Source organism: Methanosarcina sp. UBA5 (genome assembly GCF_002505485.1).
GTDB lineage: Archaea > Halobacteriota > Methanosarcinia > Methanosarcinales > Methanosarcinaceae > Methanosarcina.
In genome coordinates this window covers 1-43,206 of sequence record NZ_DAVG01000054.1, presented here as the reverse complement: position 1 = coordinate 43,206, position 43,206 = coordinate 1, and the positions used below count along the sequence as shown (strand labels likewise).

Sequence of the window (43,206 nt, the reverse complement as noted above, 5' to 3'; positions counted from 1 at the left end):
GTCTTGTAAATGGATACTTAATTATTCCCTAGAAACCGGGCGGGCGGCCCGAAGCATACCCCATCCTTTAGGGTGGGGTGGCCGCACGCAATTTGATTTTAAAGTTTTTTAACCATTAATTCTAAGAAGCTTTAGTTTGACCCCAAACCAAAAGCGCAAAAAGCAAAACTTTATATTAAACTTGAAACTGTTTAGTTATGTTTAAAAACAATTTTTCTAAATTTTTAAAAATTTTCCATAGAAGGTAGATAAAAGTGGTCTGGGGGATAGATTCTTCCCCAAAAGGAACAGAAGCTCTTTACAGAGAGCGGGATGGAAAACTTCTAATTGAACTTGAGCTGCACAACATAATGCAAATTTTCAATTCTTTTGATCCTGCCCCTTTTCGCGAAAAAGAGCTTGACCCGGAAGCGGAAGAATATATTTATAATACCGTTGGAGAGTTCCCTCTAAAAAAGCCCCTTGGAATTGTAATATACGCTCCCTCTTCCGAGTTTGATGGAGAGACCGAGCGCACCCTTAAAGAAGCAATAAAGAACCATTTTTCTTACAAAAAAGTTCTCACGGACATAGAGTTGAGGAGACTTCTTCAGCGAGGAAGAAGAAACATGGCAATTGCGATTTTCTTCCTTTTTCTCTGCTTGCTCATAATACGGCTTATTTCAACGCTTGAACAGGGATTGATAAATACCATGTTCTCCGAAGGCCTGACAATTATAGGTTGGGTTGCCTTGTGGGAGCCTGCGTATGTTTTTCTCTACGGGTGGTGGCCTATTGTGCAAAAAAGAAATATTTACAGGAAAATTCTCAGCATGGATATAAACGTCACACCTGACTCCCAGTGCAGGATAAAATTGACAGATTCCAGTTTTTCACCAAATAGAAGCGAATTGCACTTTGAAGGTCCGAAATTTACCGAATAGAAGATAAATGCGGGCTGGTAGCCGGAAGGGACTGAAACCTAAACTTTTTTAGTGCCATTTTATTTTTTAGTGCTTTTTATTCATTTAATCTCTTTTACTCCTTTTATCCGTCAAAGAAGACATTCCTGAATTAAAAGTGAAATTTCAAATTTTTACTCGTATATCCGTGCGTCGACAACCACATGAAAAACCCCAGGAGAGTACTTTTTTACCCTGTGGGTTTCCAGAATCTCCACTTTCTTTCCCAATTTGCAGGCAGCTTTTTCTATCCTTTCCTGAGGTCTGGTTCTGGCAAGACCCTCAGGGACTGTTTCATGATAGTGCAGAATTCCCCCGCTTTTTTTGAGGGCTTTTATAGCCGGCCCAAGATAGTGATGTGTTGTTCCTACATACCCCATAAGCACGCGGTCGGCTGTTCCTTCAGGGGCAACTTTTGAGCAGTCCCCGCAGATTGGGACAAAAATATCCTCTACCTTATTTAGCCTGATGTTTTCCTTCAGATAGGCAAAAGACTCAGGATTAATTTCTATCCCGATAATTTTTTTCGGCCTGGAATGCACAGCCATGGGAATTGAAAAATACCCTATTCCTGCAAACATATCGACTATAATTTCCCCTTCTCCGAGCCTGCTCATTCGCTTTCGTTCTTGAAGGTTGCCTTTGGAATACATTACCTTTGTTACATCCTGCTTAAAAAAGCAGCCATGTTCCTTGTTGACGGTTTCGGTTCCGCTGCCTAAGAGAAGTTCTCTTTTTGGCTGGCGGAACTGCCCTTCGATTCCAAAATCCCTTACAACGGTCCTGCACTTAGGATACATCAGGAGCAAAGCTTCAGCTATCCTTGTTTTTTTATTTTCTAGGATTTCAGGGATGCCAACTATTATTATATCTCCCAAGATCTGCCAGCCTGCAGGGACGGATGCAAGCTCAGCTTCGGAAAGAAGACTTTTAAGGGACTCTTTGAGGGAGCCTGGCTTTTCAAGAAATTCTGGATTTTCCTGTTCAAAAACCCGAAAACCTTCCACCCTTTCACCTGCAGCTTCTGTGACTGGGATCTCCAGAAAGTTACCTTCTTCAGTCCTGACTTTTCGGATCTTTCTTGAAGTATCCAGAAATTTCCCTTGAATTGCTTTTTTCCTTAGGTCTTCTCCTTTTTCCGTGGCAATCCTGATTACTCTATACATTGGAATTGAAGGATAGCATACATAGGATTAATGTTTTTTTGTCTAAACTTCATGTAGATGAGTTGCCTAATCAATAACAAGTGACTTTAAGTGTATACTACATATAGAAAAATTACATAAATAAAAAAGTATAAATAGTCCAAAGATATATCTAGCTTAACCTGTAAAGTATCCGTTTAGAGGACATTATCCTTTTTGGCCTTCTGGAGCGAGCGATTGGGCGATGAAAACTCCTATGACCAGTTTATACTGTAAGTGTTGAGACAAATTTTTATTTTTTAATAAATTTTGTAATAGAAAACACTATATCAGTAGCGTAAAACGGTCATAATTACAATTTTTTGTCAGTCCTAACCAGAATTTAATTATTTAGGGAATTACAAGTTATTTTTTAATATAGTGTTGGGAGAGAGGTGACTCCATGTTTGTATGCGAATGTGGAAAATTAGTAAGAGGAGATCTGCGGGAATACACATTCAAAGATTATATCAAAACATCCTTAAATCCATCTACTAGAACGATAGGGCATAGGAACTGCGGGCTTGTTTTTAATTTTGTAGATGGAAACTGGCCTAAAAAATATTCTTCAAAAAAAGAATTGAAAATATTAGCGGCAGCCTTTGCAAAAGATAATAATTTAAATTCAGAAAAATTTTTATTAGAAGTAGATCGGCTCAAGTCTCATGGTAAGTTTTCGGATGATCAAATTTTACTCTATGCGTACCAGAATGTTTTGACTTGTAAAGTATCAGAAAAACATCTCAGTGAGCCTTAAGTATTATTCTCTAAAAATATATGGATTCTTAATGCCACAAACATGAAGCCATACGATAACAATCTTGAACATCTTTTGGATGAACTTTCCAGAATGGACTTACTGCTAAGAACTTATCTGGAAAAGTGGCTAGAAGATTCACCTGAAGTCGGAGGTGAATTTAGAGGCCTATATGTATCAGAAACTGAAATAGGAAGGATTCGAAGGAGTTCGGGTTTTGGAAACACTCAAGGAATATTACAAGAATCTCAAATTGAAAGACTTAGGGAAGTTAATGCACTAAGAAGGAAAATCGATGCCAGGATCGAAGAGAGTCTGAAAAGAGGAAGGGAATTAAGGCTTCAGAAAATTTCAGAACTTTTCGGCCTTGATCCTTTTGAAATAGATATACTTTTAATTGGGCTTGCTCCGGAACTGGACCTTAAGTATGAGAAGCTATATTCATACCTTCAAAATGACGTAATGAAAAAAAAGCCAACTGTAGACCTGGCTTTGACTCTGCTTTTCCCAACAACCGAGGAAAAAATCAAAGCGAGAATATACTTTTCTTCGTTTTCCTCCCTTCGGAAAAACAATCTAGTTTATCTATTGGAGAGAGAAGAAAATGCAGATTCGTCCCTCATCTCCAGCTTTATAAAGATAGATGAAAGGATAATTAATTTTTTACTTGAATTTGATGAGCCTGATCTGAGAATTCGGGATTTCTCTTATGTAATAAAACCCGCAAATTCTTTTGAGAACCTGATTCTACCTCCAGATTTTAAAAATAAGTTAGTGAATATAGCAAGCTGGTACAACAGAAACAAACTTCCACCGAAGCTTCTGTTTTGCGGCCCTCATGGAAGCGGGAAAAAGAGTGTTGCGGAAGCTATCTGCAGGGAGGCAGGAGTAAACCTTCTTATAGTGGATTCAAAAGTACTGCTTGAAGGCAGGTCAATTGATACCGCACATTTCATAATGCGGGAAGCTCTCCTACAAAATTCTGCGATTTATTTTCAAGCTTTTGACGTACTTTTTGAAGACAAAGAGTCAAAAAGTTATCCTGAATCTCTTATCCAGGCGTTAAATATGTTTTCAGGGCCAATATTCTTGGCAGGAAAAGAATCCCTGGAATTCGATAAAAGTTTGATGAATAATGGCTTTATCTCCTGTTTTTTTTCTCTACCTTCATATATGGTTCGAAAACAGCTATGGGAAACTTGTCTAAAAGGTGGCAGCCTGGCCAAAGAAATGAATCTGGATGCACTTGCGAGCAAGTTCAGGTTTAGCGGCGGTCAAATAAAGGATGCTGTCCGCATAGCATTCAGTTTTGCAGGAGAAAATAATCCTTCCTGTATGGCCCTATCTATGGAAGATCTCTATAAAAGCTGCAAGATCCAGTCCAATCAGAATCTTAGTTCTCTTGCTTTGAAAACCAATTCGCACTATACATGGGAGGACATTGTTCTTCCAAAAGATACTTTAAATCATTTAAAAGAAGTTTCTGGATTTATTAAGTACAAAGGAAAAGTGCACTCGGATTGGGGTTTTGAAAAGAAATTGTCTCTTGGAAAAGGTCTAAATGTCCTTTTTTCAGGCCCTCCTGGTACTGGAAAAACAATGGCTGCTGAGATTCTTGCAAATGAAGTAAAACTAGATCTTTATAAAATCGATTTATCAAGTTTGGTAAGCAAGTACATAGGAGAAACTGAGAAAAACTTAAAAAAGATCTTTGATGAAGCTGAAACAAGCAATTCGATTCTCTTCTTTGATGAGGCTGATGCCCTTTTTGGTAAGAGATCAGAAGTAAAGGATTCACACGACCGGTATGCAAATATCGAGACAGCTTATCTGCTCCAGAAAATGGAGGGGCATGAGGGAATAGTAATTCTGGCCAGCAATTTTCGGAAAAATATGGATGATGCATTCCTTCGTAGGCTTCATTTTATAATAGAATTTCCTCTTCCTGATGAAAAGTTAAGAGAAAATATCTGGCAAAAAACGTTTCCTAAAGAAACTCCAACTGCAAATGATGTAGATTTTGCTTTTCTTTCAAAGTTTAAGCTATCTGGAGGAAATATCAAAAACGTAGTCCTTGCTGCTTCCTTTTTGGCAGCAGAACATTCTAAGGCTGTTGAGATGGAACATTTAATTAAAGCCTTAAGGAGAGAATATGAAAAAATTGGAAAACTTTTCACTGAGGCTGACTTTGGAGAGTACTACAAACTTTGTAAATAATTTATATATTATATTCATTGCATACTTTTTACAGTTGGTTAGATTCCTATATTTAAAATAAAACCCGGAAAAAAAACATGTCGGATTATAGAGCTATAGCAGACATTGGAGAGACTCTTATCGAACTGTTAAGAGATAATATGCAGGACCTTATTCCTAGAAGGCAATCGATAGTGATGGCCTCTCCAGGAGAGATTGAAACCAATGATGATGTGAGGCTGTCGCTTTTCCTTTACCAGGTTCTCGAAAATGTTCATTTGAAAAACCAAGAGATGCAGATAAAAGATCCCACAACACTGGTATTTCCTCCTATAGCTTTGGATTTATATTACATGTTAACTTCTTACCCTTCCGGAGTACAGGACATAACCGAGAGGACAAAAGAAGAACATAGTATACTGGGCAGAGTCATACAGATAATAAACGACAATGCTATTCTGACAGGCTCGGTTTTAAAAGGAGGCTTAGCTAGGAATGGCTATGAACTGCATATTACGTTATCTCCTTTAAGCCTTGATGACATGACAAAGATGTGGACAACCTTCCCGGGAAAAACCTTCAGGTCTTCTATCTGTTGTCTTGTTACTCCGGTAATAATTGATACCAAACGCGAGATTACTGTACAGAGAGTGGTGTCTAAAGAAACTGGCTATAATCGAATTGTACCAGAGTGAGCTGAAAAGTAATGACTTTGATTAAACCTTTCATATCAGGCACTCATAATGGAGAAACCATAACCACTAATCTGTCTTTAGCAATATCGTTGATAGATGATTTTACAAAAAGAGAGGCTATAGGTCATTTGAAGGTGATGATAAAGGAAGGAAATATAAATCCAATTAAGAACCTGAGTGGATATTATATTTTTACTGATCTTGCAGACGGCATTTATACCGTAAAGATTGTATCAGAATTTTACTTTCCTGAAGAAAGAGTGATTGACGTCTCGAAGATAAAAACCTCAAATTTAATGTTAAAATTCTATAGTAAAGGACCGGCATCCAGGGCTACCAGCACCAGGCTTAAAGACGTTTCAAAATTACAGAAGGGTGACATAGTCGAGTTCAATAGTCCCGCTGGCAGTGTAGAACAGAAGAAAATTATAGATATTGACGTAAGAACTAAAAAGATCTCATGGGCAGAAGGGCTTAAATATAGTTTTAATGCTGCAGATAACGCTGTTTTTGCCTATGGAAATCCTGTTGTTACAATTTCCCTTAAACCCCTGCCTTCCTACCCTTTTTGCTATAATTCAACCTTTGTAAGAGGGTTACTCATAGATTCAGGCAAAAATCCAGTTGCAGATGCGATAATAAAAGTTACAGACTTGAATCTGGACACTAAATCCGATAAAATGGGAGAGTTTGTACTTTACTTTAACAATTTAATAAGTGAAAATATCTCATTTGAGATTGAGAAAAACGGAAAGAATAAGCCTGTTAACACAACTTTGAAGGAGGGGAGAATGAAGTCCCTGGGTAAAATAATGTTTCCATAAAATAATATTTTCATAATTATTTATTCTATTATCTACAAAGCAAAAGATTACAGTGCATAAATCACTTTTATGCTTCTGTTTTCTGTGTATGATTTAAAATAATATCTTTTTTCTTTATTCTCAGGTTTTTAATTTTTGTGAATTCATAATGCCGGCATGGCATATTTTTACATAAAATACTGCCCTGATCGGCAGGATTTTTCAGAATAAAAAGATGAGTGAAGTTTAACGGTAATTCTAATTAGTCGTTTTACATGCAAAACGGGGTCTTGAAATAAGACATTTAATAAGACATTTAAATTTTATTCAGTGATTACTGACATAATAACATAAATCCAAAAAAATAAAAGAAATACAGCTAAAGAGGAACTGATATGCCAGAATACTTAACGCCAGGCGTGTATATGGAAGAGTTCGAAATCGGTGCCAGGCCGATTGAAGGAGTAAGCACGAGTACTGCGGGATTTTTAGGAGAAACTGAACGGGGACCTACAATTCCTCCTAAGTTAGTAACAAGTTTAACCCAATTTATGCGTGTCTATGGAGGATATATTGAAAATTCACATTTAGCTTATTCCGTGGATGGTTTTTTTGCAAATGGTGGTCAGCGTTGCTATATCGGAAGAATAGTTCATAAAAATGCTCTTACTTCCAGTTTAGACTTAGGCGACTTTGCAGTTGAAGCAGTAGGTGAAGGAATTTGGGGAAATAGAATAGGAATCCGAATAGAAAATGCTTCAAGTGATCCCAAAAATGATCTAAATCCGGAAGGCAAGAAAGTCTTTAAGTTGACTGTTGCCTACTGGAAATCAGAAAATCTGCCCAGTAACTTTTCGAAACCAGAAGACCAGAATGAAAAAGAAAAGAAATTCAAACAAATTATTGAAAAAGCAGATGCCATTGAAGTTTTTGATGATCTCTCTGAAGATAAGAACTCGCCAGACCATTACATACGAAAATTAAGCGATCCACTAAAAAATATTTCAAACCTTATCCTGATAAGTAACGACAGCATCGGAAGACCGGCTAATACTGAAGATTTTTTTATCCTTTTACCGGGTGGAAATGATGGAGATGCAGATTTGACTCGTGATGATGTAAGGGGTGACCCTGCAGCAAAACCAGGTGAAAGGCATGGTCTGACAGCCATAGCTGAGATTGATGATATTTCGATAGTGTATGTCCCTGATATTCATTTTGTTAAATCCGGGCAGGATACGCTCCTTGACGATATCCTTATACATTGCGAGACCTTGAAGGATCGATTTGCTATCCTTGATATCAAGGAGAATGAAACAAACGTTGGTGGCTTGATGATATCAAGACCCTCTAAATATGGGGCTTTATATTATCCTTGGATCAAAATCTATGACCCTCTGACAAAAAGGCAAATAAGCAAACCCCCAGGAGGATATCTGGCTGGGATATATGCACGAAGCGATACAGAGAGAGGAGTGCATAAGGCTCCAGCTAATGAGCTAGTAAGGGGTGCTGTTGGCCTCGAATTCCAGATTACCAAACAAGAGCAAGGAGTTCTCAATCCAAGAGGGATAAATGTAATCCGTAGCTTCCCTGGAAGGGGTATTTTAGTTTGGGGGGCAAGGACTTGCATTGTTGACCCTCTCTGGAAATACATAAATGTTCGCCGCCTTTTCATCTATATTGAAAAATCAATAGAAAGAGGTACCCAGTGGGTTGTTTTTGAACCAAATAATGAAAGGCTCTGGGCAAGGGTAAGGGCAACAATTACACAATTCCTTACTGGGATTTGGAGAGATGGGGCTTTAATGGGAACAAAGCCTGAAGAAGCTTTTTTCGTTAAATGTGACAGAACCACCATGACCCAGGATGATATTGATAATGGGAGGTTGATCTGTATTATCGGTATTGCCCCAGTAAAACCTGCAGAGTTCGTAATATTCCGTATAGCGCAGTGGACAGGCGGAAGTGCAGCTACCGAATAAGACTATACATATCGAAATTGAGAAGAGGAGATAAAATATGCCAAGACAGGATCCATACAGACAATTCAGGTTCAGGGTTGAAATTGGAAGTATAAAACTAGGTTTCAGTGAATGTACCTTTGCTGATACCACTACTGACCCTGTAGAGTATAGAGAAGGAGACGAGCTCCCGATATTTCGTAAACTTTCAGGCTTGACCAAGTACGGAAATATCACTCTCAAATGGGGTATTACGGATAATATGGAACTTTTTAACTGGAGACAGCAGATTATAGACAAAGGGGCTGAGAATAATAGAAAGGATATGTCTATAATCCTGATTAATGAAGCTGGGGAAGATAAAGCACGCTGGGAAATTACAAGGGCTTGGCCAAGTAAATATGACCCTGTTGATTTCAATGCCAAAGGTAATGAAGTTGCAATCGAAACTCTTGAGATAGTGCATGAGGGTTTTAAAAGGGTTTCTTGAGTAACTATTTTTAAATTTATTCGTTTAGTTGTTTTAGGAATTTTTCTAAATTTTAAAAACAAATTTTTTATTTGGAGATAGATTCATGACTTTTCAAACTGAGTTTGAGTTTACCCTTCCCAAAGGTTATGTGGACAATGAAGGGAACCTTCAAAAAAAAGGAATTATGCGGCTTGCAACGGCTGCTGACGAGATCTTGCCTCTCAAAGACCCGAGAGTGCAGTCAAACCCTGCATATCTGACTATAATCCTGCTTTCTAGAGTAATAACAAAGCTTGGAAATTTACATGTAATCGATACGAAAGTGATCGAAAATCTTTTTGCCACAGACCTTGCCTACCTGCAGGATTTTTACGGCAGAATTAACGAAAACGGGACTTCCAAAATAAAAGTTAGATGTCCACATTGCGAACAGATATTCGAATATGAGGTAGAAAATCAGGGGGAATAACTCGCTACCCCCTCGCCACTCTTTACGAGGAGGTAGCTTTTATTGCATATCATTTTCACTGGTCACATGAGGATATAATGAATTTGGAACACAGGGACAGGCAGCGCTGGTGTGAAGAAATCTCAAAAATAAACCGGCGTCTATCAGGAGAAAAACAGAGAAGTATTCTGGAAGTTGAATAATGGAGGTACTAGATGCCTGATGGTAACTCTAATTCTACCCACACAGAACGAAAAATAGACCCTCTAATGTCTTTTCGATTTAAGGTGGAAATTGATGGAATAATGACAACTCATGCTTCCGAAGTAACCGGACTTCAGATTGAGACCGAGACAGAGCCTTATGAAGAGGGTGGTGTCAATCACTTTGTACACCAACTACCTAAAAGGACAAAATATCAGCATATTGTCCTCAAAAGGGGAATTACAGACCAGGATGAAATCTGGAAATGGTATCAGGATGTAATCAGTGGACAATTCACACGTAAAAACGTGACAATCATATTGATGGATATCACTGGCGAAAAAGAAAAGTGGCGCTGGACCTTAGAAAATGCATATCCTGTAAAATGGACTGGACCGGACTTTAAAGCTGATAGTAATACTGTAGCTTTTGAGACCGTCGAACTGGCACATAATGGAATCATGAAGGATACAAAATGAGCTTGTCTGTTATAAAAACTATAACTACAATATCAGGTTCCACCAGTTTTTGCCGCAAAATTATGCAAAAACATCATACTGGCAGAAAGAATACTTCCAAGTTTCCCACAATGATTTTTTTCAAAAAAAGAGGATATTTTTTTCCTGAAAAAATTAGTATGATTCTGAATTTCAGGTTTTGTCTGAATCAGCAAAATATTGCACCTGTTTTGATTATAAGAAATATTTCTGTTACGGGACGAAGAATTTCAGGGTTAAATTCTGAAAAAAAACACCTTCAATCAATATTCAAGCTAAAAAATGTTCAGAGTACTGAAGATGTTCCTAAGATATTTCTAACTTCATTCAAGATCCCACATGAGTATCATATAAGGTCAGGGCATTTTCTAACTGAAAATATCTCTGCAAATAAAACTCCGGTTTTTTCGTTATTAAAATCTTTAATTTTTAGAGCTGGAAATGCAGCAAATAACTCAAATAAAATACTAAATTCATTATTTTCATCTGCAAGCACTGTTTTTTCTCAACAAAAAACTCTTACGATTTCTCCGGATGTTTTTATCCGGAATTCAAAAATATTAAGTTATATATTAAGTTATGAAAATAATATTAAAATTTTGAACTCACAAATATCTGGGAGGAAAATCTGGTACAGGTTGTTAAATACTGCAAGTAGTTTCATCTTAATTAATAACGAAAAAACTCTCAAGTTTTTGTATATGTTTGAGAATGGTTCCTCTTCTAATGATTTCGGAAAGCAAAATACCATATCCTCTTTCATACCCTCTTTAGCTGTGAAAAATATTCCTGTTGCAGGAGGAGAAATCTCAGGGTTAAATGCTGAAAAAAAAGTATTTCAATCGACATTTCAGATAAAAAATGTTCAGCGTACTGATTACGTACCGAAGATATTTCTAACATCACTCAAGATTCCACAGGAGCATCATGTACCGTCAGAGCATTTTCTAACTCGAAATATCTCTGCAAATAAAATTCCGTTTTTTCTGTTTTTAAAATCTTTAACATTTAAGGCTGAAAATGTAACAAATGACTCAAATAAAACAACAAAATCAATTTTTTCACCTTCAAGCAGTGCTTTTTATCAACAAAAAGCTCTTACGATTTCTCCGAATATTTTTACCCGGAATTCAAAAATATTGAGTTTTGACAACAATATGGAAATTTTCAACTTGCAAATATCTGGAACGAAAATTTGCTATAGATTGTTAAATATTGCAGGGAATTCTACTTTAAATGGTAACGAAAATACGCTCAAGTCCTGGTCTTTGTCTGAGGATAAATCACCTTCGAATCAGTCAGGGAATAAAAATATCATACCCTCTTTCATACATTCTTTAGTTGTCAAAAATATTCCTGTTATTAAAGAAATTTTCTCACGGTTAAACACTGAAAAAAACTGCCTTAAATCGATAACCAGGCAAAAAGATGCCATGAATGTGAATTATACATCTAACGTGTATGTGTCTCAGGCAGTATTCAAGATTCCACAAGGATTTTATGAAGGGTCAGAGTTTTTTTTAACTGGAAATACTTTCACAAACAAATTTCTAACTGAAAATATCGCTACAAAGAAAAACTCAGTTTTTTCGCTTTTTAAACCTTTTATTTTTAGGGCGGAAAATATTACAAATAACTCAAACAAAATACTAAAGTCACCATTTTTACCTGTAAACCATGATTTTTATTCTCAAAAAACTCGTACAATTTTTCCAGACATTTTATCACTTAATCGAAAAACAGGTCGTGTACGTGAGTTATTGATCAATTCCGAAAAGGTGAGTGTGCTCACTGTAATTGACAGGTATTTTGATAGATTCCGTCCTTTTCGATTCTCAACTACTCATACCCACCACGACCCATTTCTAAAATATTTAGTCTTTAAGGCTGGAAATAAAATAACTAACTCAAATAGAATACTAAAGCCACAACTTCGGTCTGAAAATCCTGTCTATTATCAACAGGTAGCTAACTCAACTTATTCCGGAGCCGCAAAAGTTAGTTCTCAGGTATTAAACTCTAAAATCAATGAGAAAATTTTAAATTCACAAGTGTTTAGAGCGAATAAAAACTATGAGTCATTAAATATTACCAGACACTCTCCTTTTTTCAACAAAAAAAGTGTACTTAAAAATCAGCCTTTCTTTAAAGGCAAATTACCTGCAGTTTTTTTGCAGGACAATTTTTTGTCTAATAAGAAACCCGGTATGAATAGACGTTTTTTTAAAGAATCAAGTTGGGTAGCTTTTAATGGACCTTTAATAAAAAATAATTATGGCAGCTCTGGGCACGGAACACCCGGTTATGTTCAGAGCAATCATAACTATAAAATGAGACCTGAAAGTCTGGTGTTTCAGGATCAGGGGCATATAGAACAGGAGATAGAACAGATTAAAAGAATCATTATAGAAACAAAAAAGTCAGTGTCAGAGAAAACAGTACATGTTTTTGGAGAGGCGGATATAAAAAAGTATCTCGATATAAATCGAATTTCGTCTCAGGTCTATCAAAATCTTGAAAGGACAATAAGAATGGAAAGAGAGAGAAGAGGAATATAAATGGGTAAATTAGAAAAAGCCTATTTTGCAACAAAAGATAATCCTTCTGTGAAATTTCTTGAGTGCCTGTTCAACCCCAAAGAATTGAATATTGAAAAGAGTAATCATTTTGCTGAGGTAAATATACCTGGTCTTGAGTCACCAATATTCCAATTTGTGAGAGGAAATGCAAGATTAGTTACTGTTGACCTATTTTTTGATACATACGAAAAAAGAGAAGATGTACGTACATACACAGATATAATTACAGGATGGGAAGCCGGAAATACATTAAACAACCAGTCTCCTAAAAAGGGTTTGATGGATATTGACTCTGATTTGCATGCTCCTCCAATCTGCCTATTTGTCTGGGGAGCTTTTATTTTTCAGTGTATCATTGAAAAAGTTAGCAAGAAATTTACTATGTTCCTTTCGAACGGAACTCCTGTAAGAGCAACACTAAACGTTACCATGAAGGAATACAGAGAAGTAGAGGCACAAGTTAAAGAGATTAACCCGCAATCTTCTGACCTGACAAAAAGCTGGGTAGTCACTCAGGGAGACAGCCTCTGGGCAATAGCGGCTAAAGAATACGGAAGTCCGGAAGACTGGAGGCTGATTGCCAAAAAGAACAATATTGAGAATCCCAGAATTTTGAACCCTGGTCAGAGGCTAATAATTCCTGTAAAGGAGTGAGTTTACTGTGACGCTGGAAAACCTGGCAAAAGAAAATCTTAACTTTTATGCTCCAAGATTTGATGTTGAGATTGAGGGTAAAAAATTGGGTGTGAACATTTCTAAAGAAATTATCAATATAAAAGTAAATGAAAAACTCGATGAAGGAGCGAATTTCGAGTTAACGCTTCACGACGAGTTCGACATGAATACCCAGACATTTAGATGGATTGATGATACCCGCTTTTATGTTGGAAATAAGATAACTATAAAAATTGGATATGGAAGTACCCTGCATACTATGGTAAATGGGAAAATAACAAGTCTTCAGCCAAGTTTTTTTGCGAGCGAAACACCCACACTTACAATAGGAGGTCAGGACCCTTCATACGATTTTATGAAACGGGCTACACCTGAAAAAACTTTTGTTGATAAAACATATAGCGACATAGCTAGAATGATTGCTCAGGAAGCAGGATTAGAGTGTGAGGTAGATGATACTAGGGAATTCGAAAAATTTATTCGTAAGGACAATAAAGAAACATACTACGCTTTTCTAAACAATATAAAAGATAGAATTGGGTTTAATTTTGATATTAAGGAACAGAAAATGTATTTTGTTAAGCCAAAAGACAAAAATAAGGAAATCTTTACACTGGAACTTGGGAAAGATATTATCAGTTTTAATCCAATTATGAAAACTACTGGATTACTCGCTGAGGTAGAGGTAAGAGGACATAATCTGCAAGACCCAAATGCATCTTTTATAGGAAAAGCGAAGGCAGAGGGAGAGTTACTGGCTTTACTTACTAAAGTATTTTCTAATTCTATACAAAAGAAAGTAATAACAGACATCGTTGTAAACTCAAAAGAACATGCTGATGAAATCGCTAAGGCAGAATTGAACAAAGCAAGTTATACCTTTATCGAGGGTACTGTGGTGTGTATTGGACTACCACAGATAAGAACAGGTGTTAATGTTATTCTTAATAAAATGGGAGCGCGATTCAATGGTAAGTACTACGTGAAAGAAACTACTCACACCATAGACGATAGCGGCTATAGAACTCAGTTTTCAGTGATAAGTAAAACGGTTAAGAGGCTATAATATGAGTATTCTGGATGCACTGGGAGATGGAAATAAAGCTGTTGGAAGAACTTATGGTGTTGTGGCTGGTATTGTTACGAACAATAAGGACCCCGACGAACTTGGAAGACTGAAAGTAAAATTTCCATGGTTCTCAGATAATAATGAAACCGACTGGATACGTATGACCACATTCATGGCGGGGGGAGTGCGTGGGAGTTTTTTCCTTCCAGAGGTAGGGGATGAAGTGCTGGTTGCTTTTGAACATGGAAACATTAATCGCCCATATGTAATCGGAGCTCTCTGGAATGGGGTCGATAAACCTCCTGAGACTAACTCCGACGGCAAGAATAACATAAGAAAGATAAAATCACGAAGTGGGCATGAGCTTATTTTTAATGACGAAGATAATAAAGAAAACATCGAAATTCATACAAAAGCAGGTCATAAGATATTTCTTGACGACACAAGTGACGAAGAAAAGATTGAGATATTGGATAAAAGCGGGAATAACTCGATTTTGATAGATTCTCCCGAAAACTCGATAACTATCTCTGCCCAGAGAAAAATCGATGCAAACAGCGGAAATAACTCTATTGTAATAGATTCTGACGCGAACTCGATAACTATGTCCGGCCAGAAAAAAATCGATATCAAAAGCGGAAATAACTCGATTATAATAGATTCTGACAATAACTCTATAGCTATGTCCGGCCAGATGAAAATCGAGATTAAAAGTGGAAGTAACTCGATTACTATAGATTCTGTTGCTAATTCGATAGCTATATCCAGCCAGTTAAAACTCAGCCTGAAAGCCCCGAATATTGAGATCGAAGCTGGAGGGATGATGACTATTAAATCCTCAGGTATTTTAACTCTCCAGGGAAGCCTGGTAAAAATTAATTAAAGGAGATGTCAGAATGCCACCAGCAGCCAGAGTAGGAGATTTAACAAGCCACGGGACTCCTCTTGGTCCGGGGCCTGGAAGTGTCAACGTATTAATCGGAGGAATGCCCGCCTGGAGAGCAGCAGTAGATACTCATGCATGTCCTCTTGTTACTGGAGTTGTGCCGCATGTAGGAGGGGTCGTTGCCGTAGGAAGCTTCACAGTTCTAATTAACAACCTACCTGCTGCACGCATGGGTGATACCATCGTTGAGAGCGGGCCACCCAATATTATTGCAATAGGCCTTCCAACAGTACTTATTGGTTAGAAATAGTTAAGAATAACTTCAAGTTTTCATTTTGGAAGAGTATATATAATTCTATTGTTTTATTTAGTCAATGACTAACGTCAATATTATAACTTAAACAAATATTTAATTATATTTTTTATTTCTAAGCACAAACTCTTTTTTAACTTTGAATGGAGGAATTCTAATTAGTAAGGATTTTCTCGGAAAAGGATGGAAATTTCCTTTCAATCTGGATCCAAGAGGGAAGGTGGGAGTTTCCAGTTATGAAGAGGACATAAAAGAGGCTATACTCATAATCCTCGGTACTGCCAAAGGAGAACGCCTGATGAGACCTGATTTTGGGTGCGGAATCCATGAATATGTGTTTTGTTCCATGGATGTTGTTAATCTTCACCTTATTGAAAACGCAGTGCGTGAGGCTTTAATTATGTGGGAGCCGCGAATAAAGGTAATTAGCGTGAAAGCAGAACCTGATTCTGAGGAGGGGAAATTATTGATGGAGATTGATTACCAGATCCGCACTACAAACAATCGATTTAACCTTGTATATCCGTTTTATTTAAAAGAAGGAACGTGAACAGATGCAAGTCCCTGAAATTTGCAAACTCGATGCAGATGCAACCATGCAGGACATCCGGAAAAAAGCACCTTTTTATGTACCTGAATGGAATACAGAGGATGAGAAAGACTTTGGTATTGTTCTTTCAAGTATTTTTTCCGGTATGGTAGATTCGATCTCAAGCAGATTGAATGAAGCTCCGAAAAAGCATTTTCTTTCTTTTCTCGAGATGGTTAATGCCTCGCTAATTCCAGCAAGTCCAGCAAGAGCTCCGCTTACATTTATACTCAGTGGAGGGACTTCTGAAGCTGTACTTCTTGAGGCCTGTACGCAGGCTTCTGCCGACGGTCCTGATGGAAAAGCAGTTATTTTTGAAACCGAAAAAAATATCCTTGCAACCCCCTCAAAGTTAGTATCTGTATATAGTGTAATTGGTGTGATAAAAGAAGATGAAAAAAAAGGGAAAGATAAAATATTTAATCACACCGCTGCAGTAAACGGCGCAGAAACAATAGAACTCTTTGCAGGAGATTCCCTTCAGAAGCATATTCTTTATATTGGCGACGAAAGCCTGTTCAATGTACAAAAGGGGCAGATAAGCGTTGAGTTTGGACTGGATGAGGCAGAACTCAAAAACCTTGATCCAGAACAGGGGCTTGTTGAATGGAAGTACAGTGTAGAATCCATAGTCAAAGAAAATGGTAAAGAGGTCAAGAAAATAGAGTGGCAGCTCCTAACAGCCAGATTGGAAGAAAAGAGATTGATATTAGACACTGATAATAAATCAATTGATAAGGTGAAGTTAAATGGGATTGAAAGCAGGTGGTTAAAGTGCCAGTTGAAAGATTCCAATATTGAAGGTCTTAAGGATCTGAGAATAAACAGCATAGGAGCTTTAACTTCACCTCAAAAAAATTCAGCCGATCTTCAAAACTCACAAAGTACTTCTCATAGTGTAATTGCTGATTGCTTATTCAGTAACGATATTCCAATAGATCCGAATCCAGGTAATTTATTTTATCCTTTTGGTAAAAAACCCTATCTCTATGATACTTTTTACATAGGTTTCAGGGACGCGTTTTCAAAAAAAGAGAGTGAGATCACTCTGGTACTTGGCTTGAAACCTGGAAGACCAAGTTCAACAAACAAGCCAGATAGTTCAATCAGTGGGGTAGATAGTTCAATAAGCGGGATAGATAGTTCAATAAATGAAGTAGATAAGCCTCAACTTTCATGGGAATTCTGGGATGGAGAGAGCTGGAGCCTTCTTCCTGTTAAAGGCGATGAATGGGAGAAAAACTTATGCGAAAAGATTGAATCCAACGAGTCAAACGAACCTAAACCTACAACTTATGAGTTGACAATTTCCAGGATGCCTGAATTCAAACTTACGAGGATTAATGGAAAAGAAAACTACTGGATACGCGTTCGAATGGTTGGCGGAAACTATGGAAAGGAGTATGAAATCATAAGTTCAGAAGAGATTGTAAATGCTCAAGGTAATAAAGTTTCATGTGCTAAAGTTGTTCCTGGTCATTTCTTCCCGCCTCAAATAACTAATTTAAAAATTAATTATAAAGTTAACAATAATGATACCGATGGCGATAACGATAGCGATACTGTCCAGATGGAGCAGCCAGAATACATTTTTACCGAAAACAATCTTATCTTTAAAAGTTGCCTGGAAGAATTAGTAAAAAATAAGGGTTTTAAGCCATTCGACCCTCTTCCTGATATCTCTCCTGCAATCTATTTTGGATTTGATAAAGAACTTAAAAAGGGGCCTTTTAGCCTGTTCATAAATGTAGATGAAAACATTGAATATCCAGAAACGTTTCTGCCAAAAGTTAAGTGGCAGTATTTAATTAATACAAATCCCGAAATATGGGGAGAACTTGAAGTGCTGGATGAAACCGCAGGTTTTACAAAGAAAGGAATGGTACAGTTTAATATTCCAGGGAAAATACAGGCTTCCGGATTGTTTGGTTTGGGAGATCAATACTGGATACGGGCAGTTGTAACGGGAGATTTCTTTACTGATACCAGAGATTTTATAAATAAAATGTTAATTTCCCTGTACCTGGAAAAACTAAAAGAACAGGAGGTTGAATCTCTTTTCAATAGTCCTCCTGCAATCTATTTCGGACTTGATAAAGAGCTCAAAAACGGACCTATCAATCTTTCCATAAATCTTGATGAAAGCATTGAATACCCTGAACTATTCATGCCAAAAGTAAAATGGCAATATTTGGCTAAAGAAGATCCTGAAGTATGGGAAGAATTTGGAGTGCTGGATGAAACAGCTGGTTTCACAAAAAAAGGAATAGTACAGTTTAATATCCCAGGAAAAATGCAAACTCACGAACTATCTTGTTTGGGAGATCAATACTGGATAAGAGCAGTTGTAATGGAAGAGTCTTTTCCTGTTACTTCCGATGATATTATAAATCAAATTCTGACCTCATTCGCTATGTTGGATCAAGTGTTGACTTCACTAAAGGTCGATAGTGTTCAATTAAAAATCCGGAAAATAGTTAAAAGTTCTCACTTTACAAAAGAACTCCTTGATTATATACAAGACTTTTTGACATCCAGCGAATATGTGAGATATTTTAGAGGGCTCAGGCCTGCAATCTGTACAGAACTGGAGAATTTGAATGAAACATTGAAGAGAGCGAGGGCTCGGCTGGAATTATCTCAGTCGGAAGCTGTAGAATTAAACGAATTAAAAACACATTCATTACTAAAAATTCAATTAAAAAATCAGAAGTCAAATGTTTCTGTGGAAAATAAAGAGGATTTTAAGATTTTAAATCCTAATATATTCTCCGGAACAGATTTAAAATTTCCTCCAAAAGTTCGCGGTTTTTACCTTAATTCCGCATGGGCTGTTCAATCCAAAACAATTCATGATGAATTACTAGGCTCAGGAAATGGAGAAGTAAATCAAAATTTAAAATTTGTTAATGCTCCTGTAATAAGTGAAACGATATGGATAAATGAGTTTACTACTCTTTCAGAGAAGGACAGGAAAAAATTGCTTGCAGAATCCAATAGAGTAAAAACAATTCAGGACAATAAAGGCAATATTACTGAGTTTTGGGTTAAGTGGACCCGGGTAAATGATTTTTTAGATTCGAAGAGTAAAGACAGGCATTATACAATTGACAAAACAGACGGAGATGTCTCTTTTGGAAATGGAACACGTGGGATGGTTCCTCCAATAGGTTCTGACAACATCAAAGCCACATACAGTATATGTGGGGGTAAATCCGGAAATTTTGATGCCTCTAAAATCTCAAAGCTCCAAAGTTCAATAGCTTTTGTGGATAAAGTTTTTAATCCTATCGGCTCGAGTGGCGGAACCGAAACTGAAGATATAGATGCTCTTCTAAAAAGGGCACCCATTATCTTAAAAACGATAGACCGTGCGATGGCACTTGAAGATTACGAATGGCTTACGAAAAGAGCTTCAGATCAGGTAGCAAAAGTAAAAGCGCTCTCTAATTTCAATTCTGAAGGAAAATTCGTTACAGGGTGGGTAACTGTTGTCATAGTTCCAGAAAGTTCGAGTTCAAAGCCTATCCCTTCAAGTGAATTAAAACGCAGAGTTGCCTCTTACTTAAAAGAAAGATGTCCGGCTGTAGTGACATTGCGAGTAATACCTCCTTGTTATATCAAAATAGATGTTTCTGCAGAACTCATAACTGCTTCTATCGATGCAATACCTGTGATAGAAAAAGAAGCCAGAAACAAAATCTCCAAATTTTTGCACCCTTTAACCGGTAGTAATGAGAAAGACGGCTGGAGTTTTGGATGTTCTATTTGTATCTCTGATATTTACTTAATTCTCGAACAAATAACAGATGTAGATTATGTAGATAAAGTAATCATAAATCTTTACGAGGATTCAGGCTTTACAGGCTCATCCATGAAACTTACCGATGAATCCAGTGTGGCTAAGCTTCCTGTATATGCCCTTCCTTATAGTGGAGAACATGAGATAGCCGTAAAATTGAAAAATACTGAAAAGGAGGGATAAATATGTCCCTACCTATACCTGATCTTGATGATAAAAGATTTTCCCAGTTGGTAGAAGAAGCAAGAAAACTTATCCCAGGATATTCTTCTGAATGGACGGACCATAACCTGAGTGATCTTGGAATAACCCTTATAGACCTTTTTGCATGGCTTTCAGAGATTGCATTATATCGTACAAACCTTGTAACCGAAAATCACCGCCTTAAATACCTTCAACTTCTTGGAGTTAAACCTCAGCTTTCGAAGCAATCAAGAGTGGATTTAACTTTTACTTCTGATGAAGAGAAGACCTTTAGTAAAGGGAGAAAGGTATGGACAAAAATTAACGACAAGAAAATTTATTTTCAGCTTGAGGAAGATATAACTATATTACCACAGCTCAAAATAGACAAGGAAAATACACTTAAAATACTTGAAAAAATAGTGGTTAATGAACTAACATTAGGTGTTTTTGACAGAAGTTATTCGAATTTAGATGAAAAAGGAGACCTTTTCTTTGCTCCTTTTGGAAATGAAATCCAGAAGGGCTGTGCCATGTACCTTGGTTTTATTTTCCTTGAGAATAAAGTTCCCAATAACTTAGATTTAATGTGTTATCTTTACGAAAAAGACCTGATAGAAATCAAAAAGTATGATATTGAGCTGGATTATAAAGTTGAGAATATAGGACTAAAATGGGAAATATGGGTCAAGAAGGAGAATAAAGGCGAATGGAATCCTGTCCTCCTAGAGGATGAGACTCAAGGTTTCAGAAAAAGTGGAAAAATTGTTTTTAAAAATCTTAACGGCTGGACAGCTTCCCAGATAATCCCAGATCTGGGATATGATGTATCTGATTCAAAAAAAACCTATTTTTGGCTTCGCTGCATGGTGGAAGATGCGTTCTATGAATATCCTCCAAGAATTGAAAATTTGAGACTTAATACTGTTTCAGCAGTCCACGGGCTGATGGTCAACGATGACAATTTAGAGCTTATTAGCAACGGATTGCCAGGTCAGGTTATTGAGCTAAGGGAAACTCCAGTTGTGGATAATACATTAAAATTATCAATCGAAGAAGAAAGATGGGTTGAAGTTCATAACTTTGAACAATCAGGTCCTTCTGATAAGCATTTTGTCCTGGATAAGCAGAAAGGAGAAATAAAGTTTGGAAATGGAAAAAAAGGCATAATCCCACCTAGGGACTCTAATATTACAATAATGGAATACTCTATAGCCAACTGTGAAGAATTTATCAGTAAAGGTTTACCAGATCAACTTTTTGAGCTGAAGGGAATTCCTCCAAATTCAGGAGCGACATTTAAGTTAAAAGTTGATAAAGATGAATGGATTGAAGTTGATTCTTTTGATGGATCAGGACCTTCTGATAGGCATTTTATCTTGGACAGAGAAAATAGGAAAATAAAGTTTGGGAATGGGAAGAATGGAATAATTCCACCTAAAGACTCCACTATTAAAATAAAGAAACTTTCGATAATTGGATATGAAGAGTGGATAAGTAAAGGTTTGCCAGATCAGCTTTTTGAGCTAGAGAAAATTTCTCTAACTCCAGAAGTGACATTTAAATTAATAGTTGAGAAAGATAAATGGATTGAAGTTGATGATTTTGAAGGATCAAAGCGTTCAGATAAGCACTATATCCTGAATAAGGAAAAAGGGAAAATAAAATTTGGGGATGGAATGATGGGGTTTGTTCCATCTCAGGGTTCTATAATAAGAGTACTGGAATATATGACAGGAGGAGGTGAAGAAGGAAATTTAATGCCAGAACGCAGCTGGGAAATAGATGGTTTTAGTGGTTCTATTACAAATTACTTTGCCTCAACAGGAGGTAAAGAGGCACAGACTATTGAAGAGACAATCGAAGACTTCTGTAGAGATCTAAAGACTCCCTATACAGCTGTTACACTACAGGATTTTGAACAACTAGCCATGAGCACACCTGGACTGAGAATAGCCAGAGCAAAAGCGATCCCAAATTATGATCCAAAAACTGATTCTGAAGACTCTGAAGAGAGCAGAGGGTCTGTAACAGTAGTTATTATTCCATATACTCCTCTTGAAGTTTTGAAAATTCCTCCCGAACCTTCGGAAGACTTTAAAAAAGCAGTATGTGCTCAGCTTGATAAACACCGTGTTCTTGGAACTGATATCCATGTAATTTCACCTATTTATGTAAAGGTTATTGTCAATGCCACGGTTGTCCCTGTGGATTCATACCGAGATGATAGCCTCATCCGGAAGAAAGTAATTGAGAAACTGGGACAATTTATTCACCCAATTACAGGAGGAATGAATGAAAATGGATGGCCTATTGGTAGAGACGTTTACCTTTCAGACCTTTATAATATAATAGAAAACATTGAGTGTGTGAATTGCGTTTTAAGGTTGTCAATCTCCGGAGATCAAAATGAATCTTCGGATGCCAATGGAAATCTGATATTGAAGTCCAGGATAGCAAGCATTTATTCAGGCATACACAATGTAGAGATTTTTAGGGAAGCGAATCAGTGCTTTAAGAGAGGTGACAGCTATTCAGGAAAGTAATTACAAACGGATTAATACTCAAACGCTCTTTGAAGATTTTAAAAATATTGGCGATAACCTTAGTCTGGAATTAGGGGATCTAAGGATAGACCACAATTATGTTTACAATCAAGATGACATTTTCAAGGATGTAACTGTAGTTGATGTGGCTCTAGACAGATGCAATACACTTTATCTTGTAGACTTTGAACAGAACTTGTACATATTTCATCCTAATGAAAAAACCTTAGTAAAAATTGGGAACCTTCAGAGAATCCTTTCATTAACATTGAATGTTATTTCCGCAATTGGAGTAGATAGGGATACAATATATATCGCAGACTACGTTTCTAATGATTCAAATTATCAAACCATAAAAATGGGTGTTCGCCTTATTGCCCTTACAAAAAAAGATCTCCAAATTCGCTGGATTCTTACAACCGGACCCGATGGAAGCCCTTTAAATCAAATCTATGCTATTGAATGTGATAATCGGGGAAATATTTACATTCTTGAAGGAAGCGAGAAAAGATTACTTTACTTAAATATTGTTGATGCTTGTTATCCGTCTTTTCGTCTAATTGACTTAACTTTTAAGCTGGAGAACGAGGACTTTCCACAGAGTCTTGCTATAGGTGTCGATGGCAGTCTTTATATTCCAGTTGTAAGTGTCGAGGGTAATAAGAGTACTTTAAGTAAAATAAAAGGGTATGTTTTAAAAATTCTTTTGACAAAAGAAGAAAAATCTATTGAAATAATTGGACCAAAAATTAGTGATTTTTCATTTTCAGGAATTGCAGTTGACATATGGAATCAGATCTTCATAGGTGGATCTAAAACCGGTGACCAATTGCCAATTAGCAAACTTTCAAATAATGAAGATGCCTGGGACTCACTGACAACTTACAAACTTACAAATGAGACTCCTATAGGATCAAGTCGAAAATTAATCAGTGATTTTAAAGGAAATCTTTACGTTATTAACAATAAAGATAAATTGACACTTCTGAATTGTAAAGAATCAAACCTTCAGAACAAAAAAGGTTATTTCGAAGGAATTTACATCTCAAAGCCTATTGACAGCCAGGTCTCCGACACTCACTGGCATAGGCTATTGCTGGAAGGGGACTTCGAGAAAGGTACTCAAGTTGACTTTCAGTATTTTGTGTCAAATACAAAGGAGGAGGGGCCTAAGGATTCAGAATCTATTAAATGGCAGAACTGCGTTTCAAAAGCCTCGGCAATTCAGGGCAATAACAAAAGAGATGCTCTTTTTATAGATGATGCCAAGGGGCGATATCTCTGGTTTAAGCTTATTCTCTCAGGCAATGAAGTACTTTCGCCAGTTGTAAGCTCAATTACTATATTTTTTCCAAGAGTTTCGTACATTGAGTATCTTCCTGGGATTTATCAAGAAGATTCTGTAAGCAAGGGATTGCTTGAGCGTTTTCTTGCTATATTTGAAAGCATATTCTATGAGATTGATTTTACTATTGACCACATAAGCCATTATTTTGATACCAATGGAACACCCTCCAAGTTTTTATCCTGGCTAGGTTCTTGGCTTGCAGTGTCCATGGATGAGGATTGGCCAGAAGACAAAAAGAGAATTTTTATCCGGAATGCAATTTCGTTGTATAAAAAAAGAGGTACGAGAGAAGGGCTTGAGGAGAGCATCGAACTTTTCACCGGCAAAAAGCCTTTTGTAGTTGAGAGGTTTCAGGCGTTTAAAGAATGTACAGGCACTATTTCTCAACCTTGTAATAAAGAAAAAACAATCTCTTTGCCTTTTCAAGAAAGAATATTTTTCCCACCTAGCGATCTCAAGGTGAAAGACTGCCCAGAAAATAAAGCTGCAGCAGGTGAAGTTATGGAAGAACTTTTAATCGACAGGCTTTATGGAACTGAAAGGTTTTGTTTCTACGTGCTGCTGGCAGATCCTGACCTTGATACAACTGCTCAAAGTCGTGTCAGGAGAATAATTGAGGAACAGAAGCCTGCTCACACAAGCTATGAGCTAAAGGTTCTCGAACCATGGTTTTATTTGGATATGCATACGTATCTCGAAGTCAATACTGTGGTTACTGAGCCTAAATTTGTTGTGGGAAAGACATCTATGATAGGTAGGGACACTGTTCTCTATGATACAGAGAAGGCCGGACAGATTGAAAGGCATTCCAGAGTAGGAGTAGATATTCTGCTTTCTTGAAGTGTTATTTAGGTAAAACAGCTTAAAATTTTATATAAATATTAATTATTCAATTTTTTTCAATTAGTACATTTTATGGATTTTATTTAGGAGATCTCCTCGTAAATATGTTACTTTTGATTCTAGGAGAATATAATCAACTTCCAAATCTAGCCAAAGCTATTGATTTTTCGATTCTCCCAATAAAGTGGTCAATATCACTGTTAAAATTTTTTGTTAGTAGGCACCGATTAAAGGGAATAAATTGCTTTAAAAATTAGAGGATGTGAAAAATATGCCAGAAAATGACCAAAATATGAACAATTGCAATTTTACTAAATTTGAAAAAAATAAATATTTTTATGGAAAGTTGATGACAGTCAGGGATTTTGAAACCGAGCAGCAGTATTTTGACAGTAAGCGCTATCTTATTAACAGATTACTTCATGGTACTGGAATAGTATGTGGTTTTCAGGACCTGAAGGTAACAAAAAAAGAAAACGAGCCACTCAAAATAAACTTTGTGGATGGAGGAATGGCTCTTGACTGCTGCGGTCATGAAATAATTGTTCCTTCCAATACGCTGGATAAAGAAATTGTAGATGAATCAGGGAATCCAGTTTCTTCAAATTCTGTGCACAGTGATTTTTATCTTTATCTTAAATATAAGACTTCTTATGGAAGCTATTTAGCTGTAGCTTCAAACTCTTCAAGCTGTGAAGAGAAATGCTGTCCTGGAAGGGTCATTGAAGATTTTGCGGTTGTTTTTTCGTACAAAGCTCCTAGTTCCACGGGTATCCATTGTCGGACAGATTTTCCGTTAGAGCCAGATAAAATCGATGAAGCTGTAAAAAACTGGCTGAATACACTTGAACAGGATAATTGGTCTTGTCCAATGTGCGAGGAAGAAATAGGTAAAGTTTTTCTTGCATCTATCAAAAGTAAGAATGATGGAACCTTTTTTTATGATAAGGAAAATACAAAAAACCACATCTCTGCCATCTTCAGGAACGAAGAGCTATATCAGATTTTTAAATGTCATAGCCTAGACTCTAATAATCCTCATAGAGTAACTGCTTCTCAAATAAATGCTCTGGTTAGTATAAATAATGTAAAGAATCCAGGTGGAAACATAGAACTTATTCCAAATAATTTGATTTCTATTGATGTTGACAATATGAACAAACGTATCACTATAGGAGAGACACATTCCGAGAAAATGGATAATCCACACAATGTCACCGCTGCCCAGGTAAAGGCACTGGCCAGTATTGGGGGGGTAGATAATGCTGAAGGGGCTGAAGGGAAGATAAAACTTATTCAAGATAATTCGATTTCTATTAATGCTGACAATACGAACAAATGTATCACTATAGGAGAGACACATTCCAGGAGAATGGATAATCCACACAATGTCACCGCTGCCCAAGTAGAGGCGCTGAAAAGTATAAACAGCGTGTTCAATCCGGGTGGAAATATAGAACTTGTTAATAAAGGTTCTATTGAAATTACCCCTGAAGATACCTACAATCGAATTCTCATAGGGGAGACACATTCTGAAAGAACAGACAATCCACATAATGTTAACGCCGCTCAGGCAGGTGCACTTGTAAGTGTGGACGGGGTTAGTAATCCCGGGGGAAATATAGACCTTATTGAAGGCACAAATATAATAATAACTCCTGATGAGAATAATAAATCCATAAAAATTGGCTGTACACTGGGGTCAGAAATTCAACCTGCTAAAACTGAGATAAAGAGTATCGGCACCGAGAACCTTGTGGGTACTTCAACCAAGTATGCCCGCGAAGATCATGTACATACGCTGGAAGACAATTTTGTGGACTATAGTAAACTATCAGCAGAACTTCAGGAACAGCTTAGTATTCTTTCTATGTATCTGAGAGAGAGGGCTCTAAAATGTTCTGTTACCAGTTTTAAGAAAGTAGCTGAGGATTTTAAAAATGAGAGAGCCTTTGAGGTTTCGTTGAACTTTAAAAAAGCAATTGGAAAGAAGTTGTATGAGAAGGAAAGCGATTTCATCAATTTCATGGACAGTATGCAGAGCTTGATTAAGGTATGTGCAGAAGAAATCAGCGAGCAGGCTGAGGAAGGATGCCTCAAAGACTTCGAAAACTCTTTAGAAATTCTTAAAAATAAGATTGGCGAAGGTATTGCCCTTAAAATTGCTACCCAGCAGGATGAAGTCTGTTTTTATGCTCTTGAACTGAAGCTTACTGTTAATAATCCAATGTATAAGGCACTGAATTGTACGGCAGTCAGCTTTAAAAAAGTCTCTGACTTGTTCAAAAGTGAGATTGCCAGCAAAATTTCCTTCAATTTTGAAAAAGCGATCGATGGCAGGTTGTATGAGGATGAAGATAAATTCCTGAAATTCATGGAAGAAAATCTCGAATCGCTTAAAGCCCTTCCAGAGGAAATAAAACTTACTGCCAGTGAAGAAAGTCTTAATAATTATATTTCTTCTGTAGATACCTTGGCTGAAGCAATCGCATCAAAAGAGGCTCTCGAAATTGCTGGCAGGCAGCAGGAAGTCTGTTCTTATGCCAAGAACCTTGCTGTCAGTGATGACCCCATTAAGAATCCCATGTACAGGGCACTGAAATGTGCTGTGGGCATCTATAGAGAAGTTTCCAGCAAACTCGAAAGCGACATTGCTGATACAATTTCATTAGAGTTCGAAAAGGCTGTAAACAACAGGCTGTATGATAATGAAAATGACTTTATAAAATTCATGGAAGAAAACATCCATTTACTGAAATCCCTGCCGGAAGAAATCGAAGGCCTTGCTATTGAAGAAGAACTAACCAATTACATTACAGTTGTAAACGAGCTGGCAGATACGGTTAAATCAGGGAAAGCTCTCGAAATTGCTGCCAAGCAGGAAGAACTCTGTTTCTTCGCCCAGAAACTTGACCCTTCCAGTGCTATGTACAGGGCCCTGAAGTGCACCGCGGTTAACTTTGTAGAAATCGCCGATCTGTTTGAAAACAAGACTGCTAAAGCAATTTCGGAGGATTTCGGAAAAGCTGTGGACAAAAAGGTGTATGAAGAGGAAGAGGAATTCATAAAATTCATAGAAGAAAACCTTGAATCATTTGAAGCTTTTGCAAAAGAAATAAAAGAGCTTGCTATTAAAGAAACACTAGATAATTATATTTTATCTGTAGAAAAGCTGTCAGATACGCTTGAATCAAGAGAAGCTGCTAAAATTGCCGCCAGCCAGGAAGAAGTCTGTTCATCTGCCAGGGAACTCAAAATACATCTGATCGCCTGATTTTACTCAACTGTTGAACCTTCAGAAGGAGTTTGATTATGTCTGAACACCAGCAAATTCAGCAGTCCAGAAAACCGGACTCTACTTTTCAAAAGCAAGCAACTTTCACAGTCCAAAATCCTGTATCACATCCAGCTTCTATTATCCAGCGTGCCAGAATCAATCCTAAATCTCTGACACCGGCTGATATTTTACAGCTCCAACGTACGATTGGAAACAGGGCAGTTGGAAGGTTGCTTTCAGAGATTAGAAACACTTCAAAGGTTCAACAGGTACCAATCCAGAGGCAGATAGTATCTGAAGAGGAAAAAGAGCCTTTACAAGGCATGTTTGGAAAAGAATCTGAAGAGGAGACATGTCCTTCATGCAAACAGAGACAGGAAATTCAGGAAGAGGAAGAAACCCTACAAGGTAAGTTTGAAACTATTCAAAGGCTGGAACCTGAAGATGAAGAAAAACTTCAAATGAAATCCATCATTCAGAGACAGGAGATTCCAGAAGAAGAGGAACCTCTTCAAAGAAAAATGATAGGAGCTATCCAATGTCAGGAGATTCCAGAAGAAGAACCGCTTCAGAAAAAGAGTGAAAATAACACAGGAATGCCTGATAACCTCAAGGCTAGCGTGGAGAGTTTGTCTGGAATTGATATGAGCGATGTGAGGGTGCATTATAATTCATCAAAACCTGCTGAAGTAGGGGCTTTGGCGTATACTCAAGGAACAAATATTCATGTAGCGCCGGGGCAGGAAAGGCATTTGCCGCATGAGGCGTGGCATGTGGTGCAGCAAAAGCAGGAAAGGGTAAAGCCTACGATGCAGTTGAAGGATGTGGCGGTGAATGATGACAAGGAATTGGAACATGACGCGGATTTAATGGGAGGGTTAATAGCATCAAACCATCCAATACCCTCAAACATTATCAATAATGGGACTGGGATAAAATATCAATCTAATTATAATAACAAACTGAGACAATATAAACTCGCTTATAGTGACGATCATGGGCAAGTAGCTTTAATCAGTAAAGTTCCAATTCTCAAGAACAACATGGCTACAATATGGAGTGTAGCCCAAGCATTTAATATAAACCCTATACAGTTACATCGAAAACTAGAACTGATGTGCGATCGAAAGAAGCAGTATATATTTTTTCCAACACTTCAACAACACTTTGTTAATGCAGCACATATTATAATAAAAAACGAAGAAAAACGCCTAGATAAATATCAAGAAGATAAGAAGAATGAAGAAATAAGTAGAAGAAAAGAACTGTGGGGAGAGAAACTAGTTAAATATTCAGATGAAGTTTCTAAAGCTCAGGGTCAGCATGACAGGGAGTTAAATAATCATGTGTTAAAAGACGCTGAACGCCATATGAAAATACACCCAGAAGCAAAGAATTCCAGGATGATAAGTATTGCACTAGATGGCGGAAATAATCGTATAGCTGAAGGGTATAGTTCTGAAATTGGGGGATTGTTTAAGAGAGAAAATGGGGTAGTAACACCCACCTCAGATGATGAAAATGCTAGAGAGTTAGCAATAACCCTAAAAAAAATAGCGAAACGAGAAGAATGGGAGGTTTGGAATTGTGCAGAACCTGCTGCTGCCTATAATAGTATTAAAAAAGGTCATCATGATATCGAAAATCTAAACTTTATAGCAGGAGGCTATTATTATGACGGCTGGAAGAGAAAATCACCATGCAACAATTGTAAACAATGGGCAAAAAGAAATGATGAATGGTTAAGATAATAAAAATTCATGTGATTATGAGAGAATTTAGTAGTAATTCTGTGAGAAATAATTATTATAGAGTAAAGTAAATAAACCAGTATTCTTAATTTATGTCTTTCTTTCGGCAGGTAAACATATATCTTAATATCATAGGACTTACGCACTTGAGGATCAAAATCATGATTAATAGACCTTGCTGTTAAATTGATAATTTAGACAGTTGAAGGTTTAGAGCTGTTGTTTTTCAGTTAAACCGCGTAAGTCCTAAATCTCCATGGGAAATTCGATCATGCCCGAGCACCAGCAAATCCATCAATCCAAAAAACCAGAGTCTTCTCCTCAATTTTTCTCTATACCCACACCCACATCAACGCAAATACCTCAAAGACTCTGGAATAAACTTCCTTTCTTTATGCCCTTATCGAACTTCTCATCCAAAAAGGGCTTCTTACAACAGAAGAACTTGATAATCGTAAAAGGCAGGTTGCAGAAAGGCTCGTTAAAAATTCGTTAAAAGCGAGCTCGGCATGATGTATCAGAACCCAATAATGAGAAGATCCTTAATCTGAGTTAGAGGAACGGATTGATAGCTATAACAGTAAAATCTACTTTTTCTGCTTGTTAGATAAATCAAGTAACTAATTAGGTTATTTTTGACATGAGAAATAAAAAAATTACATTAATTTGTTCTAACAATTTGAAAATCAGTTTTTGCTCTATAATTTCCGCAGTTAACTCTACTAATTTTGAATCAAAAGAATTCTAAAAGCTTATCAAGTGGATTTCTGTTTTCATCATATCAGGATAAATTATCATATGGAGATGACTAAATGGCTGAAAGAGCTGTTAAAACTGCCAAAACATCGGAAGCAAAGCAGAGATGCTCTAATTCTTGCAAGCAGAATATGGGCTTCCATTCTTCTGGGTCTGCTGCTGATATAATATTACAGCTTCAGAGAACTGCGGGTAATCGGGCAGTCCAGAAGCTGATCAAATCGGGAGCCTTACAGGCTAAACTTAGGATCGGACAGCCTAATGATCTCTACGAGCAGGAAGCTGATCGGGCAGTGGAGCAGGTAATGAGGGTAACTGATTCTGTTATTCAACTAAAGCAAAATAATTCATTAAGAAGAAATCAATCTCGTACCAATGAGACAACTGCTGGAAGTACCGCTCCTGACATTGCCGTGATGTACCAGTACACAGTTGAAGGGAAGACTTTCAGGCTCACTGAAGCAGAATTCAGTCTTGAGAGAGCCAGAGTCAATAAAAAACTAGAGCTGGATTTTAAGCTACTCGAAGAAGAAGTAATTTTCAATAAACAACAACATCAGGAGTTTCTCGATAAAATACATGGGTGGGCTGGAATAGTTAGTGATATTTTGGGTGACACTGTACCGCCTCATATCGGAATTTGGTCATGGCCCATAAGTCCCATAATAAATGGGCGTAAAGCGTTGCAATTTGGAAATTTGAAATTGGCTGGTAGGCAGTTAAAACTTGCTCAGGACACGTTCCGTGAGGCTCAGAGGGAATGGAATACCTATGTTGACAAGACCTCCGGAGGAGCTCAGAAAGCGATAACAACTCTTGAATATACAAGAGATGTCTCATTTTCAATCGCTATTGGAACTGCCGCTGTTGTCGCTGCACCCGCTGTTGCTGGTGCTCTCGCTGGCGGAGGAACTATAACTGCTGGAGCGGTTCTAGGTTCAGGTGCTATAGTGACTACTGGCGGGGGCATAACTGGCGCTGCCCTGCGAGGTGGTTCATCTGCAGCTGGACAGGCCCTAACTGGTGGACCGATCAGTGGTACAGAAGTATGGAAGGAAATGAAGGCAGGAGCTAAAAGCGGTACAGTTGATGCTGCTAGCTCCGTTGTTGGTTTTGGGGCAGGTAAAGCTTTAGGGCTTGGAACAAAAGGTGTTAGCCTTGGTGGAAAACTAATCAGAGGTGGCTTAGCCGGAGGAGCGAGTGGAGCAACTGGCGGTGCACTTGGATCTACATTAGAGGGAAAATCCGCTAGTGAGATTCTTGAAGATACTGGAAAAGGTGCATTTTCTGGAATGGCAGGTGGTGCCATTGGCAGTGCAGCCAGTCACATATCTACTGGTAGATCAACGATATCAAAATATGTTATAGAGACATTAGGTGAAGTAGGGAGTGGTGCAGCAAGTGCCGCAGTGACCGGGGGTTCGCTTGAAGATATAAAGAAAGCAGCAATAACAAGCGTTGTCTCTGGAATGGCTACATCTGCAGCAACTCATCCAGGTCCGAAAATAACTAGAGGTACAGAGTCTGCACTTGAATTGGATCCTGGTACTCAACCTGCATCTCCAAGTGTATCAAATCCAGTAAAAACTCCCGCCTTTACAAAGGAACCTGAGCCATTCAAGGTCTCACATGAAGCTGCACCGCCAAAGGCAGCTTCATCTAAAGGAAACGAGTCACACACCGTAAAATCTAAGCTGCCAGAACCGATCAAAACTGAAATACCACCGCCAAAGAAGAAATCAAACCGTTCAAAATCCGCCAAGTCTAAAAGGGAGGCAGAATACCTCAAAGAAAAAAAGCAGTTGAGTCAGCAAGCTATAGAGGAAGGAGCTATAGAGAGAGAAAGCCGAATAGATGAACGTTCTGAGAAAGCCAAACGGAAGAGTCGTGATATAGAGCGTAGACAAGCCCGCCTTAGAGAACAAGGGCAAAATGAGGCTGAACAATCGCCGACACCTAAATTTGATTTTACTGACGCTGAATTCAATGAAGGATTCTCACTAGTGGCTGAAAAACCTGGCGTGCAAGTGCCAGTTAACAAAACTGGTGATCCAGCAAAGGTACTCGAAGTTGGGGCGGGATTGAAACAGACAGACCTCGGTCTACCTCCTAACGAGGAATTGGTCAATGTTACTCAATCGGATAAAAATCCGTCACGATCTAACGTCATGGAACTCGATGCTGAGAAGCCTTTGCCGCCGGAAATGAATGGAGAATACGACTCAATTATGATCAACAACCCACGGAGATATGTGCCTAATATTGAAAAACTTGGTAAGGCTCTCAAGCCTGGTGGGCGTATTATCGTTCAGGGTAAAGGTGAAGTGTTTAAAGGTATGCGGGGCGCTAATCCAGACTTTGAAAAAGTGCTCAAAATGCCAGCACCTCTTGGCTACAAGAAAATTATCGATCTCTCACCCAGTGGTTCGGCTCCGATTACGCCGGATCAAATACTTGGAGGGCCATTCTATAGCACTACTGGTGAGCCTATTGGCTGGCCAAATGGACGTGTCATCTTCGGAAAGCTACCTGAAGGCCCATTTGCAAAAGAGGCTATCACGGCTACAGGAAAAACAAAGGTACTTGCTTCCGGTACAGAAGTTACTGGAGAGGGGAAAGCACTAGCAGAGGGTGGAAAAGCTGCCGCTGCTTATGATGATATTGATCTCACTAGTCTCAGACAGGCAGCACGCACAGATCCGGAAGCGGTGGAGGCATTGCGGTTACGGTACAAGAATATGTCGGACTTCGAGCTTTTCCAGCGTTTTGCGGACGATGCAGATGAAACCGCTGCAGCAATCATCCGTCAGAAATTCCCATCTAATGAGGCCGCTCTTAAGAAAATTCTCGGCAAGGACTACCGGCCGCCCCACAGTGCCACGGCAGTCCTTCGTCGAGGTGGCAGGGTGGTACGTTACGAGAAGCTCGAGAGTGGTCACGTGGCTGATCTGCCGGCAGAGGAGCGTGCCCTTGGCTTTCCAAGGAATAGACTTGCAACCCACACGGAAAGGTGGGCTATTCGACGGATTGACCTACACCCTGGAGATTCTCTCGAGATCCGTGGGCAGTATGATCCGTGCGATTCATGTATAAAGGCCATGTCGGAGGCAGCTACTCGGACTCGAGCAACCATTAAGTACTGGTGGCAAGGTGGCTCGATGACCTTTTTTCCTAATTGATGGATATGACTAAAAGGCAAAAGTTATTTTATTTTTTCATTTTGTTCGCGTTTGGGTAACTTAAGGAGGATTTGCTGGCTAAACAAGGAGCATTTATTAACTAGAACTTTGAATTCTTTTCAGTTTAATTCATTTCACTATCGGTTCACTATCGGCTAATCGATCTCAAATATTTCAATTTAACTTCCTGCAGCTCTGAGCTTCCTTATAACATAAATCGAATTCTGGAACCCAACTAGGAGTAGAAAAATGTCCGGCCACTATAATCTCGTCTCCTGGAATGTAAACGGCCTCCGAGCCGCAATAAAAAAAGATTTTCTTGAGCTCTTGCTGAAACAGAAATTTGATATTGTCTGCATTCAAGAAACTAAAGTCTCTCCTGATAGACTCCCGAGAGAAGCAAAGAATATTCCGGGCTATTATAATTATTTTGTCTCAGCAGAAAAAAACGGCTACAGTGGGGTCGGAATCTTCTCAAAGAAAAAGCCTCTTAATCTCGAAACAGGCATGGGAATCGAAAAATTTGACAGGGAAGGCCGTTTTCTGCGGGCCGATTACGAGGACTTTACCTTAATGAATGTCTATTTTCCTAACGGCAAAGCCTCTCTAGAGCGCCTGGAATACAAAATGGACTTTTACGAGGCTTTTTTAAACTATGCAAACGCCCTCAAAGCAGAAGGCAAAAAGCTTGTCATCTGCGGGGACGTAAATACAGCTCATAAAGAGATCGACCTTGCCCGTCCAAAGCAAAACGAGATGATATCCGGTTTTCTCCCTGAAGAAAGGACATGGATGGATAAATTCCTTGCTGCCGGCTATCTTGACACCTTTCGCATGTTCAATCCAGAAGGCGGAAATTATTCCTGGTGGTCAATGAGAACAGGCGCACGTAAAAGAAATGTAGGGTGGCGGCTGGACTACTTTTTCGTAAGTGAAAAACTGCGGGACAATGTAAAATCTGCCCCGATTTACAGTGAAATCATGGGCTCGGATCACTGTCCTGTCGGGCTTGAACTCGAATTTTAAGAAAGAATATTCACAACAGTATCAAAACAAAAAAACAATGTTAAAACACCATTAAAAACACCATTAAAAAGAAAAAAGAAAATGCATAGGAAAGAGCCCAGAGGCACTGGATCTATTTACTGCATCCCCCAATACAGTCTCTTCGAAAGTTATGCTCCCCCAAGCATACTGTCTCGAAGAAGGATCAGTGGCTTCCGGGCAATCTTTACGTAGTAGATTCCAATTTACCCCTCTACTCCGACTTCCCAACTCCAGAATATACTAATAATTTAAATTATTTTAAATTATTTATATCAAAAATTGTTTTCAAACAAATAATAGTTTAACGTAAAGAATTTTAAGGCCATTATAATTTTTTAATATAATCTGTCTCTTTTATAAGCCTGCTATTTTTAATGCAATTAAATTTTTCAATATAATATAATTATTTGATTATATTATAATTTAAATTCATAAACAATCTTTCGTATCGGTTATGATATATATCCTCACACCACTATAGGGGTATAGATTAGGAGTAATAGGGTTTCCTCTTAATCTTTGGGTTGGATCGCAGGTAGGGATCTGAGAATAGGGACTCGGTAACCCTACCATCTACTTCTTAACTGATTTTCAGATAACTCATCTTAAGAGGCATTGAATAAATTTACAATTTTCTTAGATATTTATTATATATCTTATTATATCTTATTATATCTTACTATATGCCTTATACCTAATCTCAAAGATTCGAACAAGCATTCCCTAAATAGATTCCTTATTAACTCTTTTAATTCTCATATAATTTTAGATTTTAATTCTGTTAGGCCCCCACTTTATGCTTGTTTTAGGGATATACTTGTTTTAGCCCGCAGGTACTGACGATTTTTACCAGCTTTCAAAACCCCGAAAAAAACCCGAGTTTTCATCAGTCACTTGCAATCAAATAATTCCTAATAACTGATATTCAGTCGTAACTCTAATATAAAATCCATTCCGGGACGATTTATTAATAAAGTATGCAATGAATATATGGATTAACCAGTGAATACATTGTAATTATTTTTTGATTGGTATGTCACTTCGCTGTTTGTAAGGAGGATAAAATGGGGCTTCTGAGTGAGTTTAAAGATTTTCTTTATGAATATAAGGTAATCCCGCTTGCAATTGCCTTTATTATGGGTATCGCATCCACGGCTCTTATAAAATCTCTTGTGGACAACATTGTAATGCCAATTATCACACCTTTCGTTCCTGGTGGAGCCTGGAAAACTGCAACCCTTGAAATCGGGCCAATAGTACTGAGCTGGGGGGCTTTTCTGGGAGAATTGATAAATTTCATTATTATTGCATTCGTGGTCTTCATGATTGCAAAAAAGGTATTAAAAGAGGAAAAAGTGAACAAAAAGTAACTGAAAAACTATTTAGAATAAGGAAAAAAACGAATCTGGGCTTTATAACCGTGAAAAAACGGAAAAATATTCTCATTTTCTTAATCTCTTACTTTTCACATTTTCAGTGGTTTATTACATCAGGAGCGCAGAGGGTCACAAATACTCACTCTTACAGACTGTCCTACAATTCAATTTTAGGGTAAAAAGGTGGCAAAAAAGGATATAAAGTTTTAAAATTGAAAAAGAAGGAATTAATTTGCTTCTTTTCTGCAAAATTTTCTTTATATTCCTTAGAGGCTGTCTTAAAACTCAAATCATTCATACAATTGGATCGTGGACAATGTTAACTTTAAATCAGATCGTAAATTTTTCTGAAATTCAGGTATATCGGCCTTAAGTTTTTCCATATTAGTTACGTACTTGATGTATAAAATCAAGCATATTAAGCATCATGGTTTGAATTTACATTAGATATTAGCGATTTGATGCTATTGTTTTTCAGTTCAATGCTTAAGTCTTATCCTAATTATGAGATCAAGTTTAATTTTAAGGCAGCTTCTTAGAAAAAATAGAGCTTAGAAAAAAGAGAACTTTTTCGAAAATGAAAAAATGGCTGTATCAGCACCAAAATTACTTTTTATTTTTGGTCTAAAGGTATCAGAAAACTTTAAAAGATTTACTTATTTTGAGTTTCATCCAGAGCTGGCCAGATTACTATTAGTGATTTCAGGTTTTACCAAGAGCTTTCTAAATATATTTTTGAATGCTCGGTCACAACCTTCAGCTTTCTTCAAGCAGATGCCCGCAGATAAGAATATTTCGATGTTGTTGTTTTTGCTTTTGTATTTAACCTAATTATAGAACAATACTTAATGAGAACAGACCAGCTGGAAGTTTCTTCCTGTCTTTTTTGCCGAAATCCTATTTTTATTATCGTCTTTTATTTTCTATAAGCTGCATTCATAGATCCAGATCTTAAGAGATTCATTAAAATCGAGCCTATCCCATAACTCAGACTGTTTCTCCAAATTTCGAATCAGGAATAATCAATAAGTTTTCTATCAGGGGAAATAGTTATGAAACTCTTATCGATTTTGAGGAATACTGGTTTTGGGATGAGCTCATCAATAAACTTTCTATATTTAACGCGCCTACAGCACTTTATATTTATAAGATGGATCTAATTTATCTGCAGGACCCAAATTTTACCTGTAGCAATAAACATAAAAATTAGCATCGGAATAATTATTATATAGAAAAGTAGATAAAAAAGATCATAGAGTTTATATATATAAATGAAAATGATACTTTTCTAGTACAACCAGAATTATGAAATAACAATTATTTTTATGAGTTGACTCGTCAGTAAACAGATGCTACAGAGACCGATTCACATAAACTTAAGATTTCATATATAAGGTTTGAGACTATGAAAAACAAAATAATTGCATTTGATTTCCTGAGAGCTTTAGCAATAGCAATGATCATTCCGGCTCACTTAAGTAACTTTTTATCTTTTCCGTACATCAAGTTAGCCCTTTATGCCGTTGATCCTTTTGTCGCAAACATGGGACTGGGACTTTTTATATTTATGAGCGGATATTTGTTATATTATAATAACCACTCAATAAACTCATTCCAGAGCGTATTGTCTTTCTACAGGAAACGGCTCCTGAGGATCTTTCCCCTTTATTGGGCTGCTATCGCCGCTTTTACACTCGTGTTCTTTATATTTGCTCCAAAGCTAAACTCAGGTTTTGAATTCCCCAATGCCGAACATGTGTTTAGTTTTCATAATATAATCATGCATATACTCGGGCTACAAATCTTCCTTGCCCCTGCATATGTATCCCCAATGCTGACATTATATTTTATAGGTTTAATTATTGTCTTCTATACAATTTATCCGCTTATCATTATGCTTTCAAAAAGCTCAAAACAGATCTTACTTTCTTCTTCTCTCATATTTCTCGGATGCTTGTTAATCTCAAGAACTTTTAACATTATTGAGTCCCGTTTTTTTATGTTTTTCCCAATATTCATTTTTGGGATTATTACCTGTAAAGAAAGCATATTTGAGAAGTCAATGATAATTAACAAGAAAAATCCTTTTGTCCAGATACTGCTGGCTGCCCTTCCTATTATGCTTGTACTAGTTATCGTTTTAGGCTCAAGAACAACCCTTCTCCTGGACCAAAAGGCTTCATTTACTATTGAATCTGCGGGCAGCGGCACTATAGGATCTTCTACAGTGGTATCAATGCTAGAAAGTATAGCAGGTTCACTGGGCCTGAGTTACCTTGTCTTAAAATTTATTATTGATTCTGTGCTTCTTAACTTATTTGTAATAATATTCTGTGTTCTAGAATACAGGTTTGCAATGAAATTTATCAATAATGAATTTTCAAGCTCCTTGAGCTCTATGTTTACATATGTCGCTACAGCTTCATATTGTATCTATTTGTTCCACAGGCCATTTCTGGCGCTCTGGAACTCAGGGACACACTTTATAAGTAGTCCAATCCTGCATGATATCATCCTCATCTTCATAGCGCTACCTATCCTGGTCGTCATCTCGTATCACCTACAGATTCTCGAATTAAATTTGAAAAAGCACATTTTACATAAGAAAACCCCTCGCAAAGATTGTCACTTTATAGGCTCTTCAAATAGCTCCGGTAAGTGAGTGTCTGGTAAAAAAACTCCTGTAAAAAATCGAGTTTTAAAACCTAGGACTGAAATCTCTAATGCCGAGTCCCGTCACCCGAGTCTCGGGAGGACGGAGCCCTTTTCGCTTCGCTCAAGAGGGCTGAATTGTAATGAAGGTACTGAGCTGAGTCAAGAGGGTTTATTTACCCAGGTTCCGTCTGAAAACCAAGGGTAACTTCACTTATTTTTGATAACTCAAGCAGACTAAGCAAAGAAGATTATTTCAAAATTCTCTTTATTCCGTGTTTTTCTGTTCTGCAGTTATTATCATGAACGAGCTTACGACTCACGGCATGTAATTAGTATGACGTGAACGCATCCATAAAGAGCACTCACGTCACAGAAGAAAAAATAGCAGCATAGCTTTTGCATATCGCATAGATTAAAAATCAGAATAAATAATAGAGATAAGAATAATTCTTGAAAAAGGCTCGAGAAAAAGCGCTGAGGGGGAGATTCGAACTCCCGTAGCGCGAAGCGCTACCGGTTTTCAAGACCGGCGCCGTAGTCCGCTGGGCTACCTCAGCAGGTTGAAATAATTATTCTTACAGCTTTCGCAAAGTGAAAGGTGCAGATCACCATGAGATTCCGGAAAGCGTATACAACAAACCCGATTATGATATATAAAATTTGCGAAGAGAAAGAGCTCTTCGCTTCTCTGAATAATTGATAGCTGAAATCAGACTTCCGGCTCTGAGGATTCCTCAGTTTCGGGTTTGGACTCGGATTCAGCTTCGGCCTTAACTTCGGGCTCGGCTGGAATCTGAGTTTCGGATTCGGCTGTAACCTTTTCAATGAACTGAACTTCCTTAAAGTCAGCATACTTGAAAAGTTCGGATGCAACTCTGTTCTTTGCCATGAGCCAGCGCTGGTTAAAGGTCAGGCCTGTGGGGATATAAATCTTTGCAACGCCATCAGCAGTCTCGATTTCCAGGTCCCTTAGACCGGTATAGAGGGCAAGCAGACCCTGAATTTTTTCAACTTCAGTCTCAAGAACCTTTTCAATAGTGTACTCATAGGTAACGGTCTTGCCTGCAAGGGGACTGTTAAAGTCCACAGTGACCCTGCGGCCTATAACCCTGCTGACAACTCCTCTTCTGCCATCTACCTCAACAGGAAGGCCAGGATGAACATTCCGGTCTTTAAGTTTCGTGATGGAAATAGTTTCCACAAGTTTGGGGTTGCTCAAGCCAAAAGCCTTTTCCGGAGAGATTACAACGCTTCCGCTGTACCCAACTTCCTTCCCTTCGAGATCTTCATCAAGGCCTTCAATAGTATGACCTGCCCCGACAATAACAACGTCTCCGCCGTAAAGCCCACTCGGATTAAAGATCTCCTCTTTTTTTGCAAGTTCTTCGTCTGTTGTGTCGAAAATCTTGCCATCTTCGAACTTACCTGTGTAGTTCAACTTTATGAAATCGCCTTTCTGGATTGCCATAATTTTCAACTCTTTTATTAAATTAACTGAATTGATAAGCAAGAAAACTATTCATTGTCAGCTAAATTCAGCGTAAATGTGTTTCACGCTATAGAACTCTGCCTTTAATAAGCTTTTTGGGAATCCGCAGGGTTACTGCCGATCTGACGGATACTTATAAAAAATTGTGATTTTACAAAAAATTCACCAGAATCAGTACCATTCGACCTTGAAATTTACTTTGAGCAAACAACTGACTTGAAAATAAGCAGGTAAAACTATTTTACTTTCTATTTATGGTGATTACCAGCTTTTGCAGAAATGCCCTTTTTCTGTAAATCTCCCGGACAAAAACAAAGGTTCCGGCAGGAAAATTTCTATCCTGGCACTTTGAGTCTGATGGATTTCTAAGTCTAATGCACTTTCTCATATTTCATATGTCTTTCGATTACTATTTATGCCACGAAATTACAATAAAATATTAGAATATAATTTTGGAAACCACAGTTTGGAATTTGGGGTCTATTATTAGTTTTTCCATTCAGTATCCTATTGAATTTGGTCCACCAAGATGTGTGGAATAGAGTAATTAACAGAAAATGTTCGTAACATAAAATGTTCGTTTTCGGGAGGGGTATATGGAAAAGAAGCTTATGAGAATAGGGGTTTCCCTACCCGGGGACCTTCTGGACAAGTTTGATAAAACTCTTCTGAAGAGAGGGTATTCCTCTCGGTCTGAGGGAATAAGGGATGCCATAAGGACATATAACCAGCACTATGAATGGATGCAGCAGATCAAGGGTAAAAGAGCTGCGACGATTTCTATTGTATATGATTGCTCAAAAAAAGGAATATCGAGCACCCTGGCAAGTATTCAGCATGAAAACATGGATCTGATAAATTCTTCAGTGCACTTCCACATTGAGCCGAATTCGTGTTTTGAAGTAATAATTCTGCAGGGAGAGGGGGAGAAAATAACAGAGCTGACTGAAAAAATTCTAAGTTTAAAGGGAGTTAAGCACTCCAGGTTAACAACTATTCCAGAAGAGAAGATTGAAAAGTGAACATAAAAAGGAGACTTAAAAGCCTTCTAATCTTGGAAGCACGGAATTTAAAGAATTATATAGAGGTTAATTCGCTAATTGTTATACTCGCTTAAACTCGCATAAAAGTGATCTGTATGGGTCTAACAAAAATTCAAGTTACATTAAATATATATGTAACGAGTTTCGAGAGATGGATACAGGATACTATTACTACTCTGTACACAATAAAATGGAGACAGGTAGAGAAAGAAAACGTTGTATCCATAGAGGACTCCATGCTTCCTGAAATTATTCGAATTCAGTCTGAAGGCTTTGGAACTAAAAGCCGGAATGGTGTTAAACGATATTCAAAAAGAATGAAAAAGATTTTTTATGTAATAAAAAGCTATGATCAGGTTGTGGGTTACTGCATATATTATTTGAAGCCTATTCTGTCTTTAAATGGTTTTAAGAAAAAATCTGTAATTTATTCAATTTCAATAGATATGAATTTTAGAAGAAAGCACTATGGAGAGAAATTATTAAAAGAAAGCATCAAAGAAATGAGATTAAATGGAATATCTTCGATTATCTTATATGTAAATACGGAAAACCTTCCTGCCATAAGGTTGTATGAAAAAATGGGCTTCAGGAAAATTAAAGAAATAAAAGATATATGTGGCCCGAAAGAGACGTGCTATGAAATGGAATTAAGAATTCTTTAATTTTCAGGTCTTTCTATAATTCCTTAAGCTCTATAAATCTTACAAATTCCTCTCGAACTTTTTGATACAACCCCCTTAAATACAGATTTTTTATACAGTAAATGCGATTTTATTCAAACGCTCTTTTTATACGATAATAATCTGGAATTTTACCTGACCTTTTTTCCTCGATGCAATATTTGAGAAATGTTGTTAAAAGATATGTTTAAATAAGGATCGAATTTTCTAAGACGCATATAATAACCTGGCTGTGGCGAGCTTTTATCATTGTAAAATTGTAAATTTTTAATTGTTTAAAATAATAAACTTTTAAGAAATGATATATTACCAATGGTCTTGTCTAAAAGTGACTTTTATGGGGATTACAAAACTTCACACCCGATCAGTTGGATACTTAATGAGTTTTAAGAAACTGCTGCGAGATATCACTGGTAATCTGCTGGTAAGAAAATGGAAGTCGATAGAAAAAGAAGATATTGTTTCTATAGAGGACTCCATGCTTCCTGAAGTTCTTAGAATCCAAGCTGAAGGATTTAAAGACGGATGCCCGGAAAAGCTTATAAGATATTCGAAGAATTCAAAAAATATTTTTTATGTTATGGAGAGAAGGAATAAAATCGTGGGCTACTGCGTCTACTACCTGAAACCTTCACTTTCCCTCAAAGGCTTTGAGAAAAAATCAGTAGTATCCTCAATTGCAACTATCAGAAGTTTTAGAGGCAAAGGTTTTGCTGAGAAGTTATTAAGGAGCAGTATTGAAGAAATGAAGGTAAATGGAATATCGTCCGTTCTCTTATATGTCAATGTAAACAATCTTCCTGCGATACAGTTATACAAAAAAATAGGCTTTCGGAAAATAAAACAGGTAAAAAATATCTGCGGCCAGAAAGAGAGATGTTATGAGATGGAACTGAGACTTGCTTGAAACGCTTCCTTGTATTACTTATTTTCCTTTTGATATATTTTTTCATATT

30 protein-coding genes and 1 tRNA gene are annotated in these 43,206 nt (G+C 37.5%); 28 read left to right on the top strand and 3 right to left on the bottom strand.

Annotated features, from left to right (window positions below; translation table 11 throughout):
- Nucleotides 1-254: 254 nt before the first annotated feature.
- Nucleotides 255-923, top strand: a complete 669-nt coding sequence (locus BP621_RS05575; protein ID WP_292388425.1) for a hypothetical protein — start codon at nt 255-257, stop codon at nt 921-923.
- A gap of 152 nt (nt 924-1,075) precedes the next feature.
- Here the strand turns inward: BP621_RS05575 and BP621_RS05570 are convergent, their stop codons facing one another.
- Nucleotides 1,076-2,107 (bottom strand): class I SAM-dependent methyltransferase, encoded by a 1,032-nt coding sequence (locus BP621_RS05570; protein ID WP_292388424.1) that lies wholly within the window; start codon nt 2,105-2,107, stop codon nt 1,076-1,078.
- Nucleotides 2,108-2,528: 421 nt separating this feature from the next.
- Between BP621_RS05570 and BP621_RS05565 the strand changes: the two genes are divergently transcribed.
- The 24 genes from BP621_RS05565 (at nt 2,529) to BP621_RS05455 (ending at nt 39,042) form a co-directional block, all read left to right on the top strand.
- Nucleotides 2,529-2,882, top strand: coding sequence for a hypothetical protein (locus BP621_RS05565; RefSeq protein ID WP_292388423.1), 354 nt, complete (start codon nt 2,529-2,531; stop codon nt 2,880-2,882).
- A gap of 42 nt (nt 2,883-2,924) precedes the next feature.
- Entirely contained in the window at nt 2,925-5,099 is a 2,175-nt protein-coding gene (locus BP621_RS05560) for an AAA family ATPase (RefSeq protein ID WP_292388422.1), read from the top strand.
- Between the two features lie 77 nt (nt 5,100-5,176).
- The gene (locus BP621_RS05555; RefSeq protein WP_292388421.1) at nt 5,177-5,773 is read left to right on the top strand and encodes a DUF4255 domain-containing protein; all 597 of its coding nucleotides are present in this window, start codon (nt 5,177-5,179) and stop codon (nt 5,771-5,773) included.
- Between the two features lie 11 nt (nt 5,774-5,784).
- Nucleotides 5,785-6,597 carry a hypothetical protein gene (locus BP621_RS05550; RefSeq protein WP_292388420.1) on the top strand — a complete coding sequence of 271 codons (813 nt, stop codon included), beginning with the start codon at nt 5,785-5,787 and terminating at the stop codon, nt 6,595-6,597.
- A gap of 404 nt (nt 6,598-7,001) precedes the next feature.
- On the top strand, nt 7,002-8,561 hold the full coding sequence (locus tag BP621_RS05545) for a phage tail sheath family protein (protein WP_292388419.1): 1,560 nt from the start codon (nt 7,002-7,004) through the stop codon (nt 8,559-8,561).
- Between the two features lie 37 nt (nt 8,562-8,598).
- A complete protein-coding gene (locus BP621_RS05540; RefSeq protein ID WP_292388418.1) occupies nt 8,599-9,030 on the top strand; it encodes a phage tail protein in 432 nt (143 codons plus the stop codon).
- Nucleotides 9,031-9,115: 85 nt separating this feature from the next.
- Nucleotides 9,116-9,481: a phage tail assembly protein gene (locus BP621_RS05535; protein WP_292388417.1), complete on the top strand. Its 366-nt coding sequence runs from the start codon at nt 9,116-9,118 to the stop codon at nt 9,479-9,481.
- On the top strand, nt 9,478-9,663 hold the full coding sequence (locus BP621_RS17045) for a DUF6760 family protein (RefSeq protein ID WP_349682050.1): 186 nt from the start codon (nt 9,478-9,480) through the stop codon (nt 9,661-9,663). Before BP621_RS05535 ends, BP621_RS17045 begins: the two co-directional genes overlap by 4 nt.
- A gap of 12 nt (nt 9,664-9,675) precedes the next feature.
- On the top strand, nt 9,676-10,143 hold the full coding sequence (locus BP621_RS05530) for a phage tail protein (protein ID WP_292388416.1): 468 nt from the start codon (nt 9,676-9,678) through the stop codon (nt 10,141-10,143).
- Complete coding sequence (locus BP621_RS05525) at nt 10,140-12,719, top strand: hypothetical protein (RefSeq protein WP_292388415.1); 2,580 nt, start codon at nt 10,140-10,142, stop codon at nt 12,717-12,719. Before BP621_RS05530 ends, BP621_RS05525 begins: the two co-directional genes overlap by 4 nt.
- Nucleotides 12,720-13,394 carry a CIS tube protein gene (locus tag BP621_RS05520; RefSeq protein ID WP_292388414.1) on the top strand — a complete coding sequence of 225 codons (675 nt, stop codon included), beginning with the start codon at nt 12,720-12,722 and terminating at the stop codon, nt 13,392-13,394.
- 7 nt (nt 13,395-13,401) lie between these two features.
- Complete coding sequence (locus BP621_RS05515; protein ID WP_292388413.1) at nt 13,402-14,481, top strand: phage late control D family protein; 1,080 nt, start codon at nt 13,402-13,404, stop codon at nt 14,479-14,481.
- 1 nt (nt 14,482) lies between these two features.
- Nucleotides 14,483-15,367, top strand: coding sequence for a phage baseplate assembly protein V (locus tag BP621_RS05510; RefSeq protein ID WP_292388412.1), 885 nt, complete (start codon nt 14,483-14,485; stop codon nt 15,365-15,367).
- 13 nt (nt 15,368-15,380) lie between these two features.
- On the top strand, nt 15,381-15,674 hold the full coding sequence (locus BP621_RS05505; RefSeq protein WP_292388411.1) for a PAAR domain-containing protein: 294 nt from the start codon (nt 15,381-15,383) through the stop codon (nt 15,672-15,674).
- Nucleotides 15,675-15,822: 148 nt separating this feature from the next.
- Nucleotides 15,823-16,233 (top strand): GPW/gp25 family protein, encoded by a 411-nt coding sequence (locus tag BP621_RS05500; RefSeq protein ID WP_292388410.1) that lies wholly within the window; start codon nt 15,823-15,825, stop codon nt 16,231-16,233.
- A 145-nt stretch (nt 16,234-16,378) separates the two neighbouring features.
- Entirely contained in the window at nt 16,379-20,257 is a 3,879-nt protein-coding gene (locus tag BP621_RS05495) for a putative baseplate assembly protein (RefSeq protein ID WP_292388409.1), read from the top strand.
- A 2-nt stretch (nt 20,258-20,259) separates the two neighbouring features.
- Nucleotides 20,260-22,803 (top strand): baseplate J/gp47 family protein, encoded by a 2,544-nt coding sequence (locus tag BP621_RS05490; RefSeq protein WP_292388408.1) that lies wholly within the window; start codon nt 20,260-20,262, stop codon nt 22,801-22,803.
- Nucleotides 22,781-24,991 carry a phage tail protein gene (locus BP621_RS05485; protein WP_292388407.1) on the top strand — a complete coding sequence of 737 codons (2,211 nt, stop codon included), beginning with the start codon at nt 22,781-22,783 and terminating at the stop codon, nt 24,989-24,991. The genes BP621_RS05490 and BP621_RS05485 overlap by 23 nt, the downstream gene beginning before the upstream one ends.
- A gap of 352 nt (nt 24,992-25,343) precedes the next feature.
- Nucleotides 25,344-28,268: a hypothetical protein gene (locus BP621_RS05480; protein WP_292388406.1), complete on the top strand. Its 2,925-nt coding sequence runs from the start codon at nt 25,344-25,346 to the stop codon at nt 28,266-28,268.
- Between the two features lie 38 nt (nt 28,269-28,306).
- Entirely contained in the window at nt 28,307-30,022 is a 1,716-nt protein-coding gene (locus tag BP621_RS05475; RefSeq protein WP_292388405.1) for a DUF4157 domain-containing protein, read from the top strand.
- A gap of 1,454 nt (nt 30,023-31,476) precedes the next feature.
- The gene (locus tag BP621_RS05470) at nt 31,477-33,957 is read left to right on the top strand and encodes a hypothetical protein (protein WP_292388404.1); all 2,481 of its coding nucleotides are present in this window, start codon (nt 31,477-31,479) and stop codon (nt 33,955-33,957) included.
- Nucleotides 33,958-34,206: 249 nt separating this feature from the next.
- Nucleotides 34,207-34,983, top strand: coding sequence for an exodeoxyribonuclease III (locus tag BP621_RS05465; protein ID WP_292388403.1), 777 nt, complete (start codon nt 34,207-34,209; stop codon nt 34,981-34,983).
- 1,085 nt (nt 34,984-36,068) lie between these two features.
- Nucleotides 36,069-36,374 carry an MscL family protein gene (locus BP621_RS05460; protein ID WP_292388402.1) on the top strand — a complete coding sequence of 102 codons (306 nt, stop codon included), beginning with the start codon at nt 36,069-36,071 and terminating at the stop codon, nt 36,372-36,374.
- A 1,411-nt stretch (nt 36,375-37,785) separates the two neighbouring features.
- Nucleotides 37,786-39,042: an acyltransferase family protein gene (locus tag BP621_RS05455; RefSeq protein WP_292388401.1), complete on the top strand. Its 1,257-nt coding sequence runs from the start codon at nt 37,786-37,788 to the stop codon at nt 39,040-39,042.
- A gap of 465 nt (nt 39,043-39,507) precedes the next feature.
- Here BP621_RS05455 and BP621_RS05450 read toward each other — a convergent pair.
- Together BP621_RS05450 and BP621_RS05445 are read right to left on the bottom strand one after the other, a co-directional pair.
- Nucleotides 39,508-39,592 (bottom strand) — tRNA-Ser (locus BP621_RS05450).
- 152 nt (nt 39,593-39,744) lie between these two features.
- On the bottom strand, nt 39,745-40,503 hold the full coding sequence (locus BP621_RS05445) for a peptidylprolyl isomerase (protein WP_292388400.1): 759 nt from the start codon (nt 40,501-40,503) through the stop codon (nt 39,745-39,747).
- Nucleotides 40,504-41,120: 617 nt separating this feature from the next.
- Here BP621_RS05445 and nikR point away from each other — a divergent pair.
- From nikR to BP621_RS05430, 3 genes are all read left to right on the top strand, one after another.
- Entirely contained in the window at nt 41,121-41,546 is a 426-nt protein-coding gene (nikR, locus tag BP621_RS05440; RefSeq protein WP_292388399.1) for a nickel-responsive transcriptional regulator NikR, read from the top strand.
- Nucleotides 41,547-41,662: 116 nt separating this feature from the next.
- A complete protein-coding gene (locus tag BP621_RS05435; protein WP_292388398.1) occupies nt 41,663-42,232 on the top strand; it encodes a GNAT family N-acetyltransferase in 570 nt (189 codons plus the stop codon).
- 397 nt (nt 42,233-42,629) lie between these two features.
- Complete coding sequence (locus BP621_RS05430; RefSeq protein WP_349682049.1) at nt 42,630-43,157, top strand: GNAT family N-acetyltransferase; 528 nt, start codon at nt 42,630-42,632, stop codon at nt 43,155-43,157.
- Nucleotides 43,158-43,206: the final 49 nt, after the last annotated feature.

Excerpts from the sequence above, each read along its gene's own strand:
- BP621_RS05570 (WP_292388424.1), bottom strand. The coding sequence starts at position 2,107 with ATGTATAGAGTAATCAGGATTGCCACGGAAAAAGGAGAAGACCTAAGG.
- BP621_RS05565 (WP_292388423.1), top strand. The coding sequence starts at position 2,529 with ATGTTTGTATGCGAATGTGGAAAATTAGTAAGAGGAGATCTGCGGGAA.
- BP621_RS05560 (WP_292388422.1), top strand. The coding sequence starts at position 2,925 with ATGAAGCCATACGATAACAATCTTGAACATCTTTTGGATGAACTTTCC.
- BP621_RS05555 (WP_292388421.1), top strand. The coding sequence starts at position 5,177 with ATGTCGGATTATAGAGCTATAGCAGACATTGGAGAGACTCTTATCGAA.
- BP621_RS05550 (WP_292388420.1), top strand. The coding sequence starts at position 5,785 with ATGACTTTGATTAAACCTTTCATATCAGGCACTCATAATGGAGAAACC.
- BP621_RS05545 (WP_292388419.1), top strand. The coding sequence starts at position 7,002 with ATGGAAGAGTTCGAAATCGGTGCCAGGCCGATTGAAGGAGTAAGCACG.
- BP621_RS05540 (WP_292388418.1), top strand. The coding sequence starts at position 8,599 with ATGCCAAGACAGGATCCATACAGACAATTCAGGTTCAGGGTTGAAATT.
- BP621_RS05535 (WP_292388417.1), top strand. The coding sequence starts at position 9,116 with ATGACTTTTCAAACTGAGTTTGAGTTTACCCTTCCCAAAGGTTATGTG.
- BP621_RS05530 (WP_292388416.1), top strand. The coding sequence starts at position 9,676 with ATGCCTGATGGTAACTCTAATTCTACCCACACAGAACGAAAAATAGAC.
- BP621_RS05525 (WP_292388415.1), top strand. The coding sequence starts at position 10,140 with ATGAGCTTGTCTGTTATAAAAACTATAACTACAATATCAGGTTCCACC.
- BP621_RS05520 (WP_292388414.1), top strand. The coding sequence starts at position 12,720 with ATGGGTAAATTAGAAAAAGCCTATTTTGCAACAAAAGATAATCCTTCT.
- BP621_RS05510 (WP_292388412.1), top strand. The coding sequence starts at position 14,483 with ATGAGTATTCTGGATGCACTGGGAGATGGAAATAAAGCTGTTGGAAGA.
- BP621_RS05505 (WP_292388411.1), top strand. The coding sequence starts at position 15,381 with ATGCCACCAGCAGCCAGAGTAGGAGATTTAACAAGCCACGGGACTCCT.
- BP621_RS05495 (WP_292388409.1), top strand. The coding sequence starts at position 16,379 with ATGGTAGATTCGATCTCAAGCAGATTGAATGAAGCTCCGAAAAAGCAT.
- BP621_RS05490 (WP_292388408.1), top strand. The coding sequence starts at position 20,260 with ATGTCCCTACCTATACCTGATCTTGATGATAAAAGATTTTCCCAGTTG.
- BP621_RS05480 (WP_292388406.1), top strand. The coding sequence starts at position 25,344 with ATGACAGTCAGGGATTTTGAAACCGAGCAGCAGTATTTTGACAGTAAG.
- BP621_RS05475 (WP_292388405.1), top strand. The coding sequence starts at position 28,307 with ATGTCTGAACACCAGCAAATTCAGCAGTCCAGAAAACCGGACTCTACT.
- BP621_RS05465 (WP_292388403.1), top strand. The coding sequence starts at position 34,207 with ATGTCCGGCCACTATAATCTCGTCTCCTGGAATGTAAACGGCCTCCGA.
- BP621_RS05460 (WP_292388402.1), top strand. The coding sequence starts at position 36,069 with ATGGGGCTTCTGAGTGAGTTTAAAGATTTTCTTTATGAATATAAGGTA.
- BP621_RS05455 (WP_292388401.1), top strand. The coding sequence starts at position 37,786 with ATGAAAAACAAAATAATTGCATTTGATTTCCTGAGAGCTTTAGCAATA.
- BP621_RS05445 (WP_292388400.1), bottom strand. The coding sequence starts at position 40,503 with ATGGCAATCCAGAAAGGCGATTTCATAAAGTTGAACTACACAGGTAAG.
- nikR (WP_292388399.1), top strand. The coding sequence starts at position 41,121 with ATGGAAAAGAAGCTTATGAGAATAGGGGTTTCCCTACCCGGGGACCTT.
- BP621_RS05435 (WP_292388398.1), top strand. The coding sequence starts at position 41,663 with ATGGGTCTAACAAAAATTCAAGTTACATTAAATATATATGTAACGAGT.
- BP621_RS05430 (WP_349682049.1), top strand. The coding sequence starts at position 42,630 with ATGAGTTTTAAGAAACTGCTGCGAGATATCACTGGTAATCTGCTGGTA.